At 70.2% G+C, this 45,857-nt stretch carries 40 protein-coding genes (1 of these 40 cut by a window edge); 18 read left to right on the top strand and 22 right to left on the bottom strand.

All coding sequences use genetic code 11. The features are described from left to right. Positions 1–125: 125 nt before the first annotated feature. The 5 genes from brxC to nrdR all read right to left on the bottom strand — a co-directional run bounded on the left by brxC (position 126) and on the right by nrdR (position 8,994). The gene (gene brxC, locus ASG91_RS11220; protein ID WP_056922704.1) at positions 126–3,596 is read right to left on the bottom strand and encodes a BREX system P-loop protein BrxC; all 3,471 of its coding nucleotides are present in this window, start codon (positions 3,594–3,596) and stop codon (positions 126–128) included. Positions 3,597–3,600: 4 nt separating this feature from the next. Continuing rightward, positions 3,601–4,200, bottom strand: a complete 600-nt coding sequence (locus tag ASG91_RS11215) for a DUF1788 domain-containing protein (protein WP_056922703.1) — start codon at positions 4,198–4,200, stop codon at positions 3,601–3,603. Further along, a complete protein-coding gene (locus ASG91_RS11210; protein WP_056922702.1) occupies positions 4,197–4,799 on the bottom strand; it encodes a DUF1819 family protein in 603 nt (200 codons plus the stop codon). The genes ASG91_RS11215 and ASG91_RS11210 overlap by 4 nt, the downstream gene beginning before the upstream one ends. Positions 4,800–5,367: 568 nt before the next feature. Next, positions 5,368–8,307 (bottom strand): vitamin B12-dependent ribonucleotide reductase, encoded by a 2,940-nt coding sequence (locus ASG91_RS11205; RefSeq protein ID WP_056922701.1) that lies wholly within the window; start codon positions 8,305–8,307, stop codon positions 5,368–5,370. Between the two features lie 162 nt (positions 8,308–8,469). After that, the gene (gene nrdR, locus ASG91_RS11200) at positions 8,470–8,994 is read right to left on the bottom strand and encodes a transcriptional regulator NrdR (protein ID WP_056922700.1); all 525 of its coding nucleotides are present in this window, start codon (positions 8,992–8,994) and stop codon (positions 8,470–8,472) included. Between the two features lie 447 nt (positions 8,995–9,441). Here nrdR and ASG91_RS11195 point away from each other — a divergent pair, with 447 nt between their 5' ends. Both ASG91_RS11195 and ASG91_RS11190 read left to right on the top strand, forming a co-directional pair. After that, complete coding sequence (locus tag ASG91_RS11195; protein WP_235545553.1) at positions 9,442–11,424, top strand: hypothetical protein; 1,983 nt, start codon at positions 9,442–9,444, stop codon at positions 11,422–11,424. Positions 11,425–11,544: 120 nt separating this feature from the next. Then, positions 11,545–12,150, top strand: coding sequence for a GNAT family N-acetyltransferase (locus ASG91_RS11190; RefSeq protein ID WP_056922698.1), 606 nt, complete (start codon positions 11,545–11,547; stop codon positions 12,148–12,150). A gap of 437 nt (positions 12,151–12,587) precedes the next feature. On the opposite strand, the gene ASG91_RS11185 is transcribed toward ASG91_RS11190, so the two are convergent. The 3 genes from ASG91_RS11185 to ASG91_RS11175 all read right to left on the bottom strand — a co-directional run bounded on the left by ASG91_RS11185 (position 12,588) and on the right by ASG91_RS11175 (position 16,149). Continuing rightward, positions 12,588–14,213 (bottom strand): helix-turn-helix transcriptional regulator, encoded by a 1,626-nt coding sequence (locus ASG91_RS11185; RefSeq protein WP_056922697.1) that lies wholly within the window; start codon positions 14,211–14,213, stop codon positions 12,588–12,590. Between the two features lie 126 nt (positions 14,214–14,339). Further along, the gene (locus ASG91_RS11180; RefSeq protein ID WP_056922696.1) at positions 14,340–15,026 is read right to left on the bottom strand and encodes a DUF998 domain-containing protein; all 687 of its coding nucleotides are present in this window, start codon (positions 15,024–15,026) and stop codon (positions 14,340–14,342) included. A 13-nt stretch (positions 15,027–15,039) separates the two neighbouring features. Next, on the bottom strand, positions 15,040–16,149 hold the full coding sequence (locus tag ASG91_RS11175) for an NAD(P)/FAD-dependent oxidoreductase (protein WP_056922695.1): 1,110 nt from the start codon (positions 16,147–16,149) through the stop codon (positions 15,040–15,042). 192 nt (positions 16,150–16,341) lie between these two features. On the opposite strand from ASG91_RS11175, the gene ASG91_RS11170 reads away from it, so the two are divergent. Next, positions 16,342–17,022: a hypothetical protein gene (locus ASG91_RS11170; protein WP_162257533.1), complete on the top strand. Its 681-nt coding sequence runs from the start codon at positions 16,342–16,344 to the stop codon at positions 17,020–17,022. A 99-nt stretch (positions 17,023–17,121) separates the two neighbouring features. On the opposite strand, the gene ASG91_RS11165 is transcribed toward ASG91_RS11170, so the two are convergent. Further along, positions 17,122–17,736: a dihydrofolate reductase family protein gene (locus tag ASG91_RS11165; protein WP_056922693.1), complete on the bottom strand. Its 615-nt coding sequence runs from the start codon at positions 17,734–17,736 to the stop codon at positions 17,122–17,124. Positions 17,737–17,814: 78 nt separating this feature from the next. Beyond that, entirely contained in the window at positions 17,815–18,240 is a 426-nt protein-coding gene (locus ASG91_RS11160) for an SRPBCC family protein (protein WP_056922692.1), read from the bottom strand. Positions 18,241–18,287: 47 nt separating this feature from the next. On the opposite strand from ASG91_RS11160, the gene ASG91_RS11155 reads away from it, so the two are divergent. Next, positions 18,288–19,439, top strand: a complete 1,152-nt coding sequence (locus ASG91_RS11155; protein WP_056922691.1) for a winged helix DNA-binding domain-containing protein — start codon at positions 18,288–18,290, stop codon at positions 19,437–19,439. A 222-nt stretch (positions 19,440–19,661) separates the two neighbouring features. After that, entirely contained in the window at positions 19,662–20,906 is a 1,245-nt protein-coding gene (locus ASG91_RS11150; protein WP_056922690.1) for a CHAP domain-containing protein, read from the top strand. 31 nt (positions 20,907–20,937) lie between these two features. Here the strand turns inward: ASG91_RS11150 and ASG91_RS11145 are convergent, their stop codons facing one another. Next, the gene (locus tag ASG91_RS11145) at positions 20,938–21,384 is read right to left on the bottom strand and encodes a LysM peptidoglycan-binding domain-containing protein (protein WP_162257532.1); all 447 of its coding nucleotides are present in this window, start codon (positions 21,382–21,384) and stop codon (positions 20,938–20,940) included. 269 nt (positions 21,385–21,653) lie between these two features. On the opposite strand from ASG91_RS11145, the gene lexA reads away from it, so the two are divergent. Further along, the gene (gene lexA, locus ASG91_RS11140; protein WP_056922688.1) at positions 21,654–22,379 is read left to right on the top strand and encodes a transcriptional repressor LexA; all 726 of its coding nucleotides are present in this window, start codon (positions 21,654–21,656) and stop codon (positions 22,377–22,379) included. A 96-nt stretch (positions 22,380–22,475) separates the two neighbouring features. Here lexA and ASG91_RS11135 read toward each other — a convergent pair whose 3' ends face one another. Continuing rightward, on the bottom strand, positions 22,476–22,889 hold the full coding sequence (locus tag ASG91_RS11135; RefSeq protein ID WP_056922687.1) for a DUF4259 domain-containing protein: 414 nt from the start codon (positions 22,887–22,889) through the stop codon (positions 22,476–22,478). A 72-nt stretch (positions 22,890–22,961) separates the two neighbouring features. After that, the gene (locus ASG91_RS11130; protein ID WP_235545551.1) at positions 22,962–23,495 is read right to left on the bottom strand and encodes a GNAT family N-acetyltransferase; all 534 of its coding nucleotides are present in this window, start codon (positions 23,493–23,495) and stop codon (positions 22,962–22,964) included. Between the two features lie 18 nt (positions 23,496–23,513). Between ASG91_RS11130 and ASG91_RS11125 the strand changes: the two genes are divergently transcribed. Then, complete coding sequence (locus ASG91_RS11125; protein WP_082594090.1) at positions 23,514–24,176, top strand: bifunctional 2-polyprenyl-6-hydroxyphenol methylase/3-demethylubiquinol 3-O-methyltransferase UbiG; 663 nt, start codon at positions 23,514–23,516, stop codon at positions 24,174–24,176. A gap of 225 nt (positions 24,177–24,401) precedes the next feature. Then, positions 24,402–25,202 carry a hypothetical protein gene (locus tag ASG91_RS11120; RefSeq protein ID WP_056922686.1) on the top strand — a complete coding sequence of 267 codons (801 nt, stop codon included), beginning with the start codon at positions 24,402–24,404 and terminating at the stop codon, positions 25,200–25,202. Between the two features lie 93 nt (positions 25,203–25,295). Here the strand turns inward: ASG91_RS11120 and ASG91_RS11115 are convergent, their stop codons facing one another. Both ASG91_RS11115 and ASG91_RS11110 read right to left on the bottom strand, forming a co-directional pair. Continuing rightward, positions 25,296–26,138 carry an NAD-dependent protein deacetylase gene (locus ASG91_RS11115; RefSeq protein WP_056922685.1) on the bottom strand — a complete coding sequence of 281 codons (843 nt, stop codon included), beginning with the start codon at positions 26,136–26,138 and terminating at the stop codon, positions 25,296–25,298. 31 nt (positions 26,139–26,169) lie between these two features. After that, the gene (locus tag ASG91_RS11110; RefSeq protein ID WP_082594089.1) at positions 26,170–27,462 is read right to left on the bottom strand and encodes a patatin-like phospholipase family protein; all 1,293 of its coding nucleotides are present in this window, start codon (positions 27,460–27,462) and stop codon (positions 26,170–26,172) included. A 138-nt stretch (positions 27,463–27,600) separates the two neighbouring features. Here ASG91_RS11110 and ASG91_RS11105 point away from each other — a divergent pair, with 138 nt between their 5' ends. Further along, positions 27,601–28,530, top strand: coding sequence for a LysR family transcriptional regulator (locus ASG91_RS11105; protein ID WP_056922684.1), 930 nt, complete (start codon positions 27,601–27,603; stop codon positions 28,528–28,530). A gap of 16 nt (positions 28,531–28,546) precedes the next feature. Here the strand turns inward: ASG91_RS11105 and ASG91_RS11100 are convergent, their stop codons facing one another. The 5 genes from ASG91_RS11100 to leuS all read right to left on the bottom strand — a co-directional run bounded on the left by ASG91_RS11100 (position 28,547) and on the right by leuS (position 36,657). Continuing rightward, positions 28,547–30,901 carry a ComEC/Rec2 family competence protein gene (locus ASG91_RS11100; RefSeq protein WP_056922683.1) on the bottom strand — a complete coding sequence of 785 codons (2,355 nt, stop codon included), beginning with the start codon at positions 30,899–30,901 and terminating at the stop codon, positions 28,547–28,549. Beyond that, positions 30,898–31,575, bottom strand: coding sequence for a ComEA family DNA-binding protein (locus tag ASG91_RS11095; RefSeq protein ID WP_235545548.1), 678 nt, complete (start codon positions 31,573–31,575; stop codon positions 30,898–30,900). Before ASG91_RS11095 ends, ASG91_RS11100 begins: the two co-directional genes overlap by 4 nt. A 514-nt stretch (positions 31,576–32,089) precedes the next feature. Beyond that, positions 32,090–32,725 carry a glycerol-3-phosphate 1-O-acyltransferase PlsY gene (plsY, locus tag ASG91_RS11090; RefSeq protein ID WP_056922682.1) on the bottom strand — a complete coding sequence of 212 codons (636 nt, stop codon included), beginning with the start codon at positions 32,723–32,725 and terminating at the stop codon, positions 32,090–32,092. After that, a complete protein-coding gene (locus ASG91_RS11085) occupies positions 32,722–33,585 on the bottom strand; it encodes a DegV family protein (RefSeq protein WP_056922681.1) in 864 nt (287 codons plus the stop codon). The genes plsY and ASG91_RS11085 overlap by 4 nt, the downstream gene beginning before the upstream one ends. Positions 33,586–33,759: 174 nt before the next feature. Continuing rightward, positions 33,760–36,657 (bottom strand): leucine--tRNA ligase, encoded by a 2,898-nt coding sequence (leuS, locus tag ASG91_RS11080; RefSeq protein ID WP_056922680.1) that lies wholly within the window; start codon positions 36,655–36,657, stop codon positions 33,760–33,762. A 288-nt stretch (positions 36,658–36,945) separates the two neighbouring features. Between leuS and ASG91_RS11075 the strand changes: the two genes are divergently transcribed. From ASG91_RS11075 to ASG91_RS11035, 9 genes are all read left to right on the top strand, one after another. Beyond that, positions 36,946–37,500 (top strand): hypothetical protein, encoded by a 555-nt coding sequence (locus ASG91_RS11075; protein ID WP_056922679.1) that lies wholly within the window; start codon positions 36,946–36,948, stop codon positions 37,498–37,500. 96 nt (positions 37,501–37,596) lie between these two features. After that, positions 37,597–38,094 carry a hemerythrin domain-containing protein gene (locus ASG91_RS11070; RefSeq protein ID WP_056922678.1) on the top strand — a complete coding sequence of 166 codons (498 nt, stop codon included), beginning with the start codon at positions 37,597–37,599 and terminating at the stop codon, positions 38,092–38,094. A gap of 3 nt (positions 38,095–38,097) precedes the next feature. Further along, a complete protein-coding gene (gene gntA / locus ASG91_RS11065; protein WP_056922677.1) occupies positions 38,098–38,832 on the top strand; it encodes a guanitoxin biosynthesis heme-dependent pre-guanitoxin N-hydroxylase GntA in 735 nt (244 codons plus the stop codon). Then, positions 38,829–39,473 carry a DUF1989 domain-containing protein gene (locus ASG91_RS11060; protein WP_056922676.1) on the top strand — a complete coding sequence of 215 codons (645 nt, stop codon included), beginning with the start codon at positions 38,829–38,831 and terminating at the stop codon, positions 39,471–39,473. The genes gntA and ASG91_RS11060 overlap by 4 nt, the downstream gene beginning before the upstream one ends. Positions 39,474–39,553: 80 nt before the next feature. After that, positions 39,554–40,261 (top strand): GAF and ANTAR domain-containing protein, encoded by a 708-nt coding sequence (locus tag ASG91_RS11055; RefSeq protein WP_056922675.1) that lies wholly within the window; start codon positions 39,554–39,556, stop codon positions 40,259–40,261. 141 nt (positions 40,262–40,402) lie between these two features. Continuing rightward, entirely contained in the window at positions 40,403–41,488 is a 1,086-nt protein-coding gene (locus ASG91_RS11050) for a glycosyltransferase (RefSeq protein WP_200961282.1), read from the top strand. Beyond that, positions 41,476–42,543 (top strand): glycosyltransferase family 4 protein, encoded by a 1,068-nt coding sequence (locus tag ASG91_RS11045; protein ID WP_056922673.1) that lies wholly within the window; start codon positions 41,476–41,478, stop codon positions 42,541–42,543. Before ASG91_RS11050 ends, ASG91_RS11045 begins: the two co-directional genes overlap by 13 nt. After that, on the top strand, positions 42,540–43,562 hold the full coding sequence (locus ASG91_RS11040; RefSeq protein ID WP_056922672.1) for a glycosyltransferase: 1,023 nt from the start codon (positions 42,540–42,542) through the stop codon (positions 43,560–43,562). Before ASG91_RS11045 ends, ASG91_RS11040 begins: the two co-directional genes overlap by 4 nt. Then, positions 43,559–44,404, top strand: coding sequence for a glycosyltransferase family 2 protein (locus tag ASG91_RS11035; RefSeq protein ID WP_056922671.1), 846 nt, complete (start codon positions 43,559–43,561; stop codon positions 44,402–44,404). Before ASG91_RS11040 ends, ASG91_RS11035 begins: the two co-directional genes overlap by 4 nt. 30 nt (positions 44,405–44,434) lie before the next feature. Here ASG91_RS11035 and ASG91_RS11030 read toward each other — a convergent pair whose 3' ends face one another. Both ASG91_RS11030 and ASG91_RS11025 read right to left on the bottom strand, forming a co-directional pair. After that, positions 44,435–45,325, bottom strand: a complete 891-nt coding sequence (locus ASG91_RS11030; protein ID WP_056922670.1) for an NAD(P)H-hydrate dehydratase — start codon at positions 45,323–45,325, stop codon at positions 44,435–44,437. After that, positions 45,322–45,857: the 3' portion of a histidine phosphatase family protein gene (locus ASG91_RS11025; RefSeq protein WP_056922748.1), read on the bottom strand. It continues 214 nt past the right edge of the window; only the last 536 of its 750 coding nucleotides appear in the window; the start codon falls outside the window, past its right edge; the stop codon is at positions 45,322–45,324. Before ASG91_RS11025 ends, ASG91_RS11030 begins: the two co-directional genes overlap by 4 nt.

The raw sequence follows: 45,857 nt of genomic DNA, 5'->3' as shown, positions 1-45,857 counted from the left end.
CGCCGGCGACTGCTCAACCCGCTCCGCAGAACCCGGCGCCAACACAGCACTCACCCGCGCACCGACCTCGCGCAAGAGCTCCTTGCGCGCCCACACCGCGAAAGACTTCAGAGCTACTGTCTCCATCAGAGCGTGATTCGCTTTCCGTCGTTCAGGGTCTTGACGAGGGCGCTACGCAGCGCGGTGAGGTACGTGTCGACGTCCTCCTCGGTTTCAAGGACGCCCGATGCTCCGGGAACCGGGATCGTCTTCACCGACACCGTGTGCTTCGGAGGTGCGGGTTCCGGGTCGGGCGCCACTGGGTTGGAAGCAAGAAGGTCAAGCAGAGCCGGGTAGTCGCTTGACTCAAAGGTCGACCCGATTTGGAGAATGAGTGCCACTTGGCTCTCTCCGGCAACTCGGGCAAGGGTGTGGTCGATGCGCTGGGTGACGCGCCGTTGCGCTTCAGGGGTTGCCTTCGCGCAGAAGTCGCTGGCGAGCAACTCGGTCTTACGATCCTTGATCGCGGCTGCCACGTCGGCACGGTTGGCAGCGACGACGGCGTCGATCTGACCGCGCAGGTCCTCAGCTGCCTGTCTTAGCTGGGCCATCTTGTTGCCGCGGAAGGCGTTGGGATCGGCCAGCGCAGACACGACCTTCTCGTCGCTGCCGGGCGGAAGGTAGCCCAGGTTGCCGCTGTGTGTCGACAGAAGGGCGGCTGCGTCGTCGTAGATCGATCGCTGGGCCCCGTTGAGGAATGCCTGGATCGGATCAATGACGTTGTCCTTGGCTTCGAGCAGATCGTTTCCGAGTTTGAAATCGCCGAGATACCAGTCGTCGGGTTTTCCAACGGCTTGCTGCAACAGCCGGATCGGGCCGCTGAGCTGCTCGACGAAGGTGTAGCGAGAGCCGCTCACCGTCGCCTTCAGTTCGTCGAGTCTGCCCTTGAGCTTTTCTGCGCCGTGGTGGGCCAGTTCTAGCGGGTCCTTCGGTGCGTTCCCTTCATCGAAAAAGTCGGTGACGAACGAGCGGAAGTTGGCAACCGCGCGCTCGTCGAAGGTCCTTTGTGGGGCGATGACCTCGTGTCCGTGCTTCTGGGTGTTGCGCAGGGCGGTGGCGACCTCGCTGCGTTTGAGATCGTTGCCGTCGACCGTCAAGGTGACCTTCGAGTTGCCGATGAGCGATGCGACGATGACCTCGATGGCGGCGAGGTCCCAGCCGTAGGGCTTCGCTTGGAAGGTATCGACGATGGTCTTCATCGTCACCTGCTCGCCCTGGGCGTTCTTGCGAAGGATGGTGGACAGAACCTCTTGTCCGGGCTGGTCGAGCCTCTGGAGGACATCGGCATCGAACAGTCCGTTGTCGGGGTTGGCTGCCCCCGCGACTTGCTGCTCGCTGTATGTGCTGCCGCCGAGCAGTTTGAGTTGGGTATAGGTCCGGCTAACGAGCTCCTGGAACCCCTCGGTCACTCGGCTAAGCGCATCAATTGAGGACACAGGCAGGTCCGCGGCGTTGATGACGAGCGTGGACCTGCCAACTGCTCCCCGGAGGCGCTGCACAAGCTCCCTTTCCCGCTCACGGTTCAGGGCTGCTTTGGACTGGAGAATCTGCTCCTCAACCGCGGAGATCGAGGAGGTCCGCTTGCGCTTGGTGTACTTGTCGGTCTTGAGGAGCAGTCGTAGGTCCGTGAACGCACGCTCGTCTGGATCGAGGATTACGCGCAACTCGTCCTTGCCGGCACTGTGCATACGGATTTGCTCGGCTTCGTACGGGTATTCGGGTGTGATGAAGTGGACTGAGAGCTCCCGCTGCGGGCCATGGACCTGGTCATCAAGTTTGAAGCCGAACGGGAAGTCCTGACCGTTCTTGGCGTAGCGGATCTTGTTCGTCTTGATGACGTCGCCGGATAGGACCTTGAAAAGGTGGGCGCTGACCTCGGAGGCGTCGATGTCGACGTTCTTGATTTCCTCCTCGATGACCTGCTCTTCGTTGGTGAGGTACTCGTAGACGGTGCCGTTGCGCTGGACGTAGGTTTGCGTCTCCAGCAAGCTCAGCGCCTCTTTCACGTCCTCTGCAAGCGCGGGCAGAGCGAGACCGAAGCGGTCGTAAACGAGGACGGTGAGGTTACGAGGGGTCGCCTGAAAGCTTTCGACGTACTTCACGAGGAAGAGCGCCTTGAGCAGGCGGATAGCAAGCTGGTTGTCGAGATTGCGCTCCGCGACGTCGATGGAGCGCTGCGCGGCCGACTTCAGCGAGGCGCGGATGCCCGCGAACATGTGGTCGAAGGTCGCAAGCCTGCCGACCTCGACGTTGCCGATGTCCTTGGCAACCTGCTGGACGACACCGAGCATCGAGCGCTCACCGACCGAGCTGTTGCGCCCCTCGAAGACGTTGTGATCGGAGATGCCTTCGATCGCGGCTTGGAACAATGGAAACTGGTAGCTGACGAATGGGTACGTGCCCTCAAAGTGCCGTTCGTCGGTGTAGTTGCGGTAGGTCTTTGCGCCGTCGACAAAATCGAAGAGCGTCTTGAAGTTCGCCGACTCCTTCGCGTAGATCGCCCGAAGCACAGAGGCGCCGGCATCATTCTTCTCCAGCAGACGCTTGCGGATGACCTCCTCGACGTCCGCGCTGGTGAGCTTCACACGAGTCTTGAAGCGGGCCTGGATCTTGGAGAAGTCATTGCCCTGCTGCTTGGTGCGGTCACCCACGACCTTGTCCATGTCCTCCTGCGAGGTCACCATCACCCACGCACGCCCACCGCACTTGGTGTTGAGGCTCTCCGCGATCGTCTGAAGATTGAGCATCAGGTGGGTGTTGGAGCCAATGAACTGACCCACTTCGTCAACGAAGAAGTTGAGGCGGAAGCCCTCAGGCTGCTTGTCGAGCCAGCTCTTAACCTCGTCGGCGAAGTTCTCGATGGAGACGGCATACGACGCCTGGTACTGCTTGATGATGCCGTCGGCCGGCTCGCCGTTGACCTCTGCGAAAGCACGGTCGATGCTCGCCCCTTCCAGGGCGCTCTGCTCTCGTCCCTGCGTCCACGGAATACCGGCGATCCGCTCGAAGGCTTCCTTGAACGCGGAGTACTGACCGCGGTTGTCGAGGTCCAGGTCGCGCTCGAATCGGGCGACGTGCCCCTGGTTTCCGTAGTAGCCGCGGCTCTCATCGAAGACCTTGACGAACACCTTCAGCAAGGCGTCAGTCTGGTCCTTGGCAATGAGAGTGGCCTTCTGGTCGATGTTGAACAGCAGGCTCTTCGCAGGGATGCGCGCTGCCTTGTCCAGTAGGGGGGGAAGGAAGGCATCAGTGGCCTTGGCCCGGAAGCTCTCGACGACCTGGGTACGGTCGAAGTCCTGGCCCTCGACGTCACCGAGGAGGTGCGCAAGCATCTTCAGCAAGTGCGACTTTCCCGAGCCAAAGAAGCCAGAAATCCAGACGCCGTTCGCGTTCGTGTAATTGGTGTATTCCTCCAGCAGCAGCTCAAGGCCCTTGGCGGCCTCGTTGGTGACGACGTACTCCTCGACTTCGGTGCCCAGGTGCGCAACGTCGTCTGCCTTGATGACCCCCTCAATCGGGCGCTGGACGTCCTTGGCGAAGATTTCGTTCAACAGCATCTGGTCACGCTTCCTGTTCCAGGATGTTCTTGGCTCGGTAGTACTGGTCATCCTTCAACCGTCCGAAGAGCACGAGGGAGGACCCGAGGATGTCGGACTGCTCGTAGCGGCCGGGGAAGAACAAGAGCATGGGTTTACCGGTCACGACGCTCTGAAGGTTGTTGAGCACGTTGTGCGACCGGATGTACGGGAAGACCTCACCGATGCCAGTGAGGATGAAGATGTCGAAGTCGCCGTCCTCAATCTTGTTGCGGATGGCCGGGGCGATATGGAGCTGCGGATCGAGCATTCCTTGGAGCATCTCGCGGAAGTCGTCCTTGTCTTGGTCAGGCTCGACCTCGAGGACCCGCTGCCAGACGCCCCGCTCCTTAAGGATCTCGACCGACAGGTCGTAGAGGTTGACTTCGCGGACCGTAATGCCCTTCTGGCTGAGCTTGTTCTTCACCCGCTTCTTCACCTGCGTGACGTCGAGCGCCGCCTCAGGAGGGTAGGGGTAGATGAAGAACGGCACCTCATTGCCCAGGCCCTCCATCTGAAGGAACCGCTTACCGCTAAGCACAGCGAACAGGTGCTGCTCCTGCTTGGCGAGGTCAGCCGACTTCATGCTGGGCCTCCAGTTGGAAAGAATCGGATGTCACTTGGGGTGCGCTGCGCAAGAGCCTCAGCCACGCGGGCCGACAGGACAGGCTGAAGGATGCGGCGATCCTCCGAAAGCAGTCCAGCTTCGAAGAGCATGCGAAAGGTGGTGGCGCGGAGCTTCCGCATCGTGGAGTCCCTTAGGTCAGCGAGCTCCTCATGCCAGAGCGCTTTGCTCCGGATGAAGCTGTCGAAGTCGTCGTAGTCCAGGGTTTTGGCAAGGACGAGGAACCGCTCGCGCAGGACCTCTTCGGCGAACTCGCCGATCAGTTCATAACGGCGGCAGGCTGCCGCCCACATGAGGTGGCCACGCTCTGATGGAGTTGCGTCGATCAACAGCCCGATGTCGTCGTCCGTCAGCACCGAGAGTCTCTGGGTTACTTCACGAGCCAGGCGCAGACCAGACGAGCGGGTGCGGGACTGGAGCACATTGTTCGACTCGATTAGCGCTCGGACCGCGGGCCAGTCGCGCTCACGAAAGTAGATTGGCGCGACTACTAGGGCCTCGCGCATGAGAAGGGCGCCGCTGGTGAAGGACAACGCGTAGCGGGGGGCATCCGTCGTCATGCGCACCTCCTCTTAGTCTGAACAAAGTCGATCAGGCTATCGGTAAGGACCGACATCCCCATGCTGGACGCGTGCCGTCCTCATCGCGTGGTCGAGGGAACGCCCGAGGCGCCGAATCCACCCCGCCGGACCCACTCGTCGACCTCAACCCGCCTGGAACTTCCAAAGCCGCCCGAGCTTGTGCGCGGGCATCGCTCTGTCGGCGATTCACGAGTAGAACTGTCCTTTGTTACGCCCAAGCGCCTGGCGCTCTCCTCGGTCGACGGCCAAGGTTCGGACATGACGACGCCCCTCCCAAACGATCCTCTTCTAGCCGGCTTTGCACGATCCTAACTAGGTGGAGGTCGGTGCCTCGCGGTTATGACCATATTGGCGACAAGAGCGACACAACGACTCTTCTGTCCCATCCCGAGGCCCTTGGCGACATGACGTGAGCAAGGGGTGTCCCGGAACCCGGGACACCCCTTGCTCGCGCTCGTCAATGTCGCGCTGACCAAGGTCAGGACATTGCTGACCGTTCCGGTTCAAGCGATGACCGCCTCAGCGCGTCATTGCCTGACCGACCACATCAGCTGCAGCCGCTGGTGCTTCCGCAGCCTTCGCAGACGTAGCAGGAACCGGCGGGGCGCATCTTCGTGCCGCAGGTCATGCACATCGGGGCGTCGGCGGAGATGCCCTGGAACTTCTCCAGGAGCTCTGCGGACGAGTGGACCTCGACCGAGACCTCACGGGCAGAGGCTGCACCGGCACCGGACTTCACCGAGTCGGCGTCGAGTGCCTTGCCCTCGACCGTGGCAGTCGAGGTCGAGGCAGCGGCGGCCGGCTTGGTGACGGGCGCGGACTGGCTGAAGTTCTCCAGCTCGTCCTCGAGCTCCTCGGCGGACTCGGAGTCGGTGTCGGTGTCCTGGTACGAACCGGTCTCCAGCTGGCGAGCGCGCTCGGCAGCGGTGTGGATGCCCATGAACGACCGGGTGTCGAAGTCCATGTGGTCCAGCGCCAGGCGACGGAACACGTAGTCCATGATCGACTGCGCCATCCGCACGTCGGGGTCATCCGTGAGACCAGCAGGCTCGAACCGCAGGTTGGTGAACTTCTCGACGAAGGTCTCCAGCGGCACGCCGTACTGCAGGCCGATCGAGACCGCGATCGAGAAGGCGTCCATCACGCCGGCCAGGGTCGAGCCCTGCTTGCCGAACTTGAGGAAGATCTCGCCCAGGTCGCCCGACTCGTAGGTGCCGGCCGTGAGGTAACCCTCGGCGCCACCGACCGCGAACGACGTGGTCTGCGAGGTCCGGCGCTTCGGCAGGCGCTTGCGCACCGGGCGGTACTCGATGACCTTCTCGACCTTGGCCTCGGCGGCCGCGGTGAGCTTGTCCGCCGCAGCGTCCTTGGCGGTCGAGCCACCATCGGACAGCGGCTGGCCGACCTTGCAGTTGTCGCGGTAGACCGCGATCGCCTTGAGGCCCATCTTCCAGCCCTGCATGTGGACGTCCTCGATCTCCTCGACCGTGGCGTTCTCAGGCAGGTTGACCGTCTTCGAGATCGCGCCGGACAGGAACGGCTGGACCGCCGCCATCATCCGCACGTGACCCATGGCCGAGATCGACCGGGCGCCCATGGCGGTGTCGAAGATCTCGTAGTGCTCGGGCTTGAGGCCGGGAGCGTCGATGACGTGACCCTTGTCGGCGATGAACTCGACGATCGCCTCGATGGTCTCGCCGGTGTAGCCCAGCTTCTTGAGCGCACGCGGGATGGTCAGGTTGACGATCTGCATCGACCCGCCACCGACGAGCTTCTTGAACTTCACCAGCGAGAAGTCGGGCTCGATGCCGGTGGTGTCGCAGTCCATCATGAAGCCGATGGTGCCGGTCGGCGCGAGGACCGAGGCCTGCGCGTTGCGGTAGCCGTTCTTCTCGCCGACCTTGACCACGTCGTCCCAGGCCTTGGTGGCCGCACGGTGGATCGCGGTGTCCATGGTGTCGAGCGGACGGATCGCGTCGTTGGCGCTCTGGTGCTTGCGCATCACCCGCTTGTGGGCGTCCGCGTTGCGGGCGTACCCGGCATACGGGCCGACGACACCGGCGATCTCGGCGGAGCGCTTGTAGGCGGCACCGGTGAGCAGCGACGTGATGGCGGCAGCGAGCGAGCGGCCACCCTCGGAGTCGTAGCCGTGACCGGTCGCCATGAGCAGGGCGCCGAGGTTGGCGTAGCCGATGCCCAGTTGGCGGTAGTCACGGGTGGTCTCGCCGATCGCCTCGGTCGGGAAGTCGGCGAAGCAGATCGAGATGTCCATCGCGGTGATGACCAGCTCGGCGACCTTCTGGAAGGTCTTGGCGTCGAACGTGTCGTCGTCCTTGAGGAACTTCAGCAGGTTGAGCGACGCCAGGTTGCACGAGGAGTTGTCGAGCGACATGTACTCCGAGCACGGGTTGGACGCGGTGATCCGGCCGGTCTCGGGGTTGGTGTGCCAGTCGTTGATGACGTCGTCGTACTGGATCCCCGGGTCGGCGCACTCCCACGCGGCCTGCGCCATCTTGGTGAACAGCTCGCGGGCGTCGATCTTCTCGATGACCTCACCGGTGTCGCGGGCGCGCAGCCCGAACTCGGTGCCGTCCTCGACCGCCTTCATGAACTCGTCGCTGACGCGGACCGAGTTGTTGGCGTTCTGGTACTGGACGCTGACGATGTCCTTGCCGCCGAGGTCCATGTCGAAGCCGGCGTCACGCAGCGCGCGGATCTTGTCCTCCTCGCGCGCCTTGGTCTCGACGAACTCCACGATGTCGGGGTGGTCGACGTCGAGGACGACCATCTTGGCCGCGCGACGGGTCGCGCCACCGGACTTGATCGTCCCCGCGGACGCGTCGGCGCCACGCATGAACGACACCGGGCCGGAGGCCGTGCCACCGGAGGACAGCAGCTCCTTGGAGGAGCGGATCCGGGAGAGGTTGAGGCCGGCGCCGGAGCCGCCCTTGAAGATGAAGCCCTCTTCCTTGTACCAGTTGAGGATCGAGTCCATCGAGTCGTCGACGGCCAGGATGAAGCAGGCGCTGACCTGCTGCGGGCTCTGCGTGCCGACGTTGAACCACACGGGCGAGTTGAAGCTGAACACCTGGTGCAGCAGGGCGTAGGTCAGCTCGTGCTCGAAGACCTCGGCGTCCTCCGCGTTGGCGAAGTAGCCGTGGTCCTTGCCCGCCTTGACGTAGGTCAGCACGACGCGGTCGATGAGCTGCTTGAGCCCGGTCTCGCGCTTGTCGGTGCCGAGCGCGCCGCGGAAGTACTTCGTGGTGACGATCGTGGAGGCGTTGACGCTCCAGAAGTCGGGGAACTCCACCCCGCGCTGCTCGAAGATCGTCTCGCCGGTCTTCCAGTTCTGCTGGACGACGTCGCGCTTCTCCCACGTCACCTCGTCGTACGGGTGCACACCAGGGGTGGTGTAGATCCGCTCTACCTTGACGCCCTTGCCGGACGTCTTCCGGGCACCTGCACGTGCCCCTGCGGTTTCAGTCATTTCTGGTGGCCTCCCTAGCCCCTGGTGTTTCTTCTTGATGATTGTCTCGTGCGGCACTGACAGTGCCGCGGTGCTGCTCGTGATCCCCGCTGTGGTGGTGCTGTGGTCCTCGGCATCGGGCTGCGGACGCGGGCGATGCGGACGGTGGGGTATGCCGCGGGCTCAGCCCGGCGGCATACCGGCGCTGGTATGTGATTCAGAAGAATGGTCGGGCCGCGGTTCAGGCTCGGTGCCGGTGGCTTCGCGCTCGGCGCGGAGCAGGGTGATGGCGCCCTCGAAGTCCTCGAGGCTCTCGAACGCCTGGTAGACGCTCGCGAAGCGCAGGTAGGCCACCTCGTCGAGCTCCCGCAGCGGCCCGAGGATGGCGAGCCCGACCTCGTGGGCGTCGACCTCGGCCTGTCCCTGCTGGCGGATGCACTCCTCGACCCGCTGGGCCAGGAGGGCGAGGTCGTCCTCGGTGACCGGGCGGCCCTGGCAGGCCTTGCGGACCCCGACGAGGACCTTGCTGCGGCTGAACGGCTCGCTCGCGCCGGAGCGCTTGGTGACCGTCAGGCTGGCCGTCTCGATGGTGGTGAAGCGGCGCCCGCACTCGGGGCACTGGCGACGCCGGCGGATCGAGCTGCCGTCGTCAGTGGTGCGCGAGTCCATCACGCGGGAGTCGGTGTGCCGGCAGAACGGACAGTGCATGCTGGCTCTCCTCCCTCGTGCGTTTTCCCGTGCTGGGGACGCCGTGCTTGTGGACTGCGGTGTGGACGATCTGGGGACAACGTGTGGGTAACCCGCCTCGCCCTGTGCACTACATGTGGACGAACTACAGCGGTGTAACCACTAGATGTAGGGATAGTCTGCCTCGCTGTGACCTAGGACGCAAGCGGTTCACCGAAACTGCTGGCTGAGTCTGCATCGCCGCAGGTCAGCGGCCTGTGAGGGCGCGGCGCGACACGCCGCAGTGACGTTCAAACTGGTGCTGCTGTGACTGATGTGACGTCAGAGGCATCAACATCTGGGGTTTGTCCAACGTTGCCTCCCCCACATGTGGTGTGGACGCCGGACGAGGCGCGAACCGGCAGTTTTCCCGGACGTTTCGCCCGGTTCCGCACGCACCTGTCGGCCCTCACAGGAATACTGCACGGCATGAAAACGGGGGGACGGCTCCATGCCGCTGTGCTCACATCCACGGCCCTGGGCTGCGCCGCAGTCCTGGCCACCGCCACGCCGGCCGCGGCCGACAACGGTCTGGGCGAGAAGGGGCACAGCCGCTACGTCGTCTCCGACAAGGGCACTCCCGTCCGGGTGACGACGACCGTGACGGTGACCAACCAGGTGCCGCCGTCCGGTGGCCGCTACTCCTACTGGACCGGCTACGCGCTGTGGCTCCCGAACGGCGCGACCGGGCTCAAGGCGCTCTCGCGGGGAAGCACCCTGCCGGCCAAGGTCGCGACCCGGCGTGGTCTCACGTTCGCGGAGATCGACTTCCCCAGCCAGCTGCTCTACGGCCAGAGCCGCACGATCACGGTGACCTACAGCGTCAAGGGCGCCCCTCCCCGCTCCAAGGCCTCCGGTCGGGTCGGACCCGGCTTCGTCGCCATCGACACCTACGCCCCGGGCGACGCCGGTCAGGCCACCATCGACCTCGAGTCGCCGCGGTGGCTGACCCTCGACGTGAGCGAGAAGTTCACCGAGGTGACCAACGGCGACACCCGCGTCGCCACCATCACCGGCGGCGGCACCGGCGGGCTGATGTCCGCCGTCTCGATGCGCGACATCTCCCAGTCGACGTCCCGCAAGGTCACCGTCGGCAAGGCGACCTTCACCGTCCAGGCCTTCCCCGGCGACCGGGCCTGGCAGACCTTCGTCGCCGACCGGCTGCCCACCACCGTCACCACCCTCGAGAAGCTCACCGGACAGAAGTGGCCGCAGGCCCGGACGATCATCACCGAGGACTACAGCGCCCAGGTCTACGGCTGGGACGGCCAGTTCACCACCACCGGCATCACCGTCAACGAGACCCTCGACCACGCCCTGCTGGCCCACGAGCTGGCGCACGCCTGGGTCGACACCGAGCACCTCGACGAGCGCTGGCTGCTCGAGGGCCTCGCCCAGGAGCTGGCCACCCAGACCACCAAGGCGCTCAAGGCCAAGGACTCCCCGCGCCCCACCGTCCGCCCGACCCAGAAGGGCGCCTTCGCGCTCAACGACTGGGCCTGGGACTCGTCCTCCGCGACCGCCGCCGAGTCCTACGGCTACCCCGCGTCCTGGCGAGCGGTCCACGAGCTGATGGCCGGCGTCCCGGCCGCCCAGCGACCGGACGTCGTCCGGATGCTCACCTCCAGCCACTCCGTCTACGACGCCGCGGGCGACCGCAGCGTGGCGACCCACGCGAGCAGCTGGAAGCAGGCCTACGACGCCTTCGAGGTCGAGGGCGGCAACCGCGCGACCAAGGCGTCCATGACCACGTGGGTGTTGGGCAAGGGCGACGCCTCCGCCATCGCGCTGCGCGGCACCACCCGCACCGCGTATGCCGCGCGCGACCGTGCCGATGGCGAGTGGGCACCTCCGCGCGGGGTGCGGTCCGCGATGTACGACTGGAGCTTTGCCGACGCCAAGCGGGAGCTGGCGCGGACCGGAGAGCTCGCCGCGAAAGCCGTTGCGGCGCAACAGGCAGCCACGCGGTCCGGACTCCCTGTCACCGGAGTTCGGCACGCCTACGAGGTCGCGGCTGATGTGGACGACTACAAGGTGGTCGCCGCCCAGCTGACCGCCTTCACCAGCCAGGCCGGCCGCTACGCCAAGCTGCGCGCAGACACCGACTCCCCCAACCCGCTCGCTCGCTTGGGGGCGCTGGTCCTGCGCCCCGCCGAGCCGCTCGCGGACGCCCGCACAGCCGTCGTCAAGGGCGACACGAAGGCTGCCGACCGGGCGCTCGAGACGGCCTTGTCGCGCAGCTCGTGGTCGACCCGGGCCGGAGCCGCCATCCTCCTCGTCGTGCTCCTCGCCGGCGCGGGTGTGGCGCTGGTGGTCCGGCGCCGCAAGCGTCGCAAGGCAGTGCCCGCCGTCCCGGTAGTCGACTCCCAGCCGGCTGCCACCGAACCGGCCGATTCCGCCATGGCCGAGTGAGCGCCAACCGATCTTCGCGGGGGTCTGAGAGTGGGTTGGCGCTCACTCGACGGCCAGTAGCAGTGCCGCCGCGCGGCATACCGGACAGCGGGTGTCCGGAAGGGCTGCCAAGGTGGGGGCATGAGCGTGACTGAGCCGAGCTGGGAGACGCACCCGGTGACGCCCGACCGGTTCGAGGACTTCGCCGACGTCATCAACAAGAACCGTCGCCCCACTCACTGCTGGTGCCTGTCGCACCGCATCCAGACCAAGGAGATCACCGAGCTCGGCGGCACCGGCAAGGACGCCCGGGAGAAGGCGATGCGGGCCCTCTGCGAGCGCGAGCACCCGCCCGGCGTCGTCACCTACCTCGACGGCGAGCCGGTCGGCTGGTGCAACATCGGCCCGCGCGCGGAGATCCCCCGGCTCGCGCAGTCGAAGCTGATGCTGCCCGTCGACGACGTGCCGGTCTGGAGCATCGTCTGCGTCGTGGTGCGGTCCGGCTTCCGCAGGCGCGGCGTCACCGCCCACCTCATCGAGGGTGCGCTGGAGTATGCCGCCGCCCACGGCGCGCCCGCCGTCGAGGCCCACCCAGTCGACCCCGGTGATCAGCGGATGGACCTCACCATGGCGTTCGTGGGGACCAGGGCGATGTTCGAGCGGAACGGGTTCTCGGTGGTGGGGACGACCGCTGCGGTGGCCAGCAAGCTGCCCCGACTGGTGATGCGTCGCGACCTCACGTCCTGAGGGTTCGGCGAGCGCCCTGCCCCGCGACCCCAGCGCAGGTACCACCCGAGCATCAGGCCGGTGCTCAGCAGGTAGAAGGAGTGCAGCACCCAGAGCGGGCCGGCAGGCAGGCTGAAGACGTAGACCGAGTGGACGACGTTGCCGACGTTGGCGAGCGCGAGGTTGCCCAGGCTGTAGGACGAGAGGTCGCGGCTGCGAACCGCCTTGACCAGCATGGGCAGCACGCTGCCGGCGAAGATGGTCGTCGAGACCATTCCCGCGAGCAGTGGCAGCGTGGTGTGCATGCCATCGACGGTAGGTGCGCGGGTCGCGAGACCTCATCGGTGCGTCGGCCCATCCTGTGTGACGGAGCCGTGGGTCGTTCTACCCAGCGACGTGGGCCGACCGCGTCGCCGTCGAGCGAGCGCCGTGAGCGTGCGCGGTGACCGGTGGCGGCCTCAGGCCAGCTCGTGCTCGAACGCGTAGGCCGCAGCAGCGGTCCGAGTGGTCACGTCGAGCTTGGTGTAGATGTTGCTCAGGTGCCTGGCCACGGTCTTGTGGCTGAGCACCAGCTCGGCGGCGATCTCGGCGTTGCTGCGACCCGAGGCGAGCAACCGCAGCACCTGCGCCTCGCGCTCGGTGAGCCCACCGGGCAGCTGCGACGGCGCCATAAGCCGACGCACCGACTCCGCGTCGGGCCCGGCGCCCAGACCGGTCAGCGTCGACAGCGCGGCCCGGAGCTCGCGGGTCGCGGACTCGGCGTCGCCGAGCTCGGCGAGACACCGGCCGAGCTGCCCCTGGGTGCGGGCGGCTCGGTAGGGGCAGCCCAGCTGCGACCACCCGCTGCGGGCCGCCCGCAGGTGGGGCAGCGCACCTGCGGGGTCGCCCACGGCGAGGCGCAGCAAGCCGACTGCGTCCCGCGACTCCGCCGTGACAGCGGCGCAGCCGAAGCCCTGCGCGATCGCTGCCAGCTCCGTGGCGCACTCGAGGGCACGGTCGACCTCGCCCACCGCGAGCAGCACCTGCACCGCTGCCGGCAACAACCTCGCCCTCCCGACCGGCCCCTCCGTCTCGGCGAGCAGCCGCGCCACCGCAGCATGCGCCACCTCCTGGCGACCCTGGGCCAACCACAACAGCGCCAGCCCGGGCTGCGGCTCGAAGCCGAAGGTGCCGGCCTCGGTGTAGGCGGCGTCAGCGGCGGCATACTCCCCCTGCAGTCGCAGCACGTCGCCGCGCTCGGCGAGCGCCAACCCGCTCGCCTCGGTCGCCTCGGCACGCACGTAGCGCTGCAGCGCCAGCTCGAGCTCCTCCAGGGCTTCGGTCCACGCCCCGCGCAGCGCCATGATCTGGCCACGGTGCACGGCGCACTGGCCGGCCCACGGCACGAGCCCGGGCTGGCGGTCGCACCACAGGGTGAGCGCATCGGTCCACTCCGCGGCCCGCCCGAAGTCGGACACCTCCTGGCAGCCCTCGATCATCAGGCAGTAGATGTCACCCGCCCACACCGGCGACACCTCACCCGACGCCACCCCGGTCATCGCCTCGTCGAACAGCACCAGCCCCTGCGGCACGGCGCCCGACATGAGCGTGAGCCGGCCCTGCGCGGACAGCCCCAGCGCGATGAGGTCGGCATCGCCGAACCGGCGCCCGACGGCGGTCGTCTCCTGCGCGCAGGCCAGCGCCTGCGGCCACTCGTGCTGCTCGATGTGGCGGTGCATCTGGAGGTTGGCCAGGTAGCCGCGCTCCACCACGTCACCCGCCTCGGCGAGCAGGCCCTGCGCCCGCATCGCCCACCCGCCGCCGACCGACAACTCCCCCGCCCGCGCGTGCACCATCGCCAGCCAAAGGGCCGAGTGGGCCGCTGCCGCTGAGTCGCCCGCGTCCAGGTGCGTCTTGAACGCCCGCTGCAGCGCGGCCACGCAGTCCCCGCGGCGCCCGAGCAGGTAGGCGGTGTAGGCCAACCGGGTCTGGTCGGCAGCGTCGAGCGCCTCGGGTTCGACGTCGGACCAGGTCTGGAACGCGGCGACCCAGTCGCCGCGCTCGTAGGTCTCCCGCGCCCGGACCAGCTCATCCACGACGCCCATCGCGGTACCTCCATCTCGGAGGATACGCGCGACGGGTCGACCGCGGATCAGCCTGTCGGACGACGCCCGGGACCCGGTTTCGTCAGCCGCCCGCGTCAGCGACTCGGTGCAGCCGGGCCCGGTTCGTCAGCCGCCCGCGTCAGCCAGGCGGTGCAGCCGCGCCGCGAGCAGGACCAGGCACGGGAACGTGACGCCGACGATGACCACGCGCTGGGCCAGTCCGGCATACGGGTGCAAGGCCGCCCCGTCGGGGATCACGAGCGTTCCCATGACCACGAACCCGGCGAAGGCGAGCAACCCGGCGACCAGCGCGTAGGCCGGGAGCCGGCCCCACCGGGCGTCCCCGGCCAAGCTGCGCGACAGTGCGAGCAGTGCCAGCCCGGAGCTGAGGAAGAAGGTCACCCCGGCCACGAAGTGCAGGCCAGGGTCGTAGGCAACACCCTGCGCGTCCTGCTCCAGAGGAAAGACCGCGGCGAGGAACAGCCCGGCACTGGACAGTGCCAGGAACGCCGGGCCGGACCGGCCGAGCCGGCGCCCGGACACCTCGCGCGCCATGCCCACCGCGAAGGCGGCCATGAGCAGTCCGAAGACCACGAAGTTCGCCTGCTGGACCCAGCCCTGCGGTCCTGCTTCCAGGTTGCTGACCGGCTCGCCGACCCAGTCGTAGGTGTCGCGCCGGAGCCATTGCTGGGCCACGAAGGTGACGGTGAACAGGACCGGGCCGGCCATGCCGGCCCGGGCCAGCCAGCGCAGGGACCCGTCGCTGCGGGCCGTCGAGGTCGGGGCCGGCGCCGTGGTGCTCGTGGTGTTCATCGCACGCCCCCACTCACGCCGCGGCCCGCGCGGGCCGCAGCCCCCGAGCCGACCGTGCCGCGATCTCCTGGGCGACGAAGGCCGCGTCCGCTCCCACGCCGCCGATCAACATCGAGCGGAACGAGCTCTGCATCGACAGCCCGCAGAAGTACAGGCCGGGCGCGTCCTGCACCACACCCCGCAGCTCGCGCGGCCAGCCGTCCTCGCCGATCACGCCCGGGACGTCGATCCAGCCGAAGTCCTGGGTGAACCCGGTCGCCCACACGACGGTCGCCACGTCGACGACTCGACCGCTGGCGAGCACCGGACGGCCACCCTCGACGCCGGTCACGCGCTCCTCCACGCGTTCCACGCCGCGCCCTTCGAGGTCGGCCACCTTGACCCGCAGGGCCGGCCCACCGTGGAACCGGATCTCCTGCATCTCCTTGCGCCCCACCGGGGTTCGCCGGTTGATGACGTGGCCCCAGACGAACCACAGCACCGGCATGGCCATCCGGAACCGACGCGAGCCGTGCGGCACGGGGATCTCCCCGTGCCCCATGCCGGCGAGGATCGTCGGGTGGTCGGGCGCCACCTCGTAGGCGACGTCGAAGCCGGAGTGGGAGGCGCCGACGACGAGCACGGGTCCGTCCGGCAGCTGCGACGGACGTCGGTACGCGCTGGAGTGCAGCTGGAGGATCCCCGGGTCGAGCTCGCCGGCGAAGTCGGGCACGTGCGGCTTGCGCCCGAAGGTGCCCGTGGCGACGACGACGTGGTCGGCCAGGTAGTCGCCGCGGTCGGTCTCGACGCGGAACCCGCCCGTCGACGCCGCAGCCAGCCGGCTCACCCGAGTGTCCAACCGCACCGGCAGGGCGAACTCGCGCGAGTAGGTCTCCAGGTAGTCGGCCACCTCGTCCTTGCCCGGGAAGTGCCACGGGTCTGCGGGGAAGGCCATGCCGGGCAGCGAGTCGTGCTTCGCTGGACTGTAGAGCCGAAGCGAGTCCCACTGGCGCCGCCAGCCGTCGCCCACGCGGGCGCCGGCATCGAGGACCAGGCAGTCGTGCCCCGACTGCTTCAGCTGGTATGCCGTGGCGAGCCCAGCCTGCCCGGCGCCGATCACGATGGTTTCGAGGTGAGTGTTCATGCCTCGACGCTAGGAACCGAGGCGGGTCGCCCGCGTCGGGCGAACCGCCCATCCCTGCGGCGGGCGGGATGGGCAGATCGACCCACGCCAACATGGGCAGTCGCTGCCGATGTCCGGGGGCACCGGCGTTCCTAGCGTTCTGGCATCAGCCAACTGCACTGACACCAGTGCGCACCCGCAGAGGAGCACGACATGCCCAGACCAGCTGAGCGAAGAAGCGTCATGAGGGCCGCCGCCGCGGTGGCCCTGGGAGCGACGGCCCTCCTCCCGGCCGTGGGAACCGTCGCGGGGGCGGCCGCCCTCACGCCTGACCAGGGTTCGGTGACCCACCGGACCTCGGCTGCGGTGGGGGACGACCACGCGAGCCACAGCCACGGCCACGGCCAGTTCCGCGGGCTGTCCGCCGCCCGAGCCGCCACCGCGCAGTTCCACGGCGTGGGCACCGCCGAGGCCGCCGGCTACTCCCGCCTGCCCGCGCCCGCGCCGTTGCACGAGTGCATCGACGCGGACGTCGACCTCGACGACCAGGACGACAAGCCCGCGATGGGCATCCACTGGGTCAACGGCGCGCTGCTCGACGGCACCGTCGACGTCAGCAAGCCCGAGGTGCTGGTCTACGAGCCGAAGCGCAACGGGCAGCTCGAGCTGGTCGCGCTCGAGTACGTGGTCTTCGAGGCCGACTGGGGCGCCCACGGCACCCGCCCGGCACCGCAGCTCTTCGGCCAGACGTTCATGTACGTCGCGGCGCCGAACCGCTACGACCTGCCCGCGTTCTACGCCCTGCACGCCTGGGTCTGGAAGAACAACCCCGACGGGGTGCTGGCCGCGATGAACCCGTGGGCCACCTGCCGCTACGCCGCGAAGGTCGGCTAGCGCCGACTCGGCACTTCTGGCCACCTGTGCTCGGTGTCAGCCCCGTTCCGGGGGTCCCCTGCCACACCGGTGGCCAGAAGTCGGGGAGGGGTGGCCGGGTCAGCGCTTGGTGACGACCTCGTAGTCGATGAAGGTCGCCAGCGGTGACTGCCGGACGCCCTTCGGCGTGAGCTCGATGTCGTGGTCGAAGCCCTCGAACAGGAGCTTGCCGCGGCCGAGGATCACCGGCGCCACGATGATGCTGAGCTCGTCCACCAGGCCGGCGGCGAGGGCCTGGCGGATGACGTCCGCTCCCCCACTGAGACTCACGTCCTTGTCGCCGGCGGCGGCCTTGGCCCGCTCGATGGCCTCCTCCACTCCGTCGACGAAGATGAAGGCGTCGCCTTCGGGCTGCTCCTCCGGACGGTGCGTGACGATGAAAGTCGGGACGCCCCAAGGGTTCTGGTCGCCCCAGTGCCCCGACGCCTCGTACATGTTCCGGCCGGCGACCGAGGCCCCGAGCCGTGCGAAGGCGGCATCCAGGTACTCCTTCTCGACCCCGCCCAGACCGTCGCCCGGTGCCCCTGCGGGCTCGGCGTCGTAGGACCACGGCCCGCCGAACACCCAGTAGTGCAGCCGCTCGCCGCCCTCCCCCAGCCCCCTGCCGGGGCCGTCGTCGGGCCCGGTGACGTAGCCGTCCACCGAGGTCGTGATGCTCGCGCACACCTTGGTCATGTCTGCCTCCTGCTGTCGTGGGACGTGGTGTCGCCGCCAGGTGCTGTCAGACGTACCGACCCACGCGACCGCCCGAACTCATCGGTGCCCTTCGCACCGGGCCTTCAGACCGGCCGCCTCGGTCGCGAGGTAACGGTCGGTCAGCCCCCGGTAGAACCGCCCCATGAACGACCCGAGCCAGCCCGCCTGCTCGACGGACAGCCGCACCCGCGAGCCGCCGCCGGAGAGCGGCTCGATGGTGTGCCGAGCGGTAGTCAGCACGCCCGGACCGGTGGCCACCCACGTGAACGACCGCCCCGGCTCGAGCTCGGTCACGACGTACTCGGTCTCCGGGACCTTCGGCTGGTTGATCTTGGCCCGCGACCCGGGGCGCAGCGGACCATCGTCGAGCCGGCGCACCCAGGTGACTGTGTCGGTCCAGTCCGACCAGCGCTCGACGTCGACCATCACCTCCCAGACGCGCTCGGGCGGTGCGGCGATCTCGATGGTCGTGCTCTGCTCCATCACCCCATGGTCGCGCACCTGTCGGCGGTCTTCGAGAGGATGGCGCCATGGACTCCTCCCGCGTCCTCGCCCAGCGCCTCGCCACGCAACGGCTGTCGTCGGCGCCCGCCGCCAAGGCGGCCGACGTCGTGCGGCTGCTCACCTGCGTGCAGAGCCAGGAGCGCGACCACGCCTTCTTCTCGCTCGGCCTGCGCTCGCGCAAGGACACGTATGCCGCGCTGCAGCGTGAGTTCGACTCCGGCGCCTTCCTGCGCACGCACATCCTGCGGCCGACGTGGCACTTCGTCGCGCCCGAGGACCTGCGGTGGATCCTCGAGCTCACCTCTCCCCGGGTGCTGTCGAGCATGGCCGCGCGGCACCGCCAGCTCGGGCTCGACGACCCGCGTCGCATCTCCGACGGCCTCGACCTGCTGTGCAAGCTGTTGCAGGACAAGACCTTTCGCACCCGCCCCGAGCTCAATGACGAGTTCACCAACCGCAGGTCGCCCATCAAGCCGGGCGAGCAGCTCGGCCACTTGCTGCTCGTCGCCGAGCTGCAGGGCCTGGTCTGCTCGGGGCCGATGAAGGGCGTGCACCACTCCTACGGCCTCGTCGACGAGGTCGTGCCGCCCACTCCCCCGCGCACCCGCGAAGAGGCCATGGTCGAGCTGGTCCGGCGCTACGTCGCCGGGCACGGCCCGACCACCATCAAGGACTTCACCCGCTGGGCGACCCTGACGATCAGCGACACCAAGGCGGCCCTGGCCGAGATCGGCGACGACCTCGAGGAGGTCGAGGTCGACGGTCTCCCGCACTGGTTCGATCCCACCCAGGTGCGCCGGCGCAGCCCAGCCGCCCCCGCGGCATACCTCTTCCCCACCTATGACGAGGTGGTGCTCAGCTATCCGCAGGTGAACTTCCCGTCGCTCCCCGACCATCCGTACGCCGAGCACAACGACCCGTTCTGGGCGTGGGTCGTGCTCGACTCGGTGAACGTCGGCCTGTGGAAGCGGACCGTGCGCCCCGACGTGGTCGAGGTGGAGGTGCGGCTGGCTCCGGGGGTCACCAAGGACGGCCGCACGCAGGTGCGCGTGGCAGCCCAACGGCTCGCGCACTTCGTGGGGCGCGACCTCTCCTACGTCGAGAACGAGGGCACCCCGCACCTGTGGGGCGGTGAGCTGGGGCACCCGGCTCGGCGACCGCGCAGGGCAGACCGCTGAGCCAACCAGGTCGGACAACCACCGCTCCAGCCGCCTAGCCCGTTCGGCCGATGCGGTCCGGCCCTCCTGAGCACGAGCCGTCGAATTACACCGGCGGTGTTCTCCGGGCAAATGGGACAAGACGATCCGAGGTAGGGCACCCTGTCCAAGGCCCCGACCGGGCCCCTTGGCGCCGAGCACCATCCGGCACCCCCGCCCGGTCCCCCCTACCCCCGGGAAGTCATGCGACGTCACCTCCGCCGCGCTGCCGCACGCCTCGCCGCGCTCGCCCTCACCGCCAGCGCAGCAGTGGCCCTCACCGGCACCGTGGCAGCGCCGGCGCACGCCGAGACGATGGTCCGGGAGTGCAAGGCGTCGAACGTCTCGTGCATCGCCTTCTCCGGGTATGCCGGGAAGCCGATCTGGGGCTACCCGGTCAGCACCTCGGGCAACAACTGCGTCAACTACGTGGCCTACCGACTCTCCCGCAACGGCGTCGCGCAGCAGAGCGCGATGGGCGACGGCGGCAGCTGGGCGGCCAACGCCACCAAGCGCGGCTTCAAGGTCGACAAGACCGCCACCGTCGGCTCGGTGGCCCAGTGGGGCTACGGCAGCGCCTACGCCCCCAGCTACGGCCACGTCGGCTACGTGGAGGAGGTGACGTCCGGCTACATCGTCATCTCCGACTCGTCCTACGGCGGCGGCTACTCCTCGCGCTGGCGGGTGCCCCGTGGTGACCGCAACTGGCCCACGAACTTCATCCACTTCAAGGACAAGGCCTACCAGCCCCCGCCCTCGGGAAGCTTCATCAAGGTGCGCGAGACCTCGCAGGCCTTCCGCCTGGTCGGCAAGGCCCCCGTCTATGTCTCCACCTGGGCGGCCTTCGGCGGCACCCAGCCGACCCACCTGATCTCCAGCACCTCGCTGGCCACGCTGCCGGTGCGACCGGCCGAGGGCACCTTCATCAAGGGCGCCCAGCGCAAGGAGGCCTACCGCATCGCCGGCGGCGCTCCGGTCATCGTGACCTCGTGGGCGGTCTTCGGCGGCACCAAGCCGACCGTCGTGGTCGACCAGAACGCGATCGACAAGGCCGGCACCGGCGGGGTGTGGAACCACCTCAACGCGGTGCCCGCCGACGGGACCTTCATCAAGACCGGACAGCGGCTGGAGGCCTACCGGATGAGCGGCGGGGCGCCGATCGCGATCAGCTCCTGGGCCAACGTCGGTGGGTACAAGACGCCCATCTACGTCGACCAGCTGGCGGTCGACCAGGCCGGGTCAGGCGTGAAGTTCAACCACCTGCGCTTCCACCCCAAGGACGGCACCCTCATCAAGGCGCTGCCGGGGACGGCGTCCTACCAGGTCACCGCCGGCGTGCCGATCCGGACCACCACGACGGCCTCGGCCGTCGGCGTCGACCAGGTCGCCATTGCGAAGGCCGGTGACACCTCGGCGATCCGCTGGACGCACCTGGCCAAGGCCAACTGACAACGTCGGACCTACCGACTGGTCAGCGACCTCAGCCGACCCGCGGGATGAGCAGCGTCTGACCCGCGTGGATGTCGCTGCCGGTCAGGTCGTTGGCGATCTGGAGCTGGGCCACGGCCTCGGCCATCGGCAGCTGCGGGAGCTGCTGTGTGGCGATCTCGGAGAGCGTCTGGCCGGTGCCCACCGTGGTGGAGTGGTCGATGACGGTGGCCGAGGCGCCGCCGGAGAACAGCGCGACCGCCAGGGCGACCGCCGCCACGACGACGGAGAGGGTGAGCGCCAACCGACCGGCCCGGGTGATCCGTAGCGGCGTGGCCGGCACCTCGGGCACGGCCGTCCCGGTGGGCAGGGAGACCAGCTGCGGGCGAGCCGGGCGAACGGGGACCCGCACTGGTGCGGGGGCGACGTCCCAAGCGACTGCTGCACTCATCTGGTCCTCCATCGGGGCGGTGAGCCGGGGGCTCGTGGTTGCGTCCATCGAACGGATGTGCGAAGAACTGCCTGGGTGATTTCTAGCACGCATGTTCGAACCAATCAAGACACGCGTCGAACACATGTTTGGCACAGACGTTCGAAGGCCATACGCTGTGTTCATGCCCCAAGCACATCAGAGGCCACTGACAACGCTTCCTGAACAGCAGGCGCACCTGTCACAGATCACCTCTGGACGCCCGGCGCACGACACCTGACCTGCACCAGCACGTGGACAAGCACCAGCACCCGGAACTGCTCAAGTGAGGAAGCGGCATGAGCGACGACAACGTCAAGGAACTGCCCGACCGCGATCGCGGCGACGGGCTCACCGTCCGGCAGCGGCGGGTGCTCGAGGTGATCCGCAACTCGGTCGACCGGCGTGGCTACCCGCCGAGCCTGCGCGAGATCGGCGAGGCCGTGGGGCTCACCTCCCCCAGCTCGGTGGCCCACCAGCTCTCGACGCTCGAGCGCAAGGGCTTCCTGCGTCGCGACCCCAACCGGCCGCGCGCCATCGAGGTGGTCTCGCCCGACTCGCCCGCCGACATGCGCGGCTACCGCGGCGGCGCCAGCATCGAGGACGAGACCGCCACCTACGACGAGACCGGGGTCAACGACCAGCGGCCCGAGGCGACCTACGTCCCGGTGCTCGGTCGGATCGCCGCCGGGGTGCCGATCCTGGCCGAGGAGACCGTCGAGGACGTCTTCCCGCTCCCCCGCCAGATCGTGGGCGAGGGCCAGCTCTTCCTGCTCCAGGTCGTCGGTGACTCGATGATCGAGGCCGCGATCTGCGACGGCGACTGGGTCGTCGTGCGGCAGCAGCCCAGCGCCGACAACGGCGACATCGTGGCCGCGATGCTCGACAACGAGGCCACGGTCAAGACCTTCAAGCGCAAGGACGGCAAGGTGTGGCTGATGCCGCACAACGCCGCGTTCGACCCCATCGACGGAGACCACGCCACCATCCTCGGCAAGGTCACCGCGGTGCTGCGCCGCATCTGACCTCGACCCTCAGGCGCGCGCCCTACGGCAGTTGCGTCGTCAACCCGGCAGTTGCCGGCTAGGCGACGCAACTGCCGTTGTGCGTAGGAGGGGCGGTCAGTCGCCCAGCGCGTCGAGCAGGTGAGTGACCTTGGTCGCGAACCGCTCGCCACCGTCGCCGTCGGCCCACAGCTCCCAGAGCTCGTTGTCGTCGGACTTCAGCGCGCGGTGCAGGGCCTGCGTCGCGAGCTCCTCGAGCCGCTCGTCGACCTCGATCGGGTCCTCGTCGATCCAGCGCGGCACGTTCCGCTCCCCGATCACGGCCTCGAAGTCGTCGCACGCTGCCACCACCGCCGCCGCCGCCACGGCCTCCGACATGGTGGGCGCCTCGATGTAGCCGGACGCGCGGACCACCCGGGCGAGGGCGGTCTCCACCTTGCGGCGGCGCACGTCCTGCTCCGACTCCTCGAGCTCGTCGAGGAAGTCTAGTGCGTCGTCGTTCTCGAACGGCCCAGCTCCGATGGCGCCCATCTCGAAACCTCCACAGCCTGCAACTACGGGTTCGCTTCCGAGAGTGCCGCGCGCGGGCGCGACACGCCAGCCCTAATCCGTCGGGCTCATCCGTTGGTACCACGCGGTGTCGACGTAACGACCGAACTTGTGCCCCACCTCCCGCAGGACCCCCACCCGTTCGAAGCCGGCCGCCAGGTGCAACGCCACGCTCGCGTCGTTGGGGAGGGCGACCACGGCCACCTGGGTGTGCACGCCCGGTGCGGCGTCGAGCCGCGCCAGCAACGCGGCATACAGGGTGCGGCCGAGACCGCGACCGCGCGCGGTCTCGGCGAGGTAGACCGAGACCTCCTTGGTGCCCGCGTAGGCGGGGCGCGGACGGAACGGTCCGGAGAAGGCGTAGCCGAGGAGCTCGTCCTGCGGCGTGCAGGCGACCAGGACCACGTTGCCCTCGTCGGCGGCGGCGAGCTTCTCGCCCAGGTATGCCGCGCCGCGCGGCTCGGTGTCGAAGGTCGCCAGCGAGGTGCGCACCTGGTCGTCGTAGACCGCCGCCATCGCCGGCAGGTCGGCCGGGGTGGCGTCGCGGACCACGATCGCCGGGTCTCCCGCGGGGACGATGCTGCTCATATCGGCGATGCTAGGGGGATGAGCGACGGGCACCAGCACTCCGACAGGCACGGCTCGACCGGTGGAGGGGACCTGCCCGACCCCGACCGCGGCACTCCCACCACCCGTCAGGCGCTCTGGGACGAGCGGTATGCCGCGCACGAGCACGTCTGGAGCGCGACCCCCAACGCCGAGGTCGAGCGGATCGTGGGCGGGTGGCGGCCGGGTCGGGCGCTCGACCTCGGGGCCGGCGAGGGTCGCCACTCCGTGTGGCTCGCCTCGCTCGGCTGGCGGGTGACGGCTGTCGACTTCTCGTCGGTCGGGCTGGCCAAGGGCGAGAAGGAGGCGTCGCGCCTGGGCCACCGGATCGACTGGGTCGTCGCGGACGCCCGCTCGTGGCACCCTGCACCGCACGTCCTCTACGACCTGGTGCTGGTCTCCTACCTGCACCTGCCCTCCGACGTCGTGTCGCGCACCCGCAGCTGGCTGGCGCCCGGTGGTGCGCTGGTCGTGGTCGGGCACGGCCTGCGCAACCTCACCGAGGGCGTCGGCGGCCCGTCCGACCCCGCCCTCCTGCACTCCCCCGAGCAGCTGCGCGCGGCCGCGGGCGACCTGGCCATCGAGCGCTGCGAGGAGTACCTGCGCCCGACCGAGCACGGCGACGCGATCGACGTGGTGCTGGTCGCCCGACGGCCGGCCTGACCGCCGCCCACCAGTCAGCGGCGGGGAGGTCACACGGCGCAGATCTACGCCAGGTGCGGGAGGGCTGCCGCGTGACACGGTCCTACCGTGGAACGCAGGGTCGTCCTCGAGGAGGGATCCATGCACCTGCGATCGTCATCCTCAGCGGCGGCGGTGGCGGCAGCCCTCGCGCTCTGCTCGTGCAGCGGTGGGGCCACTCCGTCAGGGGCGAGTGTCGATCACTCGGTGACGACGACCACCACCTCGGCGACCGGCGCCCCTTCCGGCGTGGACGCGGACCACCCCGAGGGGGTCATCGCCCTGGGCCACTCGGGGATGACCGGCTTCCAGTCCGATCCCGAACACCCCGGTGAGAACGTCGTCGACAACTCGTGGGCCACGGGCACCAACCCCGAGGTCAACAGCGTCTACGAGCGGCTGGTCGCGGTCCGTCCCAAGACGCGGGGCCTGGTGGCCAACGTGTCGCGCAACGGGGAGAAGGCCGACGGGCTGGAGTTCCAGGTGCCGTCCGCGCTGGCGATCGTCCCGACACCTTCGCTGGCACTGATCATGATCATGGACAACGACATCCGGTGCGACGGAACCGATTCCGCACACCTCCCGGAGTTCCGGGCCCAGGTCCGGTCTGCCGTCCAGTCCATCGTGGAGGCCTCCCCCAAGGTGACGGTCGTGCTGGCGACCGGAGCAGGTCGCCCGGCCGACTACGCCAAGGCGATGGCCACCCTCCCCACCACGCCGGTGGACCTCGTGGGGCACGAGCCGTGCGCGATGTTCTCCGCCAACAAGAAGATCAACACCGCCGAGGTGAAGCGGCTGACGTCGATCATGGAGGCGTACGAGGCGGAGCTCGGCCGGGCCTGTGCGGGGATTCCCCAGTGCCACACCGACGGCGGCGCCCTGGCCCGCCACCACGCCGAACGGCTGGAGGAGCTGGGCAACGACCTCGGTCACCCCTCCGTGCTCGGGCATCGGGAGTGGGCGGCGGCGATCTGGCCGTCGGTGGCCAAGGCCATGGGCCTGGGCTGATCCGGGCCGGGCCGGGCTGAGCCCGGGCGGGCCTGAGCCGGGCATGGGCTGGGCCCGGCATGGGCTGGGCCAGGGCCGGGACGGTCGCTCGGGCTAGGCGGCCACGCGGTCGAGCAGGGCGGCGAGGGTCGGGCCAAGGGGCGCGTCGACCTGCACCGAGGCCTGCTCGTCACCCCTCGTGGGCCCGCGGGTGATGATCGCGACGGGGATGTCGAGCGCAGCGGCTCGGCGCACGAAGCGGTAGCCGCTCATGACCTTGAGGCTCGATCCCAGCACGACGAGGGCACTGGCCTCCTCGGTGTGCCGGAAACACTTCTCCACCAACGGTTTCGGCACCGACTCCCCGAAGAACACGACATCCGGCTTGAGGGTGTCGTGACCGCAGACGAGGCACAGCGGGGTGCGGAACGCGTCGACATCGAGCTCGTTGAGGACGATGTCGCCGTCCGGCCTGATCTCGTCGCTGGTCACCGTGAAAGTCGGGTTGGCTTCGCGCATCCGGTCGTCGAGGTCCCACCGGGAGGAGCGGTCGCCGCAGGTCAGGCAGACCACCCGGGCGAGGGAGCCGTGCAGCTCCTCGACGTCGGTGGCACCGGCCTGCTGGTGGAGCCCGTCGACGTTCTGGGTGATGACGGGTCCGACCAGCCCGCAGCGCTGGAGGCGGGCCACCGCCTCGTGCCCGGAGTTCGGCCTGGCCAGGTTGAACCGCTGCCACCCGACGTAGCTGCGGGCCCAGTAGCGCTGGCGCGCCTGCGACGACCCGAGGAACTCGGCGTACTGCATGGGCGTGACCCGACGGGTGCCGTCCGGGCCCCGGTAGTCGGGGATGCCCGAGTCAGTGGAGATGCCCGCACCGGTGAGGACGAGCACGTCGCCGCGCTCGAGGAGCGCCGCGACGGCGTCCAGCTGGGTGCTCGCGGCGGCGGTCGTGGTCACGGGGAAAGGGTACGTCGAGCTGTCGCGGAGGTCAGGACCGACCGAGCAGCCGGCGCTTGGCCGAGTCGACGAGCGCGGCCGACGCCACCGCGGGGTCGGCGACGTCGTCGTGGGGCGGGACCGCCGGGGCTTCTTCGGTGACCAGCTCTGGGCAGTGTGCCCTGACCTGGGCGTCGGCGATGAGGTAGCCGTGGCGCTCCAGGACGTGTTGCTCCTGGCTGCTGAAGACGTCGAGGTCGGTGCGGACCGCGTTGACCAGCTCGGTCGTCCCGCGCGGGTAGGACCCGTCGACGACGGTGTCGAGCGCCCACGACGTGCCGTGCAGCGCACCACGGGCGTAGCCGGCGTGGAGCCAGCGGCTGCGGACCGACTGGCCGCCGTTGGTGGCGATCCCGAGGATGCGCAGCGTGCGGCCGACGACCGTGCGTTCGGTGCGGGCTCGGAACACCCCACCCCCGTCGCTGACCAGGACGGTGGCGTGGCGCTTCCAGACCGGCTCGAGGCCCAGGTTGTCGTAGACGCCGCCGTCGGTGAGCCGGACGCGGCGCAGGATCGCGGCGCGCTCGTCGTCGGACTCGAGGCCCTTCTTCCCGCCGGTGAGGTGCATGGCCACCCCGTCGAGGACCATCGGGGCGAAGAACGGGGGGAAGGCGCAGGACGCCGCCACGACGTCGGCCAGCCGCAGGTCGGCCGGCGGCGCGGCATACCCGAGGCGGTAGTCGCCGACCCGCCCGTGGGGACGGTGGGCGGTCGCGTCCTCGAAGACCCAGTCGACGCCGTAGCCGATCTCGGTCGCGCAGGTGACCACCGCCGGACCCGCGCCGGCGTTGTCGCGCAACGGCGTCGACCACCAGGTCACTGCGTCGGCCAGCTCATCGGCCAGCGCCCGGATGGCGGCGTCGCGGGCCGTCCAGTTCCACGGCCTGACCTTGGCCAGCAGGGCCGGCGTGCGGATGTTGCGCGAGGTCAGCTGGGCCAGCGGCTCGGCGACGAAGTCCTCGAACCCACCCACGACCCCGCCGCCCAGGGGGAACTCGAGCCTGGGGTCGGCCAGGAGGTTGGCCACGATGGACCCTCCGGAGACCCCGCTCACGGTCGCGAGCCGGGCCAGCACGCCGAGCTCGTTGAGCCGTCGCAGGGCTCCGAGGTGGAACAGGGCGGCCCGGTAGCCCCCACCGGAGAGGCACAGGGCGGTCCCGTGCCGACTCGTCGCCGGGGCGTGGTGCCCGTGGTCGTCAGGGGCAAGGTCGTCAGCCGCAAGGTCGTCGGGGCCGAGGGTGTCGCCCTCGGTGGCGTGGGTGGTGGAGGTCGGCTCGGGCTTCATCGTGCTCCCGATGAAAGCAGAGGCGGGTGACACCTGCCCGTCGGCGGAGCGGGCGCCTGACCGCCCGGGTCGAGGCCGGATCCATCACGACGCACTCAACAACTAACCATCTGGATAACGAGCAGTTATGCTTTGTCCATGATCGACGCCGCAGGTCTCCGTGTCATGAAGGCCATCTCCGACGAGGGCAGCTTCACCGGTGCCGCCCTCGCGCTGGGCTACTCCCAGCCCGCGATCTCGCAGATGGTCCGGCGGCTCGAGCAGCGCACCGGCACCGTGCTCGTCGAGCGGATCGGTCGCAACGTCCGCCTCACCGAGGCCGGACAGGTGCTGGCGCGGCACGCCGTCGCCGTGCTGTCCGCCCTGGACGCCGCCGAGGAGGAGGTCGCGGCGATCGCCGGCCTGCGCGCCGGACGAGTGCGGCTGATGGCGTTCCCGTCGAGCTCGGCCACCCTCGTCCCGCGAGCCCTGGCCCTGGTCAAGCAGCGTTTTCCCGACGTGCAGGTCACCTTCACCGAGGCCGAGCCCCCGGAGTCGCTCGCCGCGCTCAAGGCGGGCGAGTGCGACCTGGCCGTCGCGTTCGCCTACGAGGGCACCGACGTGGGTCGCGGGGAGGAGGACATGGACCTGTTCGTCACCCACAAGCTGCTCGACGACGAGGTGCGCCTCGCCCTCCCCCGCGCCCACCCGCTCGCGACCGCGGACATGGTCGAGCTGTCCGCCCTGGCGCAGGAGAACTGGATCGCCGGGTGTCCGCGGTGTCGGGGCCACCTCCTGCAGATGTGCGCGAACGCCGGCTTCTCCCCCCACGTCGGGTTCGAGACCGAGGACTACGTCGCCGTGCTGGGCCTGGTCGCCGAAGGCCTGGGCGTCGCCCTCATCCCCGACCTCATCCTCCGGACCGCCCACCACCACGACGTCGTCACGCTGCCGATCAACCCCGCATCGCGACGGTCCGTCAGCGTCGTCACCACCGCTGACCTCCAGCGCGTGCCGGCCGTCCAGGCCACCATCGACGCGCTCGTCGAGGCCGCGAAGGCCAAGCCCCGCGTCCTCGCCAGCACCTGACCGAGCCACCTCTCGCCTAGCGGCGACGCCACGTGACTCCGACGTCGTCATCGACGGCGACGACGGCCACGTCGCCGCGCTGGTCAGTGCGCAGGACGGCATACCCGTTGCGGCGCAACACCTCCAGCGCCTTGGGTGAGGGATGCCCGTAGTCGTTGTCCTTGCCGACGCTGACCACCGCGAGCGGCGCGCGCACCTCCGCCATCAGGCCCTCGTCGAGGTTCCCCGAGCCGTGGTGCGCCACCTTGACCACGTCGAAGCCGGCCGCCTCGGCCGTCATCGCCGGGTCACGACGCAGCTGGAGCAGCAGGGCGTGGGCCGCCTCGCGTTCGACGTCGCCGAGGAGCAGCAGGTCGACCGGGCCCGAGTGCACCGCCAGCACGACGCTCGCGTTGTTCGGCACCGAGCCGGCGGCGATCCGCCGGGCGGGCCACCAGGCGTCGCCCGTCACCCCGGCCCAGCTCAGGTGGTCACCGGCGACGACGTCGCGGATGGGTATGCCGCGGGACCGGGCCAGGGCCTGCACCTGCGACCACTGGTAGGCGGGTTCGCGGACGGGAGTGGCCAGGATCTCGCGCACCTCGCGGCCGGCGAGGGCGCCCGGCAGGCCATCGACGTGGTCGGCGTGGAAGTGACTGAGCACCACCGAGTCGAGCACTCGAACGTGGAGCCGCCGCAGGCAGGCGTTGACCGTCGTCGGGTCGGGGCCGGCGTCGACCAGCACGGCATGACCCGGCGTCGTCGCCAGCACCAACGCATCGCCCTGCCCCACGTCGCAGGCCACGAAACGCCAGCCCTCCGGCGGCCAGGTGACGGCGGAGGTGGGAGCCGCTCCGGCAAGGACGAGGACGATCACGCCGGCGGCGAGCACCGGGTGGCCCCCGGCGCGGTGCGCCCACCACCGGCCGCTGAGGAGCAGGAGAAGGGTGACCCCGGTCAGCAGCAGCGCACCGGCCGCACCGTCCGGCCACGGCAGGGTGCCGCCCGGGATGGTCGCGCAGGTGCGGGCCACCTTGGCGATGCCGAGCGTGGGCAGGGCCCCGACCCAGCAGAGCAGCCGGGCGCCGAACGGCCAGAGTGGCGCCATGGCCGCCGCGGCCACACCGGCGATGGTGGCGGGTGCCACGAGGGGCGCGGCGAGCAGGTTGGCCAGGATGCCCACGACCGACACCGAGCCCTGCAGGAGCACGACGACGGGCGCACACATCGCCTGTGCCGCAACGGGAATCGCGATCGCCGGCCCCGATGACCGGATCCGCCGTGGCAGTCGCCGACCGATCGCCTCACCCCAGGTGCGGGTGAAGAGCAGCAGACCCAGCGTGGCGAGGGTGGACAGCGCGAAGCCGTAGGACCGGCTCAGCCACGGGTCGACCACGAGCAGCACGACGACCGCGGCGGAGAGGACCGGCAGGCCGGCCGCTCGCCGCGAGCGGCTCAGCCCGATCAGGCCGATGGCGCCCATCGCGGCGGCTCGCACGACGCTCGGCTCCGGTCGGGCGAGGACGACGAAGCCGGCGAGGGCCGTCGCTGCGACCCAGGGCCGCCAGCGACGCCGCACCCCGACGAGAGAAGCCCCACCCAGCGCGAACGCCAGGATCACCGCGACGTTGCTGCCCGACACGGCTGACAGATGGGTCATCCCGGTGGCGAGCATGGCGTCGGTCAGGTCGGGCGGGGTGTGGCTGGTGTCGCCGATCACGAGGGCCGGGAGCAAGCCCCGGGCATCCGGCGGCAGGGGTGCCGCTGCGTCGCGCAGACCCGCGCGCAGGTGCTCCGCCACCCTGGCGACCGCACCGGGTCGGGACAGCGACCGCGGCTCACCACGGGGCCGCAACACCGCGACGACGTCGTCGCCCGGCTCGGACTCGAGCAGGGTGCCCTTGACCGCGATCCGCTCGTGCCAGTGCACTCGCTGCCAGCTGGCGTCTCCCATGACGAGCACGGGAGTCGCCACGCTGGATCGCCTCCCCCGACCGCTCACCTCGTCGACCCGCAGGACCAGGCGCACGGTGGCACCGTCCAACCGCCGGCCGCCGACGACCACGGGGTCCTTGGCCACCACCCCGGTGAGCTCGACCATGGCGTGCTCGCGGGCCAGCTCTCGCACCGGCCCGGCCTCTCGCGCAGCCGCATGACCGGCGGTCGAAGCCAGGACGAGGGCGATCGCCGCGAGCGGCAGGGACACCCGCGCCCATCGGAGCACGAGCGCGGCCGTGACGAGGCACGCGGCGGCGAGTCCCACCAGGACTGCGGGGTGCAGGGCGAGAGTGCCGGCGCTGACCGCCCACGCCGCGAGCGCGGGGACCAGCAGCCTCAGGTCCAGGTCACGCGTGAGGTCCTCGGCGGCACCGGCTACCGGACGCCGGGTCACACCGTCACCTTGGGCTGCAGCGCGGCGAAGATCTTCTCCCCGATGCCGCTGACCTCGCCCAGCTCGTCGACCGAGGCGAACCGGCCGTGCTCGGTGCGCCAGTCGATGATCCGTTGCGCCAGCACGGGCCCGACCCCCGGCAGCTCCTCGAGCTCGGCGGCCGAGGCAGTGTTGAGGTTCACCCGGCCGGCGCCCCCGGAGGCTGAACCCGCGGCTCCGGCTCCGGATCCCCCGCTGCCGGAGGCACCAGCCCCACCGGCACCCGACCCGGCCGGGCCGGAACCCGCACCAGCGCCTCCCCCTGCAGCGCCGGCGAGCACCTCCCCGGGCCTGGGCACGTGGATCTGCTCTCCGTCGACCAGCGGGCGAGCGAGGTTGATGGCGGCCAGGTCGGCTCCCCCGCGCACGCCGGCCTTGGCCACGACGTCGGCGACCCGCGACCCCACAGGCATCGTGAACACCCCAGGTCGCTTCACCTGTCCGACGACGTGCACGGTCACCGTCCCGACGGCAGGAGGTCCGCCACCCCCCGACGCAGTGCTCGACGACGCGAACACACTCCCGCTCGCGTGCTGGTCACCGAGCGCCGATCCTGACGCTGAGGGAGCCACGACCTGGGGAGTGCTGGCCGCCTTGGCCCAGGCAACCCGCACCCCGAAGGCCACCGCGGCCACCAGCACCACCAGGAGCAGACCCGCCGCGGCAGCGCGGGGTCCGCTGAGGCGGGCCCCACGAAGCGACGCGGGGATCGTCAGGAACCGCGGCCCCTGCGGAACGGGCCGTCGGTGCCGGCCCGGTCGGGCAGGCTGCGCCGGGCGGCCCGAGCGGTCAGCGCCGTGCGCGGCTCTCGGTGGCTCGACCGCAGCGGGCGCGACCTCCCCGTAACGCCAGTCCCCTCCGGAGCCGCGGGACAGCAGTTTTCGTCGCGTCGGATGCGGCGAACGGACCCCCGCTCGCCGCAGCGGGTGTCTCGACCCAGCTGCGCTCGGGAAGCCACGGCAGCCCTTCGCCCACCGGACGGCCGGCGTCGAGCGCAACGGCCCGTCGGTCGGTCGACTCCAACAGGGCCCGGACGCGGGCGGAGGGCTCGGACGGTCGGCGACGGGACGGCATACCGGCACGGTAGGAAGCCCAACCGCACCGCGACAGCGCGCCGTCAGCGACCTGTGGACGACTGGGCGGCGAACCTCAGCCTGTGGACGAGGCGTCGCGTCGCGCCGAGATCCACAGCTCGATGTTGCGGCGGTGCCGGTAGATGACGACCAGCGCGAGGAGCACGCACCAGGCCCCGGTCTCGCGCGTCCCGAACGGCACCCACCGGAACCAGGTCAGCAGCCCGAGCAGGAGCAGCAACAGGCACGCGGACACCGACGCCCCGGCCACCCACCGCATCCGCCAGACGAGCAGCCCGAAGACCACCACCATCCCCAGCCCGAACCACGGCTGGACGGCCAGGATCGCCCCGAGCGAGGTCGCCACGCCCTTGCCGCCCTGCCCCCGCAGGAAGGGTGACCAGATGTGGCCGAGCACCACCGCCAGTCCGACGAAGAGGGCGGTGACGGTGCCGAGCAGCTGCTGCGCCACGAGCACGGGGACGAGGCCCTTGAGGACGTCGAGCACCCCCACGACGACGCCCCAGCGGGCGCCGAGCACCCGACCCGCGTTGGTGGCGCCGGGGTTGCCCGACCCGGAGTGCCGCAGGTCCTTGCCGAGGAGCTTGGCGAGGATCGTCGCGGGGTTGACCGCACCGACGACGAAGGCCGCCAGCGACGCCACCACGGCCTCGACCAGCTCCCCCGTCGACACGTCCGCGACTGCGGTCATGGCGCAGGCCGGGGCGACACCGCGACGGCGATGGTGCCCGGCCCCACGTGGGCCCCGACCACCGCGCCGAGCTCGACGACCCGCACGTCTCCGTCGTCCGGGAGCTCCTCGAGGCGAGCGGTCAGCCGCGCGGCCAGGTCGTCGGCCCGGGACTGTGAGTCGAGGTGGTGGACCGCGATGTCGACTCCGGTCTCGGACTTCTCGACGGCCGACACCGCGAGCTCCTCGAGCCGGGCCAGGGCGCGCGACGACGTGCGCACCTTCTCCAGCGGGCGGATGTGCCCGTCGACGAGTCCGAGGATGGGCTTGATGGCCAGGGCGGACCCGAGGAAGGCCGAGGCGGAGCCGATCCGACCACCTCTGCGCAGGTGCTCGAGCGTGTCCACGTAGAACACCACGGTCGAGGCCTCGGCGCGCGAACGCGCCTGTGCTGCCACGTCTTCCAACGACCCACCCTGCTCGGCCAGCTGGGCGGCCGACATCACGGCATACCCCATCGCCATGCCCAGGGAACGGGAGTCGACGACCGTGACCGGCACGGGCGACTGCTGTGCGGCGAGATGGGCGGACTCGACGGTCGAGGACATGTCGGCGGAGATGTGCACCGACACGATGCCCTCCGCTCCCCCGGCCGCCGCCTTCTCGTAGGCGTCGAGGAAGGACTGCGGCGACGGTCGCGAGGTCGACACCGGCTTGAAGGAGCGCAGCGCCGCCGCGACCTCCGCGGTGGTGATGTCCACTCCCTCGCTGAACTCCGTGCCGCCGACGATGACGTGCAGCGGCACGACCTGGATCGAGTGCGCGTCGACGACCGAGTCCGGCAGGTATGCCGTGGAGTCAGTGACGATCGCGACGCTCACCTGCGCAGGCTATCGGTGCGGGCGGCATACCGCGGGCGCACACCTCGCTCACCACGAGGTCCGGCCTCACGTCGGCTTCACCCCAGAAGGTTGACCTTCACCCCGGAACCGTTCCGTGGTGAAGGTCAACCTTGTCCCTAGACCCGATAAAGCTGGGGCAGGTGGGGCGAAAGGTCAGGCGGGGACGACGTTGACCAGCTTGGGCGCCCGCACGATGACGGTGCGGATGCCTGCCTCGGTGGCGGCGACGACCTTGGGCAGCGCCAGCACCTGCTCGCGCAGCGCGTCCTCGGTGATGTCGGCGGGCACCTCCAGGCGGTCGCGCACCTTGCCCTTGATCTGCACCACGCAGGTGACGGTGTCCTCCACCAGCAGCGCCGGGTCGGCCACCGGGAAGGTCCCGAAGGTGATCGACTCGTCGTGGCCCAGTCGCTGCCACAGCTCCTCGGCGATGTGCGGGGCCAGCGGCGCGACCATGACGACCAGCTTCTCGGCGGCCTCCCGCGGCACCGCGTCGAGCTTGGTCAGCGCGTTGTTCAGCTCGATCAGCCGCGCGATCGCGGTGTTGAAGCCCAGCGTCGGGAAGTCCTTCGAGACCGCGTCGATGGTGCGGTGCAGCGCCCTGGCCGTCGCGTCGTCCAGGGGCGCGTCGACGACCCGCACCTCGCCGGTCTCCTCGTCGATGACGTTGCGCCACAACCGCTGCAGGAACCGCTGCGCCCCGACGACGGCACGCGTCTCCCAGGGCTTGCTCAGCTCCAGCGGACCCATCGACATCTCGTAGACGCGCAGGGTGTCGGCGCCGTACTGCTCGAACATCTCGTCCGGGCTGACGACGTTCTTCAGCGACTTGCCGATCTTGCCGTACTCGCGCGCGACCGACTGGCCGTTCCACGTGTACCTCACCTCGCCGCTGTCCGGGTCGGTCGCCTCGACGACCTCTGACGACTCGACCGGCTGGCCGCGGTCGTCGCGGTAGGCCGCCGCCTGGATGTAGCCCTGCGAGAAGTACTTGCGGAACGGCTCGTCGCTCGTCACGTGGCCCAGGTCGTACAGCACCTTGTGCCAGAAGCGGGCGTAGAGCAGGTGCAGCACCGCGTGCTCGACGCCACCGATGTACAGGTCGACGCCACCGGGGTCGGTGGCACCCGCGGGCGCCGTCGCGACCGGAGTCGCTCGCGGGCCCATCCAGTACGCCTCGTTCGCGGGGTCGACGAACGCCTCGTCGTTCGCGGGGTCCAGGTAACGCAGGTAGTACCAACAGGATCCGGCCCAGTTGGGCATCGTGTTGGTCTCGCGGCGGTACTTGCGCACGCCCCTGCCGTCACCCAGGTCGAGCTCGACGTTGACCCAGTCCTCGACGCGTCCCAGCGGCGGCTCGGGCTGGCTGCTGGCATCCTCCGGCTCGAAGGTCTTGGGCGAGTAGTCGGGCACGTCGGGCAGCTCGACCGGCAGCATCCAGTCGGGGACCGCGTGGCTGACGCCGTCCTCGTCGAACACGATGGGGAACGGCTCGCCCCAGTAGCGCTGGCGGCTGAACAGCCAGTCGCGCAGCTTGTAGCTCACCGTCGGCTGCCCGGATCCCTTGGCCGCCAGCCACTCGATGATCGCCGCCTTGGCCTCGGCGACGCCCAGCCCGTCGAGCGACACCTCGTCGTTGGCCGAGTTGACCGCCGGGCCCTCGCCAGTGAACGGCTCGTCGTCCGGGTGGCCCTCCGACGGCTGCACGGTGCGGATGATCGGCAGCCCGAACTGCTCGGCGAACTCCCAGTCGCGGTGGTCCTGACCGGGCACCGCCATGATCGCTCCCGTGCCGTAGCCCATCAGCACGTAGTCGGCCATGAAGACCGGGATCTGTTGCCCGTTCACGGGATTCGTCGCGAAGGCTCCGGTGAAGACACCGGTCTTGTCCTTGCCTTCGGTCTGCCGCTCCACCTCGCTCTTGCGCGAGGCAGCCAGCCGGTATGCCGCGACGGCGGCTTCCGGCGTCGCCTCGCCACCGGTCCACGCCGGGTTGGTGTCGGCCGCCCACTCGCCCTGCGGGACGATCTCGTCGACCAGGGGGTGCTCCGGCGCCAGCACCATGAAGGTGGCCCCGAACAGCGTGTCGGGTCGGGTGGTGAAGACCTCGATCGAGGCATCGCGGCCCACGACGGGGAAGGCGACGCGCGCGCCCTGGCTGCGCCCGATCCAGTTGCGCTGCATGGCCTTGACCTTGTCCGGCCAGTCGACGCGGTCGAGGTCGTCGGCCAGCCGGTCGGCATACGAGGTGATCCGCATCATCCACTGGCGCAGGTTGGTCTTGAAGACCGGGAAGTTGCCCCGCTCGGAGCGCCCGTCGTTGGTGACCTCCTCGTTGGACAGCACGGTGCCCAGCCCGGGGGCCCAGTTGACCGGCGCCTGCGAGGTGTAGGCCAGCCGGAAGTCGTCGAGGACCTCGGACCGCTCAGCCGGTGACAGCTCGGACCAGCGCTGACCACCCGGGGTCGGGCGGTCACCGGACTCGAACTGCTCCACCAGCTCGGTGATCGGGCGGGCCCGCCCCGTGCCGCCGTCGGGCCGCACGGCCTCGGGGTCGTACCACGCGTCGTAGATCTGGGTGAAGATCCACTGCGTCCACTTGTAGTAGCCGGGGTCGATCGTCGCGATGGTGCGCCGGTCGTCATGACCCAACCCCAGCCTGCGCAGCTGGCGCTTCATCACGACCATGTTGTCCTCGGTCGTCTTGCGAGGGTGCTGACCCGTCTGCACGGCATACTGCTCGGCCGGCAGGCCGAAGGCGTCGTAGCCCAGGCAGTGCAGGACGTTCTTGCCGGTCATCCGGTGGTAGCGCGCGAAGACGTCGGTCGCGATGTAGCCCAGCGGGTGGCCGACGTGCAGCCCCGCGCCGCTGGGGTAGGGGAACATGTCGAGCACGAGCAGCTTCTCGCGGCCGGCGACCTTCTCCGGCTCGGCCCACGGGCCGGCGGGGTTGGGCGCGTGGAAGGTGCCCTCCTCCTGCCAGCGGTCCTGCCAGGCCAGCTCGATCTGCTGGGCCAGCTCGGCGGTGTAGCGGTGCGGCGTCTCGCTCATCTCATCCTCACGTCTGTTGGTCGCTTTCCCCTGTCGTGTCGGGTGCCCACCTGACCCCTGACACAGAACAACCCCTCACGCAGGAGGGGTTGGCCGCGGTGACGTGGACCTGTGGTCCGAAGCGTCAACGCGGCTCGGGAAGAAGCAGCGACCGTGCCATGCGCTCAGGCTACCGCAGCGAGCGCGGGAGCAGCCACGTGCCCACTGCCCGCGACGAGGCCGCCAGTCCTCCTCGGGCTACGCAGATCGGACGATGCCGTGGACGATGCGAGGTCGTACGTTCGGGCCATGGACAGCACCCGTGGCCCGGCGGCCTGGCTGCGACGCGTCGCACCGGTGTCGGGGGCCGTGGGCGGTCTGGTCTTCTTCGGTTACTGGTCCGTGCGGGCCCGCGAGGTCACCCTCCAACCCCTCGCCGGCGCACTGCTGGATGTGGCGACCTTCCTGCTCCTCGGCACCGCCGTCCTCGGCTACCTGCTGGCCGAGGGACTCGACACCGGCTCCTGGGTCGGCTGGGCGGGCTTCACGGTGTTGCTCCAGGGTCTGCTGTACTCGCCCCCTGCCGTGTGCTTCGGATTCGTCCTCCTCGGGATCTCCATCGCCCGCTCGAAGGTCCATCCCCGTGCGCCGGGGGCGCTCCTGGCGGCCAGCGGCCTCGCGCTCCTCTGGACGGTCTACTACTCGTCCGGCTTCGACCGCAGCCACGCCGACCTGGGCCTGGTGTCCAAGGCCGTGATGGGTGCCGCGCTGGTCGGTGTCGCAGCCGCGTTGGTCGACCTGCTCCTCCTGGAGCACGACCCGGACGGTCACCTCGGGGAGCCCCGCCACGTCGGAGGCGCCTGACCCCGGTGAGGTTTGGGCGGCGGGGTCGCGGGGTAGGGCACAGGCTCGGGACGCGAACCGCCTTGCGCCCCGCCCCCATTCACTTCAGGAGTCCCCATGTCCAGCGACGCCATCGTCATCCTCAAGGACGACCACAAAGAGGTCCGCGCCCTCTTCCGCGAGTTCGAGAAGTCCACGACCACGAAGGCCCGCAAGGGGACCATCGTCAAGAAGGTCATCGAGCTGCTGACCGTCCACACGTACATCGAGAACGAGGTGATGTACCCCGAGGTGCGCCGCCTGCTGCCCCAGCTCGAGGACGACGTGCTCGAGTCGTACGAGGAGCACCACGTCGCCGATGTCCTCGTGATGGAGCTCGCGGCTCTGAAGCCCGGCGACGAGCGGTTCGAGGCGAAGACCACCGTGCTCATCGAGAACGTCCGGCACCACATGGACGAGGAGGAGCAGGACTGGTTCCCGAAGGTCCGCGACGGACTGGGGCGCAACCAGCTCCGTGACCTCGGCGCCCAGCTGCTCGAGGCGAAGCGCAAGGCACCTCGTTCCCCCGCCCAGCCCAGCGCGCTCGCGAAGGCCGTCGACGCGGTGGTGTCCTGAGACGTGGCCCAACCCGCCCACCAGGGTCCGGATCTCCCGGACCTGCTCGACCAGCTTGCCCTCGCGCACGACGCCGCCAGCCCTCCCGAGGAGATCGCAGAGGCCCTGGAGTCGATGGTGCTCCACCCCGACTACCCGTGCCTGGGGGCCCGCTCGGTCTTCAACCGGGACCGGGCCACCGTCGTCGTCCTCGAGCGGCTGGCCACCGAGGCCAGCACGCAGACCCTGCTCCGCGCCCTGACGGACTTCGGTCGGGAGACCGACTGCGCGGCCGGCTTCGCGTCGCTCGTCGCCGTGTTCCGGGCGTCCGAGGTCTCGGGCGAGCCCGAGTTCGAGGCGCTCCTGTGGCGCCAGCTGGAGCTGCTGTACGAAGCCGACAGCCAGCCGTGGGACCCGCGGGTCTCCGACGACCCCGACAACCCCCACTTCGCCTTCAGCGTCGGAGGAACGGCCTTCTTCGTCGTCGGTCTGCACCCGCAGTCGTCCCGCATCGCCCGGAGGACTCCCCTGCCCACCTTGGTCTTCAACCTGCACGAGCAGTTCGAGGAGCTTCGCGCCTCGGACCGGTTCGGGCGGATGCGTGACACCATCAGGCGCCGCGACGCAGAGCTCCAAGGGTCTCTGAACCCGATGGTCGCCGACCACGGACGGAGCTCCGAGGCCAGGCAGTACTCCGGGCGGTCCGTGCCCGAGGACTGGGCGGCGCCGGCCAGCTTCGATGACGAGGAGACCCCATGAGTGAGACGACGACCTTGGCACCGCAGACCGGCACCGGTTTCCTCCTCCGGGCGGGCGAGCTGCTGACTGTCGTCGATCCGCAGGGCGGACAGGTCAGCGACCTGTTCTGCTTCGCCGCAGACGACCACGACGAGAAGCTGTCGAGCGGCCGGACGATCGACTACGCCAACACGATCTTCCTCACGACGGGTCACACCCTCTACAGCAACCGGAGCCGCCCGATGCTGACGGTGGTCGAGGACACCTGCGGCCGGCACGACTTCCTGCTCACACCGTGCAGCCAGGACACCTTCGACCTGCTCTACCCGGAGTTCGACGGCGCCTACCACCCGAGCTGCCTGGAGAACCTGTCGACGGGACTGGCGCCCTTCGGGGTCCGACCGGACGAGATCGGGACGACCCTCAACATCTTCATGAACGTGTGGCCCGAGCCCGGTGGTGAGCTGCACATCGACCCTCCTACGTCCGTCGCGGGAGACCGGTTCGTGGTGCGCGCCGAGATGGATCTGCACGTCGGGCTGACGGCCTGCTCTGCCGAGAAGTCCAACGGCGGCGTGTGCAAGCCCATCGAGTTCTCCCTGACGCGGGAGCGCGAGACGGGGGTCGGGGCAGCCCCAGCGTCAGCGCAGGCCGGCGCATGACCGGCGACCTGCCCACGCCGCAGGTGGGGCTCGTGGAGGACGCTGTACCCGGTGGGCGCGGTTCGGGTGATACTGACCCCATGGAGACACGCATCCCCCACGAGGCCACTGAGGCCTTCGCCGCCCTCGCCGAGCTCGTGTACGCGGGGTCAGGCTCTGACGAGATCCTGACAGCGATCTGCCAGACGGCCGTGGACGTCATCCCCGGGGCCGACCACGCGTGCATCTCGACCCTCGACGCCAACGAGCAGCTGCGGACCCGCGCCGCCTCCGACGACGTGGCACGGCAGATGGACCGACTGGAGTCCGAGGCACATGAGGGACCGTGTGTGGATGCGATCGTGGAGGACTCCGTCCAGCACGACTCCGACATCAGCTCCGGTTCGAAGTGGCCGCGGCTGGCCGAGCTGACCCTGGCGCGCACCCCGGTCCGCGGCATGATCGGCTACCAGCTCATGGACGGACTCGGCAGCCGGGCCGCGTTCAACGTCTTCTCCGACACCCCCGGCGCCCTCACCAAGGAGTCGGTCGACGTCGGGGCCGTCCTCGCCGCCTTCACCTCCGTGTCGCTCGCGGCGTCCGAGCGGCAGACCACTGCGGAGAACCTCCGCAAGGGCCTTGAGAGCAACCGCGAGATCGGAAAGGCGATCGGTCTGCTGATGGCAGCCCACCAGGTCAGCGACACCGAGGCCTTCGAGATCCTCCGGAGCGCCTCGAGCCGCACCAACACCAAGCTCGCTGCCCTGGCCGAGAAGATCAACGAGAGCCACCGCGCCACCTTGTCCTGAGCGACCCGGGGCGACAGGGGGTCGCCATTGTCGGCGTGACGGGTTACGTTGACCTGAGAAGTCCAGAGCCGGTCAAGCCATGCGCCTGCTGCCCCAGTCGGGTCGCCCATGGCGCTCGACGCCCCTTTCCGAAGGTCAGCCTTGAGCCTCGTCGTCGCCTCTGTCCCCTCAGGTCACGTCTACGTGCGGCACCTGTCGCCGCCCGCACCCGACCGCACCCGCGTGGTGCGTCTGCCCGACCCGCCCGCAGACAGCTCCCCCGACTCGCCGTGGTGGCCGCCGCGCATGCTCACGAGCGCTTGGGTCGACGAGCACGCGGCCGACTTCGACCTGATGCACGTCCACTTCGGCTTCGACGCGCTGTCGCCGGACGACCTGCGCGACGTCGTCGACGCCCTGCACCGCCACGACAAGCCGCTCGTCCTCACTGTGCACGACCTGCGCAACCCCCACCACGAGGCTGCGGAGCTCCACGACGCGCAGCTGGGGGTGCTCGTGGCGGCAGCCGACGCCCTGATCACGCTCACCCCCGGGGCGGCTGCGACGATCCGGGCCCGGTGGGGTCGCGACGCGACCGTCCTCCCCCACCCCCAGGTCGTGCCTGACGAGTGGCTCCGCCGTCCGCGCGCGCCGCGCGAGGCGTTCGTGGTCGGGCTCCACGCCAAGAGCCTGCGCGCCAACATGGACCCCCTGCCCCTCGTCGAGGCGCTGGTCCAGGCGATGCCGGGTATGCCGGGTGCCCGCCTCCGCGTGGACGCCCACACCGACGTCATCACAGCCGGTTTCCCGCGCCACGAGCCGGTGTTCGCTTCGCGGCTCACCGCTCTGGCCGAGCGTGGCGCGCTGGAGCTGAAGGTGCACGACTACTTCAGCGACGACGAGCTCTGGGGCTACCTCCAGGGCCTCGACGTCTCCGTGCTCCCCTACCAGTTCGGCACCCACTCGGGCTGGCTGGAGGCGGGACACGACCTGGGCACCTGGGTCGCCGCTCCGGACTGCGGCTTCTACGCCGAGCAGCGTCCCTGCCTGAGCTATGCCGCAGACGGCCCCGAGCGCACCACCTCCCTCGTCACTGCCGTGCGCACGGCCCACTCCAACTGGCTGGCCGGCGGGACCGCACCGCGCGCGTCGGTGGCCACGCGGCACACCGAACGCCGCCACGTCGCCCGCGCGCACGAGCAGGTCTATGCGGCCGCACTGGCTCGGAGGCTCGCATGCACGTCGTGATCCTGGCCGCCGCGAGGCACCCGCTCCGCCAGCCGTTCGCCGGCGGGCTCGAGTCGCTCACCTGGGCGCTCGTCCGGGGCCTGCGCGAGCGAGGTGTCGACGTGACGCTCTTCGCCGGCCCGGGGAGCGACCCGGCCCTTGGGGCCCGCGAGCTCACCGTGCGTCCGCTCGAGCTCAGCGAGCTCGCCCGCTCCGACGTGTCGATGCCTCCCGAGGCGTGGCTGCGCGAACACCACGCCTACCTCCAGGTGATGCTCGAGCTGCGCGACCGCTCGGACGTCGACGTGATCCACAACAACAGCCTGCACTTCCTGCCCCTCGCCCTGGCCCAGTCCTGCGCTGCCCCGATGCTCACGACGCTGCACACGCCCCCGACGCCCTGGCTGGAGCCCACCATCGGCCTGATGGACCAGGGCCGCAGCCGCTTCGTGGCCGTGAGCCACCACACCGCACGGCAGTGGGCGCACGTGACCTCGGCCGCCGTCGTGCACAACGGTGTCGACACGTCGGTCTGGGCTCCCGGACCCGGCGGCGACGCCCTCGTCTGGGTCGGCCGCATCGTGCCCGAGAAGGCGCCGCACGAGGCGATCCGCATCGCGCTGGCCAGCGGCCGCCACCTGCGCCTCGCCGGCCCGGTCGGCGACGCGGACTACTTCCGGTCGAAGGTCGAGCCGCTGCTCGGACCGACGGTCGACTACCTGGGGCACCTGGACGTGCTGGCGCTGCGAGACCTGGTCGGCTCCAGCGCTGCCCTCGTCGTCACGCCGGAATGGGACGAGCCGTACGGGCTGGTCGCCGCTGAGTCGCTGGCCTGCGGGACGCCCGTGGTGGGCTACCGGCGGGGCGGGCTGCCCGAGTTCGTCGCTCCGCACTGCGGGGTGCTGGTCGAGCCGGGCGACGTGGACGCGGCCGCGGCGGCTGTCGACGGGGTCTGCAGCCTGGACCGATCGCGCTGCCGGGAGCACGCCGAGAGCGACTGTTCCCTGGACGCCATGGTGGACGCCTACCTCGCCCACTACGTGCGGCTGACCTCGACCATCGGCCGGGCGGCGTGATCGGCTACTACGCCCACCACCAGGGCGTGGGCCACCTGACCCGTCTGCAGTGCGTCGCCGCCGCGCTGGACGAACCGGTCTGGGGTCTCAGCTCCGCGCCGGCACCAGAGGGCTGGAGCTCGGGCTGGACCCAGCTCGCGCGTGACGACGACCAGGACCCGGACGTCGTTGCCCGGCACGGCGACCCGAGCGCGCACGGGGTCCTCCACTGGGTGCCCCGCGGAGATGCCGGGCTGGCGCGGCGCTCGGCCCAGATCACGGCCTGGGTCGTCGAGCACCAGCCCCGGGCAGTCGTCGTGGACGTCTCCGTCGAGGTCGCGCTGCTCGTGCGGCTCTGTGGCGTGCCGACGGTCGTCGTCGCCATGCCGGGCGAACGCCGCGACCGCGCCCACCGCCTCGCCTACGACACCGCCGACGCGCTGCTCGCCCCGTGGCCCAAGGGGACTCATGACACCTCGTGGCCGAGCGAGTGGGCCATGAAGGCCTGGTTCGTCGGCGGCATCTCTCGGTTCGACCACCTCCGGCCGTCACCGCCTCCCCCACGTGCTCCCGTCGATGGTGGCACGGTGCTGGTGCTCTGGGGCGCCGGCGGTCGGACGACCACGGCCGCAGACCTCGAGGCAGCCAGGGCGGCGACGCCGTCCTGGACCTGGGTCGAGCGCTCCCCCGGCGTCCCCTCCGACACGCCCCTCTGGGAGCAGCTCCAGCAGGCGGACGTGGTCGTCACGCACGCCGGTCAGAACGCCGTGGCGGAGGTGGCCGCCGCCCGGCGTCCGGCGGTCGTCGTCGCGCAGCCACGGCCCTTCGACGAGCAGGGCGCCACCGCCCGCCAGGTCGAGGCACACGGGATCGCGGTGGGCTGTGACGCCTGGCCGCCCGCCGCCGCCTGGCCGGGGCTGCTGCGGCTCGCGCTGTCGCGCGGCGGAGCGGGGTGGGCGCGGTGGTCGACCGGCCACGGCGCCGCAGACGCGGCCACCCGGCTGAGCACCGTCGGCCTCCCCGTCCCGGTGCGCGGATGAGCCGCCCACGCACCGCGGTGGTGACCATCGCGCACGGTCGCCACGAGCACCTGCGCGGACAGGGCTGGGGTCTGCTCCAGCAGACCCAGCAACCCGACGACTACGTCGTCGTCGCCATGGGCGACCCCGACATCGCCGACGTGGCACACGAGCAGCACCCGGACGCCCTCGTGGTCGAGCTGCCGGCGGACCCCGCCGACCTGCCCCTGGCCCGCGCCCGCAACGCCGGCGCCGAGGCCGCCGTCGCGGCGGGGGCGGAGGTGCTGGTCTTCCTCGACGTCGACTGCATCCCCGAGCCGACGACGGTGGAGCGGTATGCCGCCGTGCTGGCTTCCGACCTCGCGTCAGCGCCTGTGGTGGCCTGCGGCGAGGTGCGCTACCTGCCAGCGGTGGCGCACCCGCGCGACTACCGCCTCCCCGGGCTGGCCGAGCGTGCCGAGCCGCACCCGAGCCGTCCTGCTCCGGTGCGCGACGCCGTCCTGGCGGGAGCGGACGTCAGGTTGTTCTGGTCGCTGTCGTTCGCCGTGCGGACTCCGGATTGGCGGGCGCTGGGAGGTTTCGACGAGGCCTTCTCCGGCTACGGGGCGGAGGACACCGACTTCGGCCAGCGGCTCGCGGCCGCCCACGGTGAGCTGCTCTGGGTCGGCGGCGCCGCGGCATACCACCAACACCACGGCAGCGAGGTGCCGCCGGTCCGTCACCTGCACTCGATCGTGCGCAACGCCAACGTGTTCCGGGACCGTTGGGGCTGGTTCCCGATGGAGGGCTGGCTGGCCGAGTTCGAGGCGCGCCACCTCGCCGAGCTGGACCCGGCCACCGGTCACTGGCGCGTCAAGACCTGACGCCACCGGTTGCCGCCCGGCACGAGTGCGTCAGTGCGCGGGCGACGACAGCTGCGCCATCAGGTGCGGGATCCAGGGCAGCACGTCCCGCGCGAGGAAGCCCAGGGGCGCCTCGTGCTCGCTGACCGCCCTGCCAGCCCTGAGGTGGAGCGCCGCGCCCCAGGCAGCAGCACCCTCGGCCGGGACGCCACGGGCGAGGAGGCCGGCGACCACGCCGGCCTTCACGTCGCCCGACCCTGCCACCCCCAGTCCGGGCACTCCCGGGTGGCGCCAGACGACCTCTGACCGCGGTGCTGCAACGTAGGTGGTCTCACCACCCGCGACGACCGTGGCACCGGACCGGTCCGCGAGCTCGGCGCAGCACTCCGCTGCCCTGTCCACGACCTCGGCCTCGTCCAGTCCAAGGGTCTCGGCGAGCTCGGAGTCGTTGGGTGTCAGGACCACCCTCCCGTGGAGGTGGGTCACCCCGTCGGGATGTTCGGTCAGGTAGGACATGGCCAACGCGTCCAGCACCACCGGGCAGTCCAGTCGCGGCACCAGCGCCTCGAGCAGCTCGTTGGCCGCGTCCGGCGACAGGAGCCCGGGCCCCAGCAACAGGGCGTCGCACCCGGCGGCCAGGTCGACGACCTGGTCGACCGACGTGGCGGCGATCTCACCGTCCCCCCTCTCCGGAAGGGCGGTCACCAGCGCCTCCGGGAGGGCGACGCTCACGGCGACGGCCACGCTCTCCGCGGTGGCGACCTGGGGCTTGCCCGCCCCGGCTCGCATCGCCGCCTCAGCCGCCAGGAGCACCGCCCCGGGGGTGCGCCGGCTACCTCCCACGACGACCACCCGACCGCGGCCCTCCTTGCCCCCCTCCGGTTCCGGAAGCGGCCACGCACGGAGCTGCGCTGCGTCGAGGTCACGGACGGTGCGGCTCACGACGCGCTGCCCCGCCCTGCGTGCTCCGGTTCCTTCGTCGGCGTCGCGCCTCGCGCCTGCACCACCGCGGACGACGCGTACTCGACGAGCTCGGGGACGCCGGCTGGCCCGCGTCGGTACGTGGTGGTCGAGGCGTTGGGGACGTCCACCGTGCGGTCGAGCTCCAGCACCGCGGTCTCGTCCATCCCCTCCAGCACGTAGCGGAAACAGGTGATCACGGCCTGGTGGGTGAAGATCCACAGCCGGTCGGTGGCCGGCCGGGTGCCGACGTCGCTCAGGAACGACCGCACCCGCAGGGCGACGTCACACCAGCTCTCACCGCCGGGCGGACGGTAGTAGAACTTCCCGAGGTGTTCGCGCCGGCGCGCCTCGTCGCCGTACTCGGCACGGATCCCGGTGCCGGTGAGACCGTCGAACAGCCCCAGCTCGCGCTCGCGCAGCCGTTCGTCGCGCATCACCGAGGTGGCGAGCCCAGCCTTGGCGAGCGCCAGCTCTGCGGTGTCCGCACTCCGTCGGTACGGCGAGCTCACGA

The organism is Phycicoccus sp. Soil802 (assembly GCF_001429605.1).
Classification (GTDB): domain Bacteria; phylum Actinomycetota; class Actinomycetes; order Actinomycetales; family Dermatophilaceae; genus Pedococcus.
This window is presented reverse-complemented; position numbering and strand designations above follow the sequence as displayed.

Excerpts from the sequence above, each read along its gene's own strand:
- brxC (WP_056922704.1), bottom strand. The coding sequence starts at position 3,596 with ATGCTGTTGAACGAAATCTTCGCCAAGGACGTCCAGCGCCCGATTGAG.
- ASG91_RS11215 (WP_056922703.1), bottom strand. The coding sequence starts at position 4,200 with ATGAAGTCGGCTGACCTCGCCAAGCAGGAGCAGCACCTGTTCGCTGTG.
- ASG91_RS11210 (WP_056922702.1), bottom strand. The coding sequence starts at position 4,799 with ATGACGACGGATGCCCCCCGCTACGCGTTGTCCTTCACCAGCGGCGCC.
- ASG91_RS11205 (WP_056922701.1), bottom strand. The coding sequence starts at position 8,307 with ATGACTGAAACCGCAGGGGCACGTGCAGGTGCCCGGAAGACGTCCGGC.
- nrdR (WP_056922700.1), bottom strand. The coding sequence starts at position 8,994 with ATGCACTGTCCGTTCTGCCGGCACACCGACTCCCGCGTGATGGACTCG.
- ASG91_RS11195 (WP_235545553.1), top strand. The coding sequence starts at position 9,442 with ATGAAAACGGGGGGACGGCTCCATGCCGCTGTGCTCACATCCACGGCC.
- ASG91_RS11190 (WP_056922698.1), top strand. The coding sequence starts at position 11,545 with ATGAGCGTGACTGAGCCGAGCTGGGAGACGCACCCGGTGACGCCCGAC.
- ASG91_RS11185 (WP_056922697.1), bottom strand. The coding sequence starts at position 14,213 with ATGGGCGTCGTGGATGAGCTGGTCCGGGCGCGGGAGACCTACGAGCGC.
- ASG91_RS11180 (WP_056922696.1), bottom strand. The coding sequence starts at position 15,026 with ATGAACACCACGAGCACCACGGCGCCGGCCCCGACCTCGACGGCCCGC.
- ASG91_RS11175 (WP_056922695.1), bottom strand. The coding sequence starts at position 16,149 with ATGAACACTCACCTCGAAACCATCGTGATCGGCGCCGGGCAGGCTGGG.
- ASG91_RS11170 (WP_162257533.1), top strand. The coding sequence starts at position 16,342 with ATGCCCAGACCAGCTGAGCGAAGAAGCGTCATGAGGGCCGCCGCCGCG.
- ASG91_RS11165 (WP_056922693.1), bottom strand. The coding sequence starts at position 17,736 with ATGACCAAGGTGTGCGCGAGCATCACGACCTCGGTGGACGGCTACGTC.
- ASG91_RS11160 (WP_056922692.1), bottom strand. The coding sequence starts at position 18,240 with ATGGAGCAGAGCACGACCATCGAGATCGCCGCACCGCCCGAGCGCGTC.
- ASG91_RS11155 (WP_056922691.1), top strand. The coding sequence starts at position 18,288 with ATGGACTCCTCCCGCGTCCTCGCCCAGCGCCTCGCCACGCAACGGCTG.
- ASG91_RS11150 (WP_056922690.1), top strand. The coding sequence starts at position 19,662 with ATGCGACGTCACCTCCGCCGCGCTGCCGCACGCCTCGCCGCGCTCGCC.
- ASG91_RS11145 (WP_162257532.1), bottom strand. The coding sequence starts at position 21,384 with ATGGACGCAACCACGAGCCCCCGGCTCACCGCCCCGATGGAGGACCAG.
- lexA (WP_056922688.1), top strand. The coding sequence starts at position 21,654 with ATGAGCGACGACAACGTCAAGGAACTGCCCGACCGCGATCGCGGCGAC.
- ASG91_RS11135 (WP_056922687.1), bottom strand. The coding sequence starts at position 22,889 with ATGGGCGCCATCGGAGCTGGGCCGTTCGAGAACGACGACGCACTAGAC.
- ASG91_RS11130 (WP_235545551.1), bottom strand. The coding sequence starts at position 23,495 with ATGAGCAGCATCGTCCCCGCGGGAGACCCGGCGATCGTGGTCCGCGAC.
- ASG91_RS11125 (WP_082594090.1), top strand. The coding sequence starts at position 23,514 with ATGAGCGACGGGCACCAGCACTCCGACAGGCACGGCTCGACCGGTGGA.
- ASG91_RS11110 (WP_082594089.1), bottom strand. The coding sequence starts at position 27,462 with ATGAAGCCCGAGCCGACCTCCACCACCCACGCCACCGAGGGCGACACC.
- ASG91_RS11105 (WP_056922684.1), top strand. The coding sequence starts at position 27,601 with ATGATCGACGCCGCAGGTCTCCGTGTCATGAAGGCCATCTCCGACGAG.
- plsY (WP_056922682.1), bottom strand. The coding sequence starts at position 32,725 with ATGACCGCAGTCGCGGACGTGTCGACGGGGGAGCTGGTCGAGGCCGTG.
- leuS (WP_056922680.1), bottom strand. The coding sequence starts at position 36,657 with ATGAGCGAGACGCCGCACCGCTACACCGCCGAGCTGGCCCAGCAGATC.
- ASG91_RS11075 (WP_056922679.1), top strand. The coding sequence starts at position 36,946 with ATGGACAGCACCCGTGGCCCGGCGGCCTGGCTGCGACGCGTCGCACCG.
- ASG91_RS11070 (WP_056922678.1), top strand. The coding sequence starts at position 37,597 with ATGTCCAGCGACGCCATCGTCATCCTCAAGGACGACCACAAAGAGGTC.
- ASG91_RS11060 (WP_056922676.1), top strand. The coding sequence starts at position 38,829 with ATGAGTGAGACGACGACCTTGGCACCGCAGACCGGCACCGGTTTCCTC.
- ASG91_RS11055 (WP_056922675.1), top strand. The coding sequence starts at position 39,554 with ATGGAGACACGCATCCCCCACGAGGCCACTGAGGCCTTCGCCGCCCTC.
- ASG91_RS11045 (WP_056922673.1), top strand. The coding sequence starts at position 41,476 with ATGCACGTCGTGATCCTGGCCGCCGCGAGGCACCCGCTCCGCCAGCCG.
- ASG91_RS11035 (WP_056922671.1), top strand. The coding sequence starts at position 43,559 with ATGAGCCGCCCACGCACCGCGGTGGTGACCATCGCGCACGGTCGCCAC.